We start from the raw sequence: 55634 nt of genomic DNA, 5'->3' as shown, positions 1-55634 counted from the left end.
CTGGGCCTTTAACCTGAGGAGCGGCCAGACCTGGTTGATTGGATTGCTGAGCCAGTTCGACACCAGCGATCTCGTCCTGATTGTACAAACGAACGCCAGCCAGTACAGCAAGTGTGACCGAGGCGGCAACTGCCAGACGACCCAGGCTGCGCCATGGACCACGGGAGGCTTTTGCCGGCACAGCTTCGTCGGCCAGCGCAGCAGACACTGCCGCAGCGATATCCAGGCGTGGAAGCAGCAAGTCCTTGTGCATGACTGCCCGAGCGATTTGGTAACGAGCCCAGGTTTCACGGGTTTCAACATCGTCCAAGGCATTTAATACCCGACGCAATTCCAGTTCATCCGCTTCGTTATCCATCACTGCGGACAGCGATTCCTGCAGGGCTTCACGACTCATGGCGTTCCTCTCTTGGCTATCGCCGCTGTCTCAGTTTTCCTGCAACAACGGCTGCAGGGCTTTATCGATGGCTTCCCGAGCGCGGAAGATCCGGGAGCGCACGGTACCCACCGGACACTGCATGACTGCCGCAATGTCCTCGTAACTCAGACCATCAAATTCACGTAAAGTTAAAGCCGTACGCAAATCTTCTGGCAGTTGCTGAATGGTTCGATGGACGGTGCCTTCGATCTCATCCCGCAGCAACGCACGTTCTGGCGACTCGAGATCCTTGAGGCCATGATCGCCATCGTAGAACTCTGCATCCTCGGAACTGACATCACTATCCGGCGGCCGACGACCGCGTGAAACCAGATAGTTTTTCGCCGTGTTGATGGCGATGCGGTAAAGCCACGTGTAAAACGCGCTGTCTCCGCGAAAATTTCCAAGCGCTCGGTACGCCTTGATAAAGGCTTCCTGCGCCACATCCTGGGCTTCATGGGTGTCGTGCACGAAACGCACGATCAACCCGAGAATTTTGTGCTGGTATTTCAGCACTAGCAGATCGAAAGCTCGCTTGTCGCCACGTTGAACGCGCTCGACCAGCTGCTGATCCTCTTCCTGGGTTAGCATGAACACTCCTCGATAAGCTCGGAGGAGGCTTGCATAACTGAACGACCAGACTTGCAAACATAGACTCGGGCTTTTCGCAAAAGTTCTCCCCCTCCAAGCAAGTTTCCTGCGGGCTCTGATTTGGCACGCACGAAAAGCGCAGCGCGGTTTACCCGGCTGCGCGAATAATCTTGTCATCGGATTCGCCAGCAAGGATCAAACTACAGATCCTGCCCTGAAGCCGACACTGTCCCTTGAATCTGGCAACCGTCTATTGATCTTGGGCCTTTGGCAAAAGTTCCATATTTATAAATGGACGGCACCGAGATTGTGCAACCGTGAATAGAAAAATACTGTTAAATCGACGATACAGTCGTCTTGTCGTCGATTCGACCAAAAAACCATCCGACGAAGCGTCGGGTATTTCCCGTCACAGTAGTTTCACAATGCCATAGGCGCTCGGGTATTGTGCCGCGCCCCCCCTCTATATACTAGTGGGCTGTGTGGCCGACTGACTCGCCGTTCCAGCAGTCATGCGCCAACCCCGACCCGGGTCGCTTTGAGCGGAATCCTGAAATGAGCCAACAGTTTCAACATGATGTTCTGGTGATTGGCAGCGGTGCTGCCGGTTTGAGTCTTGCGCTGACCTTGCCCGATCATTTGCGCATCGCGGTACTGAGCAAAGGCGACCTCGCCAATGGCTCGACTTTCTGGGCCCAGGGCGGCGTCGCAGCCGTTCTGGATGACGCCGACACCGTCGAGTCTCACGTCGATGACACCCTCAATGCCGGCGGCGGCCTGTGCCATGAAGACGCTGTTCGTTTTACCGTCGAACACAGCAAAGAAGCGATCCAATGGCTGATCGACCAAGGTGTGCCGTTTACCCGCGATGAACAATCCGGCACCGAAGACGGCGGGTTCGAGTTTCACCTGACCCGCGAAGGCGGCCACAGCCATCGGCGCATCATTCATGCGGCCGATGCCACGGGCGCCGCGATATTCAGAACATTGCTGGCCCAGGCAAAACAACGGCCTAATATCGAATTGCTGGAACAGCGCGTCGCGGTGGACCTGATCACCGAAAAACGTCTGGGTCTGGAAGGCGACCGCTGCCTTGGCGCTTATGTACTCAATCGCGGGACCGGCGAAGTCGACACCTACGGCGCACGCTTCGTCATCCTCGCATCCGGTGGCGCGGCCAAAGTCTACCTCTATACCAGCAACCCGGACGGCGCCTGCGGTGATGGCATCGCCATGGCCTGGCGTTCGGGCTGCCGGGTAGCGAATCTGGAGTTCAACCAGTTCCACCCCACCTGCCTTTACCACCCACAGGCAAAAAGCTTCCTGGTCACCGAAGCCCTGCGCGGCGAAGGTGCACACTTGAAGCTGCCTAACGGTGAACGGTTCATGCAGCGCTTTGACCCGCGCGCAGAGCTGGCGCCACGGGACATTGTTGCCCGGGCCATCGACCATGAAATGAAGCGCTTGGGTGTCGACTGTGTCTATCTGGACATCAGCCACAAATCCGAAGCGTTCATCAAGTCGCACTTTCCAACGGTGTACGAACGCTGCCTCGAGTTTTCCATCGACATTACCAAGCAGCCGATCCCGGTGGTTCCGGCGGCGCACTACACCTGCGGTGGCGTGATGGTCGATCAGAACGGCCGCACCGACGTGCCAGGGCTGTATGCCATTGGCGAAACCAGTTTCACCGGCCTGCACGGCGCCAACCGCATGGCCAGCAACTCGCTGCTGGAGTGTTTCGTCTACGCCCGTTCAGCGGCGGCGGACATTATTGAACAGCTGCCGCACGTGCCAATGCCAGTCGCGCTGCCCATTTGGGATGCGAGCCAAGTCACCGATTCCGATGAAGACGTGATCATTGCGCACAACTGGGACGAACTGCGGCGATTCATGTGGGACTACGTCGGTATCGTGCGCACCAACAAACGCTTGCAACGGGCCCAGCACCGTGTGCAGCTGTTGCTGGACGAAATCGATGAGTTCTACAGCAACTATAAGGTCAGCCGCGATTTGATCGAGTTGCGCAACCTGGCTCAGGTAGCAGAACTGATGATCCAGTCCGCCATGGAGCGCAAGGAAAGCCGGGGCCTGCATTACACCCTCGACTACCCCAATATGCTCCCGGTTGCCCTGGACACTATTCTGGTGCCGCCCACCTACGTCGACTGAACGCAAGTCGAACCCGCAGGCGTCGGTGCACATCCGCCGCCTGAGAGTCGTGGGGTACGCAGATCGATCTGACCCGCCGTTCGCCGCGCAGGCGAAACCGTAGCACCACGATCAATGGCAGCGCGAGGCTGTCCGGGCGCAGCTGCACCGGCTGCCAACCCTGCGCCTGATTCCATAACTGCCAACCCTCGGCGTCGCGTCGCAAGCCGCGAAATGCCTGTGGGTGTGTCAGCAAAACCTGACGCGGCAATACCCAAACGCCATGCGCCAGACAGCAAAAAGCGCCGAGCAGACTGGCCCAGACCGGTATAGACAGAAGAAACAACGAACCCAACGCGAATAGCTGGGCCAGGAGATACGCCGCCAGCAACTGCCGAGAGGCATGCCAGCGGCATTCGAACGTATTACTTGGGCTGGACACGATCCAGGATCATGCGAACCATGCGCTGAAGCTCCGGATCTTCGGATTCGGCGCGTTCCATGAACCAGCCGAACATGTCCTGATCTTCGCACTCAAGCAGCTTGCGGTAGCAATCGCGGTCGACATCATTGAGGTGCGGGTAGACCTCTTTTACAAACGGCACCAGCAATACGTCCAGCTCAAGCATGCCGCGGCGGCTGTGCCAGTAGAGGCGATTCAGTTCAACATCTTCGACCATGGAGCGCTCCTCAAATAGGCGGCAAGTATACAGCCCCGGGCAGCGTCGAACAGTCAGCTTTGGTCGGGCACTGCCGACCTTTTGTGAACTACCCATTTCATGGTCGCCCCCTTATGATGTCCCCCAGACTCTTTACCCTGCGATGACCCATGGCCGATTCTGCTTTTTTCTGCACCCTGTCTCACGAAGGCGTTCTGGCGGTCCGCGGCGCGGATGCCGGCAAATTCCTGCAAGGCCAATTGACCTGCAACCTCAATTACCTGAGCGATACCCAGGCCAGTCTGGGCGCCCGTTGCACGCAAAAAGGCCGGATGCAGTCGAGTTTCCGCATTCTGCTGGAAGGCGACGGCGTTTTGATGGCGATGGCCACCGAGCTGCTGGAACCGCAGTTGGCGGACCTGAAAAAGTACGCCGTGTTCTCCAAATCCAAACTGACCGACGAAAGCGTCGCCTGGGTCCGCTTCGGCCTTGATCATGGCGATGCCGCGCTGAGCAGCCTCGGTCTTGAGTTGCTGGCAGACACCGACAGTGTCGTGCGTCATGAAGGTCTGATCGCCATCCGCGTTTCACCGGATCGCGCTGAACTGTGGGTCGCCGCTGATCAGGCCGATGCCATCAAAGGCAAGCTGACCGCCATGTTGCCCGAAGGCAATCTGAACCAATGGCTACTGGGCCAGATCCGCGCAGGGATCGGTCAGGTCATGCCAGAGACACGTGAACTGTTCATCCCGCAGATGCTCAATCTGCAAGCCGTCGGTGGCGTGAGCTTCAAGAAAGGCTGCTACACCGGCCAGGAAATCGTCGCGCGCATGCAGTACCTGGGCAAACTCAAGCGCCGCTTGTATCGTCTGACCCTCGATGCCAGCGCACTGCCCGCCCCCGGCACACCGCTGTTTTCCCCGTCCCATGGCAGTTCCATCGGCGAAGTGGTCCTGGCGGCCAACGCGGAACAACACATTGAACTCCTGGCCGTGCTGCAAGCCGAAGCAGCTGAGGGTGGTGACATTCATCTCGGCACTCTCGAAGGACCAGCCCTGAACTTGCTCGACCTGCCTTACTCACTGGATCGCGACCGCGAAATCCAGCGTTAACCGCAGCATTTGTTGCAACACCCTAGAGAAACGAAATGAACGATCTGGCGGAAAAGGTCCAACAGGATTTGGTTGAGGCCATCGATAACGATGACCTGGTTCTGCCAACATTACCGGAAGTGGCCATGCAGATTCGCAAGGCCGCCGAAGACCCGGAAATCAGTGTCAGTACACTGAGCAAAGTGATCGGCCGCGATACGGCGTTATCGGCGCGCCTGATCAAAGTGGTCAACAGCCCGCTGCTGCGTGCGACTCAAGAGGTGAACGACCTGCACACGGCGATCACGCGACTGGGCGTCAACTACAGCAGCAACCTGGCGATCGGCCTGGTGATGGAACAGATTTTCCACGCCCGCTCCGAGGTGGTGCAACAGAAAATGCGCGATGTCTGGCGCAAAAGCCTGGAAATCGCCGGGGTCAGCTATGCCTTGTGCCGCCATTACACACAACTCAAACCCGACCAGGCCGCCCTCGGTGGTCTGGTGCATCAGATCGGCGTGTTGCCGATTCTGACCTACGCCGAAGACCACTATCAGCTGCTTTCTGACCCGGTCAGCCTCAACCATGTGATCGATCAGATTCATCCGTTGATCGGCGACAAACTGCTCAGGGTTTGGGAGTTTCCGGAGAAACTGGTGAAGGTGCCAGGGCAATACCTGGACTTCAAGCGGGAGTCTGACCGGATTGATTATGTCGATCTGGTGCAAGTGGCCAGTCTGTATTGCCACAAGGATACCGATCATCCGCTGGCTCGAATCGATGTGTTCAACGTGCCGTCGTTCAAGAAGCTGGGGATCGATCCGCAGAACGAGGCGATGTGCCGGGATCTGGAAGAATCGCGGTCGATGTTTTACTAGCCGAGACCGTGTCGCTGCCATCGCGAGCAGGCTCGCTCCCACAATGGATCTCCGTAACACGGAAGATCCCTGTGGGAGCGAGCCGGCTCCGGGCGGCGTTCCGACGATGGGGCCAAAACAGGCACCATCATTCACCGGCAATAAAACTCACCCGAACCTTCAACCCCTTCGTCTCACCATCATGCAGGCTGATCTGCGCCAGATGCGCGCGGCAGATTTCGCCAACAATCGCCAACCCCAGTCCCGACCCGGCCACCTGCTGATTACGTCGGTAAAAGCGCTCGAACACCCGCTCCCGCTCTTCAACCGGAATCCCCGGCCCGTCGTCCTCAACCTCCAGGACCGCCGGTGCAGTGACCCGCAGAATCACATTGCCGCCCGACGGTGTATGGGCCAGTGCGTTATCCACCAGATTACTCAGCAGTTCGTTCAGCAGCGTCGGTTCACCGCGCAGCCACACCGGCTCGTCCGCTTCCAGTGCTAGGGCAACACCGCGTGCGTGGGCCAGCGGCGCCATGGCCATGCCCAACTCCCGCGCCAACTGACTCAAATCCAGCAACTGCGCCCCGCCCTCGGCAATGGCTCGGGCACCGTTTTCGACCCGTGCCAGCGACAGCAATTGATTGGCCAAATGCGTCAATCTATCCGTGCCCTGGGCAGCAGTTTCCAGGGTGTTGCGCCAGGTTTCGGGCTCACTCGCCCGCAGGCCAAGCTCAAGCCGCGCCTTGAGCGCCGCCAACGGCGTACGCAGTTCATGGGCGGCATCGGCGATGAACTGAGCCTGACGCTCGAACTGCTCGCGCAGCCGCTCGGTAAAGTGATTGAGCGCGCGGACCAGCGGCCACAACTCGTGTTGCACTTCCACCAACGGCAATGGCCGCAGATCATCCGACTGGCGCTCTTCCACTGCCGTGCGCAAGCGTTCCAGCGGGCGCAACGCCGCACTCACCGCAAACCACACCAACAGCAGCGCGCCAATCGCCAGCATGCCCAGCCGCAGCAACGTATCCGCCGCCAGGCTGCGCGCCATGCTGACCCGTGCCTCATCGGTTTCCGCAACGCGAATTTCCGCCATACCATTCATATTCGGCTCGCTGACCGGTTTGAGCAGGCTGACCACCCGCACGTTCTGCCCGCGATACGTGGCGTTGTAAAACCGTGCCAACGCCGGGTAGTCATCGGTGCGCGGCGTTCCGGGAGGTGGTGCGGGAAGGTTTTCGTAACCGGAAATCAAATTCTGGTGAATGTCATTGACCAGGTAAAAGATTCGCCCCGCACTGTCGTAGGCAAACGTATCCAGCGCCACGTAGGGCACGTCGGCACTGAGCGTGCCGTCACGCTGGGTGACACCCGCCGCAATGGTTCGCGCCGACGCCAGCAAAGTGCGGTCATAGGCGGTGTCGGCCGCTTCGCGACCATTCCAGTACGCGCTCAAACCGCTGGCAAGCATTAACACCACCAGCAACAGCGCGAGGTTCCACAGCAACCGCCAGCGCAGGCTGCTGGGCTTATGCATCGCGGCTTTCCAGCAAGTAGCCAAGACCGCGGAAGGTCACGATCGCGACCGGTTGGCCGTCGAGTTTTTTGCGTAAGCGATGCACGTAGATTTCGATCGCGTCAGGGCTGGCTTCTTCGTCCAGACCGAACACCTGGGAGGCCAGTTGCTCTTTGCTCATCACCCGTCCGGGCCGGGCGATCAGCGCCTCGAGAACGGCCTGTTCACGCGAGGTCAGGGTCAGCAATTCTTCCCCGAGGGTGAAGCGCCGGGTGTCCAGATCATAGGCCAGCACACCGCAGCGCTGCTGACGTTCACCGCCCAGCACACTGCGGCGCAACAAAGCTTTGACCCGCGCTTCGAGTTCGGTCAGTTCAAAGGGTTTGGCCAGGTAATCGTCAGCACCAAGGTTCAGGCCATGGACCCGATCCTTGACGTCGCTACGCGCGGTCAACATCAGCACCGGAAGGTTTTTCCCCCGGGAGCGCAAGCGCGCGAGCACTTCAAAACCGTCCATGCGCGGCAGGCCGACATCGAGAATGGCCATGGCGTATTCCTCGCTGCTCAAGGCCAGGTCTGCAGCCACGCCATCGTGCAGCACGTCCACCGTCAGCCCGGTGCTCTTGAGCGCCTGGGCGACACTTTCGGCAAGCTGCAAGTGGTCTTCGACGAGCAGAACACGCATGGATCTTTACCTCATTCAGGGGATGGTCGACGCCATTCTTTGGCGCGAAGTTTACAGCCGCATCCGCTGCTGTGAAGCCTGTAAACCGTGAAAGCCTGCTGAAAGGTTAGTGAAAGGTTGGCCCGTTAGAGTCGGCCCACGGATGGTTTCGAATGCAGACCCTCCAATAGTGCTTTGAAATGTAGCTCCCGAAAAACGCCATGACGCGTTTTCGTCAATAAGAACAATAAATGAGGTACTGCACCATGCTGTCTACGCAGCTTCAGGCTTGCCCGTCCCACCTTTTCCCCAGAATCCCGTCGTTTACGCTTGCCAGCGCCGTTGCCGGCTGCACGACGCGAAACCGCCGCACCTGAAACATCCCCAAAAACAAAAACTCCCATGGAGACAATAATGAATCGATCCCTGCGCCGTTTCGCCCTCGCCGCCAGCTGCATGCTGTTCGCCAGTCAATTGATGGCCGAACCCAAACGCCCGGAATGCATCGCCCCGGCCTCACCGGGCGGTGGTTTCGACCTCACCTGCAAATTGGCGCAGAGCGCGCTGATCAACGAAAAGCTGCTGACCAAACCGATGCGCGTGACCTACATGCCCGGCGGTGTCGGCGCAGTGGCGTACAACGCGGTGGTCGCTCAGCGCCCCGCCGACGCTGGCACGTTGGTGGCCTGGTCCAGCGGCTCGCTGCTGAACCTGGCGCAAGGCAAGTTTGGTCGATTCGATGAAACCAACGTGCGCTGGCTGGCCGCCGTCGGCACCAGTTATGGCGCCATCGCGGTGAAAAGCGATTCGCCCTACAAGACCCTGGACGATCTGGTCAAAGCGCTGAAAGAAGACCCGAGCAAAGTGGTGATCGGCTCCGGCGGCACCGTCGGCAGCCAGGACTGGATGCAAACCGCACTGATCGCCAAGGCAGCAGGGATCAACCCGCGCGACCTGCGCTACGTCGCCCTCGAAGGCGGCGGTGAAATCGCCACCGCCCTGCTCGGTGGGCACATTCAGGTCGGCAGCACCGACATCTCCGACTCCATGCCGCACATCCAGAGCGGTGACATGCGCTTGCTGGCCGTGTTCGCCGAGAAGCGCCTGGACGAGCCGGAAATGAAAGACATCCCGACCGCCAAAGAGCAAGGCTACGACATCGTCTGGCCGGTGGTTCGCGGCTTCTACCTCGGGCCAAAAGTCAGCGACGAAGACTACGCCTGGTGGAAAGACGCCTTCGACAAGCTGCTGGCGTCCGAAGACTTCGCCAAGCTGCGCGATCAACGTGAACTGTTCCCGTTCGCCATGACCGGCCCGGAGCTGGACACCTACGTGAAGAAGCAGGTTGCGGACTACAAAGTGCTGGCCAAAGAGTTCGGCCTGATCCAGTGATTGCCTCTGTCTAGCGGCTGCGGCCTCGTTCTTCGAGGCCGCGGCACAGGAGTTTTCCATGCTCTTACAACGCATTTTTGCTTCGGTGCTGATGCTCGCCTGTGTTGGCCTGGCGCTGATGGCCTGGCCGTATCAAGCGGCTTTTTCCTACGAACCGGTGGGACCCAGAGCCTTTCCGCTGTTGATGCTCGGGCTGATGGGCCTGGCGCTGTTGTACATGGTGTTCCGTCCCGCACCGATCAAGCACGACGCTGACGAACCACCGATGGACCGCGAAACCCTGACCAAGATCGGCCTGTGCGTGGTGCTGTTGCTGGTGTTTGCCGGCACCTTCGAACCCCTTGGTTTCATCGTCGCCAGCATCCTGATCGGCATTCCAATGGCGCGCCTGTATGGCGGTCGCTGGGTGCCCAGCATTGTGATCATCACACTAATGGCCGTCGGCCTTTATCTGTTGTTCGACAAGTTGATGGACGTGCCGCTGCCCTTGGGCGTGCTCGACGTTCTGGAGAACTGATATGGATACGCTTGGCTATTTGGGTCAGGGTTTCGGCGTCGCGCTGAGCCCGTACAACCTGGTGACCGCCCTGTGCGGCACCCTGATCGGCACCGTAGTCGGCCTGCTGCCAGGCCTTGGCCCGATCAATGGCGTGGCATTGTTGATCCCGATTGCATTCGCCCTCGGCCTGCCACCGGAGTCGGCACTGATCCTGCTGGCGGCGGTGTATCTGGGTTGCGAATACGGCGGACGGATCAGCTCGATTCTGCTGAACATTCCCGGTGAAGCCTCTACCGTCATGACCACGCTGGACGGTTACCCGATGGCCCGCAAAGGCCTGGCCGGTGTCGCGCTGTCGTTGTCGGCGTGGAGTTCGTTTATCGGCGCGTTCATCGCCACCTGCGGCATGGTGCTGTTCGCCCCGCTGCTGGCGAAATGGGCGATTGCCTTCGGTCCGGCGGAATATTTCGTGCTGATGGTGTTCGCCATTGTTTGCCTTGGCGGCATGGCCGGTGACCGACCGCTGAAAACCTTTATTGCGGCGTTGATCGGTTTGTTTCTGTCGAGCGTCGGGATCGATGCCAACAGCGGCGTTTACCGGTTCACCGGGGACAACATCCATCTGACCGACGGCATCCAATTTGTCGTGTTGGTGTTGGGTCTATTCTCCATCAGTGAAATTCTCCTGCTGCTGGAAAAAACCCATCATGGTCAGGAAGCAGTGAAAGCTACCGGCCGCATGATGTTCAACTTCAAGGAAGCCTCGGCGGTGTTCGTGGTGAACCTGCGTTGTGGCGTGCTGGGCTTCATCATGGGCGTGTTGCCGGGAGCCGGAGCGACCCTCGCCAGCGCCGTGGCCTACATGACCGAAAAACGTATCGCCGGTGCCAAAGGCACGTTCGGCCAGGGCGACATGCGTGGCCTCGCGGCACCGGAAACCGCCATCGGTGGCGCAGCGTGCGGCGCACTGGTGCCGATGCTGACCCTCGGTGTTCCCGGCTCTGGCACCACGGCGGTGATGATCGGCGCCCTGTCTCTGTACAACATCACGCCGGGGCCGCTGCTGTTCCAACAACAACCCGACATCGTCTGGGGCCTGATCGCGTCGTTGTTCATCGCCAACATCATGCTGGTGATCCTCAACATTCCGATGATCCGTGTCTTCACTCGCATCCTCGCCGTGCCTAACTGGGCGCTGGTGCCGGTGATCGCGATCATCACCGGGATCGGCGTCTACGCGGTGCACGCAACTACGTTCGACCTGTTCCTGATGATCGGCATCGGCATCTTCGGCTATATCCTGCGCAAGCTGGACTTCCCGTTGTCGCCGATTTTGCTGGGCTTCATCCTCGGCGGCCTGATGGAACAAAACCTGCGTCGCGCGCTGTCGATTTCCAACGGTGCACTGGAAATCCTCTGGTCCAGCCCGATCACCTTCGGCTGCTGGGTACTGACCGCGATCATGCTGCTGATGCCACTCCTGCGGATCTGGCGTAAACGTTCGGCCACTCAACGCGCTATCGCCGATGTCTGATCGAACACCGTTCAAAGCCTGGTGGGGAACACCGCTGGTCGGTCTGCTGGGCGGTTACCTCGCCAGCCAGATCGGCTGGCCGCTGCCGTGGATGGTCGGCTCGTTGCTGGCGATCATCCTCGTGCGTTGCCTGACCCCTTGGCAATTGGCGGAAATCCCTGGCGGCCGCAAGTGCGGCCAGTGGATTGTGGGAGTCGGCATCGGCCTGCACTTCACCCCGGTGGTGATGGAGCAGGTGCTGGGGCATTTCGGTCTGATCTTCTTCGGTGCGTTGGTCACCAGCCTGTCGGCCGTGGTCGGGGTCTGGTTGATGCGCCGTACCGGTGAAGATCGCGCCACCGCGTTCTTTTCCAGCATGCCCGGCGGCTCCGGAGAGATGGTCAACCTCGGTGCTCGCAACGGTGCGGTGCTCAGCCGTGTGGCGGCGGGACAAAGTTTGCGGGTGCTTGTGGTGGTGTTGTGTGTGCCGGCGGCGTTCAAGTATTTGTTGGGTGACGGTGCGCCGGTTTTGCACGCCACGGCCGTGGACTGGCGCTGGCTGGCCTTTTTATTCCCGGCAGGCGCCTTGGCGGCGTGGCTCTGGGAACGTCTTCGTCAACCCAATCCATGGCTGTTCGGCCCGTTGCTGGTGAGTGCAGCGGTGAGCATCGGTTGGGATTTGCACATTGGTTTGCCCAATGGCGGAAGCCAGATCGGCCAATGGCTGATTGGTAGCGGCTTGGGTTGTCACTTCAACCGACAGTTTTTTCGGCGTGCGCCTTCCTTCATGGGCCGGACCTTGATCGGCACGGTGCTGACCATGTTGATCGCCACGGCGGCGGCGCTGGGGTTGAGTGCGCTGACCCATCTGGATTTGCGCTCGCTAACCCTGGGCATGATGCCCGGCGGGATCGCGGAAATGAGCCTGACGGCGGAGACGCTGCAATTGTCGGTGCCGCTGGTGACGGCGATGCAGGTGATGCGGTTGTTGTTTGTGCTGTTTCTGGCGGAGCCGTTGTTCAAATACTGGAACCGCAATCCAGAGTAAAGACCGAGTTGAATTCATCGCCAGCAGGCTGGCTCCCACAAGTTTTTTAAACACCGTAAAACCAATGTGGGAGCCAGCCTGCTGGCGATGCTTTTCAAACCGGCGGCAACCGCCACTCAATCGGCGTCTCGCCATTCTGCTCAAGAAACTTGTTGGTCCGGCTGAAGTGCCCGCATCCCAGAAAACCGCGATACGCGGACAACGGCGACGGATGCACCGACGTCAGCACCAGGTGCTTGGTCGCGTCGATTAGCTTCTGTTTGCTCTGGGCATGTGCGCCCCACAGCATAAACACCAGATGCGGCTGCTGCTGGCTGACGACCTCAATGATCCGGTCCGTGAAAAACTGCCAGCCCTTATCCTTGTGCGCATTGGCATTGGCGCGCTCGACCGTCATGGTGGTGTTGAGCATCAGCACGCCTTGGTCGGCCCAGCTCTGCAAATAGCCATGGTTGGGAATATCGATGTTCAGGTCGCGTTTCAACTCTTTATAAATGTTTACCAGCGACGGCGGCGCCGGCACGCCCGGTTGCACCGAGAAGCACAAACCATGGGCCTGGCCCGGGCCGTGGTAGGGATCCTGACCGAGGATGACGACCTTTACCTTGTCCAACGGCGTGGAGTTGAGCGCGTTGAAAATCATTGGGCCCGGCGGATAGATCTCTTTGCCCGCCGCACGCTCCTGTTGCAGGAAATCACGCAACTCTGCCATGTAGGGCTGGTCGAATTCGGCACGCAGTGCCTCCTTCCAGCTCGGTTCGAGTTTGATACGGTCGTCAGCAGTCATGGTTACATCCGGCAAAAACAATGGGGCGAACCCTAGGAAAGCCCATCACGCTTGTCAATTGATCTGACGCACATCCGGCACTTTCCTGTACAGCGATCATACTAAACGCTCAAATTCCCGATCGAGGTCACGATGAATCTGCACTTCGAAGAACTCACCGGCACCGACGGCGCTCGCATCGGCATCGCCAGCCTCGATGCCGAAAAGTCCCTTAACGCCCTGTCCTTGCCGATGATCAACGCCCTGCGTGATCAAATGGACGCCTGGGCCAAGGACCCGCAAATAGTCTGCGTGTTACTGCGTGGCAACGGCGCCAAGGCCTTCTGTGCCGGTGGTGAAGTGCGCAGCCTGGTGGAAGCCTGTCGCGCTCATCCCGGGGAGGTGCCGCCGTTGGCCGCGCACTTCTTTGCGGCGGAATATCGCCTGGACTTCAAATTGCACACTTACCCGAAACCGTTGATCTGCTGGGGTCATGGTTATGTGCTCGGCGGCGGGATGGGGTTGTTGCAAGGCGCGAGTGTCCGGATTGTCACGCCAAGCACTCGGCTGGCAATGCCTGAGATCAGCATTGGTCTGTACCCGGACGTTGGCGCCAGTTGGTTTCTGTCGCGAATGCCCGGCAAGCTCGGGCTGTTTTTGGGCCTTACCGGTGCCCACATGAACGGCCGCGATGCAATCGACCTGGACCTGGCCGACCGTTTCTTGCTCGATGAACAACAGGAGGAACTGATCGAAGGGTTGCTGCAATTGAACTGGCAGGAACAAACGCCGATGCAGCTCAACAGTTTGCTCAAGGCCTTGCAGCAGGAAGCGGTCGCGCAAATGCCCGAAGCCCAGTGGTTGCCACGGCGCCAGCACATTGATGAACTGCTGGACGTCAGTGATGTGAGTTGCGCCTGGAAGGCCATCAGCCTGCAACGCGACAGCTCCGATCTGCTACTCAGCCGTGCCGCAAAAACCATGAGTGAAGGCTCGCCGCTGACCGCGCATCTGGTCTGGGAGCAAATCGCCCGGGCCCGGCACCTGTCGCTGGCTCAGGTTTTTCAGATGGAATACACGATGAGCCTCAACTGTTGTCGACATCCGGAGTTCAGCGAAGGTGTGCGCGCACGGTTGATCGACAAGGACCAGAAACCGCACTGGCACTGGCCGGACATCAACAACGTACCGGATTCCGTGGTGGACGCGCACTTCCAGAAGGCCTGGGAAGGTCGGCACCCACTGGCGGATTTGTCCGAATACTGAAATTCGGACACAAAAAAAGCGGCGCTTCGTGCGCCGCTTTTGTGTGAACGGTTACCGGTGGCCGCCTCGGCCCATGTGGTCGCCGCGTCCGCCGTGATGGCGTCCACCCCCCCGGAAATCATTATTCCAGCCTCCTCGGTTGTCATTATTCCAGCCACCTCGGTTGTCATTACTCCAGCCACCTTGGTGATGACCGTCCCAGCCCTGATTCTGATGTGACCGGTAATAGCTCCGGGATTGGTAATAACGCGGGGCCGGTTGATAGATCCTTGGCTGATAGTAATAGCGCGGAGTCGGCTGGTAATACCGCGCTGGCGGTGAGTAGTACCGGGGCGGTGGCGAGTAATAACCTCCGCCACCTGAATAGTAGGATCCGCCACCGGCGTAATAGGTTGGCGCTGGCGAGGTATAGACCTCGGAACTGTAGTAGTTGGCTCCTCCATCGGAATAGGGCACGCACGCACCAAGAGACAATCCCGATAGAGCAATCAGAAGAATTCGGCGGAGCTGTTTTCGACAGAGCATGGCGGCCTCCTGGACCGCGAGTGAGCTACACCAGCGACGCTGGCGAGCGACAGTCAATTAATCGGTGACTGTCGAAAGATCAGACATCGTTTTTCGAAATCTGGTGCGTCCATGAAACACATTGAAACATCTGCCCGATGAAAGGTTTTTCATCTATTCACGCACTGATTAATGGTGCCAGCCGTGATATCCACCGCCGTAATAACGCGGTCCGTGGCCCCCGTAATAACGGTAGCGATACCCCCCGTAATACCGTGGGCCGTAATAGCCACCGTGGTAGTAAGGCGAGTAATAACCGGGGTAGTAATAACCGGGGTAGTCATTAGGTGTGGCGTATGCGTCGTAGGGGCCTGCGTAGTAATAGCAACCAGACATCCCCAAACTGAACAACACCGTAAACACAATTCGACGCAGCATGACGGCCTCCGAAAAGACCTTGGGACAGCAGCCGACAACGGCCGGCTGACATTGCTTTTGACTTGAAAAACGGCATCAAGTGCTGGGCCGCAAATACCTTCAGATCAGCGGCCAAACCGTCCCATTGCGGTGCAGTCGCGCACCATCACAAGGCAACCGTGCAGCCCCTTCCCGACGTGGCTCTCGCGTCATCCCCACGCTAGAGCGCTCAAGCCGACTTGGCACGTCTCTCGCTTTAGTAAAAGCGTGCAGGAGTTCTTTACAGGTTCGCGGCACCACAATTTGCAATGGCTGACTAGGGTTCCGGCTCGCTTTGAGCGAGTGGCTGGTCCGAGAGTTGGCGACCTCCAGTTGAGGTTACACGGCGGGACAAAAGCCCGGGAGACAAGCCACCGTTCGCGGTGCCGCGTTGACTCCTGCTCGCCCCTGATCAACTGGAGAACCATCCCATGTCCCAGCTTCGTCTACCTTCCCTGCTCGCCGCTGCATTCGCAGCCTTCGTAAGCTTCTCGACCCAGGCCGCCCAGAAAGACCACTTCAGTGTCTGCTGGACCATTTACGCTGGCTGGATGCCTTGGGAATACGCCGGTAGCCAAGGCATCGTCGACAAATGGGCAAAGAAGTACGGCATCAAGATTGATGTGGTGCAGCTCAACGACTACGTCGAATCCATCAATCAATACACCGCTGGCCAGTTCGACGGTTGCACCATGACCAACATGGACGCGCTGACCATTCCGGCCGCTGGCGGCGTCGACAGCACCGCGCTGATCGTCAGCGATTTCTCTAACGGCAATGACGGCATCGTGCTCAAGGGTGACGGTAAGAAAATCACCGACCTCAAGGGCATGGACGTCAACCTGGTGGAGCTGTCGGTTTCCCACTACCTGCTGGCCCGGGCGCTGGATTCGGTGGACCTCACCGAGAAAGACCTCAAAGTGGTCAACACCTCCGACGCCGACATCTCGGCCGCTTTCAACACCGAACAGGTCAACGCCGTCACCACCTGGAACCCGATGCTCTCGGACATCAAGGCCAAGCCCGCCGTCACCGAAGTCTTCAACTCCAGCCAGATCCCCGGCGAGATCATGGACATGATGGTGGTCAACAGCGCCACCCTCAAAGACAACCCGGCGCTGGGCAAAGCGCTGACCGGTGCCTGGTTCGAAGTCGTCGAATTGATGAACGCGAAAAACGCCGCCAGCAAAGCCGCGCTCGAACACATGGCCAAGGCCTCAGGCACTGACCTGGCGGGTTTCCAGGCACAACTCGACACCACCAAATTGTTCGCCACGCCCAAAGAAGCCCTGGACTTCTCCACCAGCAAGCAACTGCCGGCAACCATGCGCAAAGTGGCCGAGTTTTCGTTCCAGCACGGCTTGCTCGGCGAAGGCGCCAAGGACACCAGCGCCGTCGGCATGGCCTTCGCCAATGGCGTGACCAGCGGCGACACGGCCAACCTCAAGCTGCGCTTCGACCCGACCTTCGTGCAGATGGCTGCCGACGCCAAGCTGTAAGCAGGAGGAGCTGGCCATGCGCCTGATCAATCGCCACCCGGATCGCCCGAGTCGCCTGTTGCTGGTGATCCTGCCGTTCGCCCTGGTGCTGTTCGCCTACTTCATGGGCTCGGCCGAGCGGCTGACGGACAACCCCAACGACAAGCTGCTGCCGAGCGCTGTGCAAATGACCGACGCGGTGAAACGCCTGGCCTTCGTGGCCGACACCCGCACCGGTGAATACCTGCTCTGGCAGGACAGCGCTTCGAGCCTGCGCCGCTTGGCTATCGGCCTCGGTATCAGCGCGCTGGCCGGGCTATGCCTGGGCATGGCTGCCGGTACTTTGCCGTTGTTCGGCGCACCGTTGTCACCATTGCTGACGGTGCTGTCGATGGTGCCGCCGCTGGCGATCCTGCCGATTCTGTTCATCGTGTTCGGCCTTGGGGAATTGTCGAAAGTGATGCTGATCGTGATCGGCATCACCCCGGCCCTGGCCCGTGATCTGGAACAACGCGCCCGGGAAATTCCGGTCGAGTTGCTGATCAAGGCCCAGACCCTCGGCGCCTCGACCTGGACCCTGATGCTGCGCGTGGTGCTGCCGCAACTGCTGCCGCGTTTGCTGATTTCGCTGCGGCTGATGCTCGGTTCGGCGTGGTTGTTCCTGATCGCCGCTGAAGCCATCGCCTCGACCGACGGCCTCGGCTACCGGATCTTCCTGGTGCGCCGTTACCTGGCGATGGACGTGATCCTGCCGTACGTGGTGTGGATCACCCTCCTCGCCTGGCTGATGGACTGGGGCCTGAAGCGCCTGACACAACGTGCTTTCCCTTGGTATGAAGGAGCACGCGCATGAGCTTCATCACCGTAAAGAACGTATGGCAGCAATACGGCGATCAGGTGGTGCTCGAAGGCCTGAACCTGAACGTCAACGAGGGTGAATTCTGCACACTCGTCGGCGCCTCAGGCTGCGGAAAATCAACCTTCCTGCGCTTGTTGCTCGGTCAGGAACGTGCGAGTCGAGGCGAGATTCTACTCGACGGTCAGGCCCTGGCCGGTGAACCGGATTCGAGCCGTGGCGTGGTGTTCCAGCGCTACTCGGTGTTCCCGCATTTAACGGTGCTGGACAACGTCGCCCTCGGTCTCGAACTGCCGCGTTCGCCACTGCTCGGACGCCTGTTCGGCAGCGCCAAACGTGATGCGCGGGAACAGGCCTCGGTGTTGCTGCACAAAGTCGGCCTCGGCCACTCGCTGGACAAGTACCCGGCGCAGCTTTCCGGTGGCATGCAGCAACGGCTGGCCATTGCCCAGGCACTGATCATGAAACCCCGAGTGTTGCTGCTCGACGAACCGTTCGGCGCGCTCGATCCGGGTATCCGCAAAGACATGCACGCCTTGCTCCTGGAGCTGTGGCGCGAGACACAACTGACGGTGTTCATGGTCACCCACGACCTGTCCGAAGGCTTCAGCCTCGGCACGCGTCTGCTGGTGTTCGACAAGGTCCGTATCGACCCGCACGCCCCCGGCGCCTATGGCGCACGCATCACCTACGACATCCCTTTGAACAGCGACCGCCGCACCACCCGTGCCGCCGTCGACGCCCTGCCGATGCCCCTGGCAGGCAAGCTTCGTATCGCTTAGAGGAATCTGCAAATGACTGATTCGACCCTGCTGTTCACACCCTTTGCCGAAGAATTGCTGCCCGGTGGCGGTCATCGTTCGTTCGTGTTGAAACGCGGCCAATTGCTGCGCCTGGCTGACCTTCGTGGCGGTGCCAACGTCAGCCTGACGCTGCTCAACGCCAATGAAAAAACCGAACGCCTGAACCTGCCCGACAGCCTCAAATGCCAACACACCGCCAAGCTCACCAGCGGCCATTGCTTGTATTCGGACATGGGCCGAGTGCTGGCTGCAATCACTGCCGACACCTGCGGCTGGAGCGACAGCCTCGGCGGTGTGCTCTGTGCTGAAGAAGTCGCGGAAAAATACGGCGCGGGCCGCTATCAGGAACTGCGCAACGGTTTCTTCCGCAACGGCACCGACAACCTGTTGGTGGAGCTGGGCAAGTGGGGTTTGGGCCTGTCGGACTTGCTGATGACCCTCAACCTGTTCAGCCGGGTCAATGTCGATGAAGCCGGGCGTTTCCACTTCGTCGAAGGCAATTCCAGGGCCGGTGATTACATCGAGTTGTACGCACCGATGGACACACTGGTGGTACTCACCGCCCTGCAACACCCGATGGACCCATCGCCCGAATACGCACCGAAACCTCTGAAGCTCAGCTGGATGAACGCCGACGCCAGCGTCGCCGAACACTGCCGCACCTTGCGCCCGGAAAACGAGCGCGGCTTCATCAACACCGACCGTTTGTTCGCCTGAGGTTCGTTGCCATGTCACTTGCAATCGCTACCGTTCACAAGCAACCCGACACTGCGATCTACCGCGCCACCATCCCGGCCGGCGAACCCTGGCTGATGGAAGTCAAAGCCGGCCAGACCCTGCGCATTCTCGACCTGGAAGGCAATCAAGCGGTCGACACCTTGTTCTACAGCGTGGCCAATCCGAAAGAACGCTATGACGTGCAACGCACTTTGCGCCGGCAAAACAGCGTGTACCTGAACACCGGCAGCGTGCTGTATTCCAACCTCGGCAAACCGATGCTGACCATCGTCGCCGACACCTGCGGGCGCCACGACACCCTCGGCGGTGCCTGCGCGCAAGAGAGCAACACCGTGCGCTACGCCCTGGAAAAACGCTACATGCACAGTTGCCGCGACAACTACCTGCGTGCCTGCGTCCACGACGGGCGACTGGGCAAGGGCGACATCGGGCCGAACATCAATTTCTTCATGAACGTGCCGGTCACGGCAGACGGCGGGTTGACCTTTGAAGACGGCATTTCGGCGCCGGGCAAATACGTCGACCTGCGGGCCGAAATGGACGTGATCGTGCTGATCTCCAACTGCCCGCAACTGAACAACCCGTGCAACGCCTACAACCCGACACCTGCGGAGTTATTGGTATGGAACTGAAACTGGCGCGGTTGCGTAAATGGTTGTTCGCCCTGTGCCAGGCCCGTTCAAGCCAGTGCATCAAATAACCGTTCCCCTGTGGTGTGAATTTCTGTCATCGGGGACGGCCCTGGTGCATTTCGAAAAACTGCGGGACGGCCCGCATCCCAGGTCGAGGCTGATGCGCTATCGCCTCCGGGGGTTATGCCATGTTCGAAAAAATCCTGATTGCCAACCGAGGCGCCATTGCCTGCCGCATCCTGCGCACCCTGCGTGAATTGCAGGTCAAGGGTGTCGCCGTGTACTCCGAAGCCGATGCTGCCAGCCTGCACATCCTGCAAGCCGATGAAGCCCATAGCCTCGGTCAAGGCCCGGCCGCCAGCACCTATCTGGCGGTCGACAAGATTCTCGCCATCGCCAAAGCCACTGGCGCCACGGCGATTCATCCCGGCTACGGTTTTCTCTCGGAAAACGCCGCGTTCGCCGAAGCCTGCGAAGCCGCCGACATCGCCTTCATCGGCCCCACACCCGAACAGCTGCGCGTATTCGGCCTGAAACACACCGCCCGCGCCTTGGCCAAACAACATGGCGTACCGATGCTTGAAGGCACCGAACTGCTCGACAGCCTCGACGCAGCGCTAATCGCAGGCGAACAGGTCGGCTACCCGGTGATGCTCAAAAGCACCGCCGGTGGTGGTGGCATCGGCATGCGTGTGTGCCGCAGCGCGGCGGAGTTGAGCGAGTCCTTTGAAGCAGTCAAACGCCTTGGCCAGAACAATTTCAGCGATGCGGGCGTGTTCATCGAGAAGTACATCCCGCGCGCGCGCCATCTGGAAGTGCAGGTGTTCGGCGACGGCCGTGGCGAGGTGATTGCCCTCGGCGTACGAGACTGCTCGGTACAACGGCGCAACCAGAAAGTCCTCGAAGAAACCCCGGCGCCGAACCTACCCGAGGGCATGGCCGAAGACCTTTGCGCAGCCGCCATCAAACTGGCGAAAGCGGTGAATTACCGCAGTGCCGGCACCGTGGAATTTGTCTTCGACAGCGAGGATCAGCGTTTCTACTTTCTTGAAGTGAACACCCGCTTGCAGGTGGAACACGGCGTGACCGAACAAGTGTGGGGCGTCGACCTGGTGCGCTGGATGGTGGAACTCGCGGCCGGTGATTTGCCGCCACTGCGTGAGTTGAGCCAAGGGTTGAGAGCCGAGGGGCACGCGATTCAGGCACGCTTGTATGCCGAAGATCCGGGGCGCGATTTCCAGCCGAGCCCCGGCTTGCTCACCGCCGTGAGTTTCCCTGCCGCCAACGGCATCCAACTGCGTATCGACACCTGGGTCGAGGCCGGTTGCGAGATCCCGCCGTACTTCGATCCGATGATCGCCAAGGTCATCAGTTGGGCACCGACCCGCGAAGAAGCACGCGCCGATTTGCATCAGGCATTGGCTGACAGTCAGCTCTATGGCGTGGAAACCAACCGCGATTACCTGCGGCAAATTCTGCTCGATGCGCCATTCGCCAGTGGCCAGCCGTGGACGCGTTGCCTGGAAGGTTTGGTCTATCAGGCCAACACCTTCGAAGTGCTCAGCGCCGGGACGCAAACCAGCGTTCAGGACTATCCGGGGCGTCTCGGTTATTGGGCGGTGGGCGTGCCGCCGTCGGGGCCGATGGACAGCCGCGCGCTGCGTCTGGGTAACCTTTTACTGGGCAACGAAGAAGGTGCCGCAGCGCTGGAAATCACCATGAGCGGGCCGTTGCTGCGCTTTAATTGTGATGCCGTGGTGGCGGTGACCGGGGCGGTGATCCCGCTGACGCTGAACGGTGAAACCGTCGCGATGAATACGGCGCTTTTGGTGCCGGCCGGTGCCACGTTGAGCCTAGGCACGATTGCCGGTGCAGGCGCTCGCAGCTATCTGTGCGTGCGCGGTGGTTTGCAGGTTCCGGATTATCTGGGGAGCAAAAGCACCTTCACCCTCGGCCAGTTTGGCGGGCATGGTGGTCGGGCCTTGCGGGCGGGTGATGTGTTGCATGTTCCAGCTTTGATCGAGCGCAGCGTCGGGGCCGAACTGTCTGAGGTTCAAGTCACCGAGTTGCCCGCCGTGCGGCAGATTCGGGTGATCTACGGCCCTCATGGCGCACCGGAATACTTCACTGAAAAATACATCGGCACCTTCTTCGCGACCCAGTGGGAAGTGCATTTCAATTCCAGTCGAACCGGCGTGCGGCTGATCGGGCCGAAACCCGAATGGGTGCGTGCCGACGGGGGCGAAGCGGGACTGCATCCGTCGAACATTCATGACAATCCGTATGCCATCGGGGCGGTAGATTTTACCGGGGACATGCCGGTGATCCTCGGCCCGGATGGCCCGAGCCTCGGTGGCTTTGTGTGCCCGGTGACGGTGATCGAAGCGGACCTTTGGCAGCTCGGGCAACTCAAGGCTGGGGACAAAATCCAGTTCCTCCCCGTCGATTTCCAGACCGCCCGCAACCTCGCCTTGAAATGGAACTCCCCATGTAGGAGCTGGCTTGCCAGCGAAGAAGTTGATGCGGTGTCTGGACAGGCCCCTTCGCTGGCAAGCCAGCTCCTACAGGTTGTGTCGCCTGTTGTGTTGGATTTGGGTCAGGGGGATACGCGGCTGGTCGCGAGATTGTCTGGCGATACACATCTGCTGCTGGAAATCGGCGCCCCGGAACTCGATCTGGTCCTGCGCTTCCGCGCCCACGCCCTCATGCAAGCCCTGGAAAGCAAACACCTGCTAGGCGTGATCGACCTCACCCCCGGCATCCGCTCGCTGCAAGTGCACTACCAACCCGAGCAACTGCCGCTGTCCGACCTGCTCGGCATCGTCGCCGGTGAATGGGACGCGGTGTGCGCCGCCAAAGACCTGCAAGTGCCCTCGCGCATCGTGCATTTGCCGCTGTCCTGGGACGATCCGGCCTGCCAGTTGGCCATCGAGAAATACATGACCACCGTGCGCAAAGAAGCGCCGTGGTGCCCCAGCAATCTGGAGTTCATCCGCCGCATCAACGACCTGCCCAACCTCGACGAAGTGCAGCGCACGGTGTTCGACGCCAGTTACCTGGTGATGGGTCTGGGCGACGTTTACCTCGGCGCACCGGTCGCCACCCCGCTCGACCCGCGTCATCGTCTGGTGACCACCAAGTACAACCCGGCCCGCACCTGGACCGCCGAAAACTCGGTGGGCATCGGCGGCGCCTACATGTGCGTCTACGGCATGGAAGGCCCCGGCGGTTATCAGTTTGTCGGGCGCACCTTGCAGATGTGGAATCGCTACCGCGAAGTCGCCGCGTTCGACGGCAAACCGTGGCTGTTGCGCTTCTTTGACCAGATCCGTTTCTACCCGGTGAGCGCCGATGAACTGCTGCGCATCCGCAAGGACTTCCCGCTCGGGCGCTTTGAGCTGAACATCGAACACAGCCAATTGAACCTCGCGGATTACCAGGCATTCCTGACGCAAGAAGCCGAGACCATCGCTGCGTTTCGCGATCAACAACAAGGCGCGTTCAACGCCGAGCGAGAGCGCTGGATCGTCAGCGGCCAGGCGCACTTCGACAGCGAAGAGTTGGTCCTGGAAGCGACCGAAGAGGCAGCGCTGACCAGCGGTGAAATGAGCGTCGACAGCCACATCGCCGGCAACCTCTGGCAAGTTCAGGTGGAAACCGGCAGCCGCGTAGCCACCGGTGATGTGCTGGTGATTCTGGAGTCGATGAAGATGGAAATTCCGCTGCTGGCGCCGATGGCCGGCGTGGTGCGTGAGATTCGTGTGCAGCCCGGTTCCGCAGTGCGCGCCGGACAGCGCGTCGTGGTGCTGGAAGTCGACTGAACCCATTTCGAAAAGGATTAATCCCATGAACATCAATCTGCAACTCGACGCCCTGCGCAGCGCTTATCGCGACGGCAGCACCACACCTCGAAAACTGCTGTCGAGCCTGCGCGACAAAGCCGCCGCGCTGAACCCGGACTATCACCTGTTCATCCACTTGCTCAGTGTCGAAGAACTGGAACCGTATCTCGCCGCCCTCGACGGTCGCGACATCGACAGCCTGCCACTGTACGGCGTGCCGTTCGCGATCAAGGACAACATCGACCTGGCGGGCATTCCCACGACGGCGGCGTGTCCCGACTTTGCCTATGTGCCGGAGCAATCGGCGACCATCGTCCAGCAGTTGCTGGCGCTAGGCGCGATCCCGCTGGGCAAGACCAACCTTGACCAGTTCGCCACTGGCCTCAACGGCAGTCGCTCGCCGTATGGCGCGTGCCCGAACAGCGTGTTGCCGGAGTATCCGTCGGGCGGTTCCAGCGCCGGGTCTTCGTTGGCGGTCGCGTTGGGGGTGGCGAGTTTTTCGTTGGGCACGGACACGGCGGGATCGGGACGTGTGCCAGCGGGTTTGAACAATCTGGTGGGACTGAAAGCCACCAAAGGATTGATCTCCACGGCGGGTGTGGTGCCGGCCTGTCGCACGCTTGATTGCGTGACGACCTTTACCGCGACGGCTCGCGAGGCCAGTCAATTGCTCGCGCTCACCGCACACCTCGACCCGCGCGATGAATACAGCCGCAGCAACCCGCAGTGGAATGACGGCTCGGCGTTCGGCTCACCGCGCCCTTTGCGCTTCGGTGTGCCGCGCGCGCAGGACCTGGAATTTTTCGGTTGCCCCGAAGGCCCGCTGTTGTTCGGGGATGCCATCGACCAACTCAAGGTGTTGGGGGGTGAAGCCGTCGAACTGGATATGTCGCCGTTTCTCGAGGCGGCACGCTTACTCTACGAAGGGCCATGGGTGGCCGAGCGCTACAGCGTGGCCGGGGAATTGATGGAGCAAAATCCGCAAGCGGTGCTGCCGGTGATTCGTGCAGTGCTGGCCAAGGCGCCGGCGGTGACGGGCGTGCAAACTTTCCGCGCGCAGTACCGGCTGCAGGCCTTGAAGGCGCTGTGCGACAAGGCACTGGAAGGGCTCGATTGCGTGGTCACGCCGACCATCGGCCGCCCGGTGACACTGGCGCAGCTGGACGCCGAACCGGTGCTGCGCAATTCGGAACTGGGTTACTACACCAACTTCATGAACCTGCTCGATTACGCCGCCGTCGCGGTGCCCAGCGCTTTCATGGGCAATGGCCTGCCGTGGGGCGTGACGCTGTTTGGTCGGGCGTTTACCGATCAGTATTTGTTGAGCGTGGCGGATGCCTTCCAGCGCCAGCAAGGCCTGACCACGCCGGCACCAACGGCGGTTGCGCGCAACGACCGGGCGCGGTTGGTGGTGTGTGGCGCGCATCTGGATGGGTTGGCGCTGAACTGGCAGTTGAAGCGGCGCGGGGCTCGGTTGGTCGAGACGACGTTCAGTTCGCCGGATTATCAGCTGTATGCGTTGGCCGGTGGCCCGCCGTTTCGTCCGGGGATGGTTCGGGTGAAGGATGGCGGTGTGGCGATTGCGGTGGAGGTTTGGGAACTGCCGAGCAGTGAATTGGGCTCGTTCTTGACCGGGATTCCGGCGCCGTTGGGGTTGGGTAAGGTGCAACTGGCGGACGGACGTTGGGAGAGCGGGTTTATCTGTGAGGCGTATGGGTTGGAGGGAGCGGTAGATATCAGTCATCTCGGCGGATGGCGTGCATATCTGCACTCCCTGACCTGAACACCCCCCCTGTGGGAGTGAGCCTGCTCGCGATAGCGTCAGCACTTCACAATTGATGTCGACTGATACACCGCCATCGCGAGCAGGCTCGCTCCCACAAGGTCCGTGCCCAGCACAAATGAAAGAGTTATTCCCCGGCTTTCCATTAGAATGCTTGCCATCGGCTCACTGCCAAGCAACCTGTCTCACTCGCGCTATGAGTAACCCCTTATGAACCGGCCTGAACTGTGCCCGGCCTGCGGCGCGTCCAACGACTGCACCCTGGCTGTACCGCAAACCGCTGATCGCGCGTGTTGGTGCTACGGCGTCAGCATCGACCCGGCCGTGCTCGAAGCGCTGCCCCCTGAACTGCGCGACAAATCCTGCCTGTGCCCACGCTGTGCACAGGTCGAAGCGTTGCTGTAAGCAAGCGCCCGGCCGTTCACGTAAGATACGCGGCCCTTTTCCCACCGATCTCTTGCCATGCGCGTTGACCGTTTCCTCAGCAACCTGCCGCGCTTCAACCGTAAGCAGGTACGCCTGTTGCTGGTGGAAAAGCGCGTGCGGATCGACGGAAAAATCGTCAGCGACCCGCACGCCGAAGTGCTTGAATTCAACCGCGTCGAAGTCAACGACGAGGTCCTGCAAGTCGGCAAGCCCGCACGCTACTTCATGCTGCACAAGCCACCCGGCTGCGTCAGCGCCACCCGCGACCCGGAGCACCCGACGGTCCTCGACCTGATCGATGAGCCGGACAAGGACGAGTTGCACATCGCCGGTCGCCTCGACTTCAACACCACCGGCCTGATGCTGATCACCAATGACGGCAGCTGGTCGCGACGCCTGACCCAACCACAAACCAAACTGCCCAAGGTCTACTACGTCGAGACCGAGCAAGATATCGGGCCGGAATACGCGCTGAAATTCACCGAAGGGCTGTATTTCGCCTTCGAAGACCTCACCACTCAGCCTGCCGAGCTAGAGCTTCTGGGACCGAAGTCGGCGCGTCTGAGTATCGTCGAAGGCCGGTATCACCAGGTGAAGCGCATGTTCGGCCACTTCGACAACAAGGTCCTGCGCCTGCACCGCGAGCGCATGGGCCCGCTGGAGCTCGATAACGCGCTAAAACCGGGCGAGTACCGCGCCTTGCGCACCGAAGAGATTCATTTGATCTAAGCAGGCGACCGCTCAGCAGAAGTTGTCGAACAATTTACGAATGGCTCTTGCGCGAAGGCGTCGCCCCTGCTTGAATCAGGTCGTCAGCCGAAATGTGACTGACGAGTCACCACATACTTCTAAGAAACTTTTTGCCGGTTAGAGAACCCTCAGGTTCCGCCTCAGACCGACAGACTGCCCGCCAATAATAATACCCGTCGACCTGCTGTACCGGATCGACATGGGCCATTCAAATTCCAGGCGTATGCCTACCTGTCACAAAGCTCGTGCAATCTCATTTGCGCGCATACCCGCTTGCCAGGAGTCATATGACATGAGGCCAGAAATCGCTGTGCTGGATATACAGGGTCAGTATCGGGTCTACACGGAGTTCTATCGCGCAGACGCCGCAGAGAAGACCATTATCTTGGTCAACGGCTCGATGGCCACGACTGCGTCGTTTGCACAAACCGTGAAAAACCTCCATCCGCAGTTCAACGTGGTCTGCTACGACCAGCCCTACGCGGGCAGGTCCAAAGCCCACAACCTGCATGAGAAATTGCTGACCAAGGAAGTCGAAGGGCAGATCCTTCTGGAACTGATCGACCACTTCGGCGCCGAACACGTACTGTCGTTTTCCTGGGGCGGCGCCGCGACCCTGGCCGCCCTCGCCCATCGGCCACGACGGATCGAAAAAGCCGTGATCAGCTCGTTCTCCCCGGAGATCAATGCGCACATGCTCGATTACCTCGAGCGCGGCGTCGATTACCTCGGCAGCCGGGACGGCGACCGGGTCGGCAACCTGGTGAACAGCACCATCGGCAAACACTTGCCTAGCCTGTTCAAGCGCTTCAACTACCGGCACGTCAGCAGCCTGGCCGATCATGAATACGGGCAGATGCACTTCCACATCAGCGACCTGCTGCACAGCGATCGCCAATGCTTCCTCAAAGCCTCGGAAAAAATCAACGTGCCGGTGCTGTTCATGAACGGCGAATGGGACGAATACACCGCCGCCGATGGCGCGCGACTGTTCGCCAACCACGTTCAAAACGCCACCTTCACGACACTGGAAGCGACCGGCCACTTTCTCGACATGGAACACAAAGCCGCCTGCCGAGACAGCCGCAATGCACTGCTGGGTTTCCTGAAACCATCGCTGCATGAAAGCCGAACGCGTTACCACTACGTCAAGGACAACCATGCACTGGCAATCTGAAACAGCGTCCTCGCGAGCAAGCCCCGCCCTACAGTGTTGAACGCATTCCTGTAGGCACGTGGCTTGCCCGCGAAAGACCGCCTCGCGGTCTTCGGCCTGTTTCACCTGCGCTAAAGTCATCCCGCGCAAAGAAAAACTTCATTTCCACGCGCACATCTGGTACAAAGTCAGCCGCTCTGAGCGGGTGTCGTATAATGGCATTACTCCAGCTTCCCAAGCTGATAACGAGGGTTCGATTCCCTTCACCCGCTCCACTTTTCTCTTAACTCATTGATTTCGCTGAAATTTACCGAGAAAAAAGAGAGATTGTCACGTAGTCCTCCTACTAAGGACTTCCACAACGTGACGCAACGCAACAACCTCTACCGCCGTTCGAGCGGAATCTATGTTCTTCGCATCACCGTCCCGGCTCGCTATCGCGTTCAATTGGGTCAAAGAGAAATTCACGCGTCTACCCGAACCACTGATCACAGCGCAGCGAAGGCTGTAGCATTGCACCTATTGGCGCGATGGCATTCATGCATGGGTGAGCTAAATCTAGTGAACGAGACAAAGGTAATCGAAGGCAGTCCGTTACTGACCGGAGCCGGATTCATCAGCATTCAAGATTTCTGTGAGACCTTCGAGGTTGCAGCAGAACTGGTGCTTCAAGAAATTCTAAACAATAATATTTTTGTCGCATGCAGGCTGAACGCCCAACCAGTCTACTGGGTCGACGACTACACCAAGGTAGACCGGGAGGGCGAGAAGAGCACTGACGGTTTCGTTTTGAACAGTGCCTTTACGGAGGGTAGACCGCGAACGTTCACGGGCTATCTCAAACCGTTCCATCGCACCCACACAATTTCAAATTTGATTGCGTTCGGCTTCTCCGATGAAACCGCGTTCCGCTTCAAAACAAACACCTTAGCAGCGGCATTCTGCGACCTACCCGGCATTCGGCTCACGACAACCTCTGTGTTCATTACGAAGGTTCAAGCCGAAAGAATCAGGGCTCCTTGGGTAAAAGCCCTGGAAGGCAAAGCGGCGTTGTTAGCCGCCACCGTAGCCCCAGCCCCGACCATTACGCCACCCTCTAGCACTAATGCATTAACGCTGACCGGGCACCTACCCACAACAGTATTTGAAGCGCGATTTTGTAATCCGAAATTCTCCGGAATGCATTCCTCGGTTCTATTGGAAAAATTCTTTGAGCATAAAATATCCGAATGGGGGCGCAGCCAACAAAATAAAATGACGACACTTTGTATTTGCTTCGTTGAACTGATGGACGATCCAGAGCTTGGAACTATTGATCGAGAACTTATCAGGCAATATGAGGCAAAGCTTAAGCGAATGCCTGCTGATCGCCATCTTGTAGCCCGGCGCCTTGGGACAAACAACGCAACCAAGCTTTTAGATTTTGCGGATGAAAATGATGAACGGCGTGTATCTGCACAAACTGTCGAAAGCTACCTAAGCAAACTCTCGGAACTTCTTCGCTGGGCAGTGACTGAAGATTACTTTAGCAAGAATCCAGCAGAAAACATCTCTCAGAAGACACGCGGTGCGAAAAAACGCGCGCAAGATGGTAGAGATCAATTCGATCAAAAAGACTTACACAAAATCTTCTCAGCAGAATGGTTTCAGATTGGCGGTGCAAAACGAAACAAAACTGGAGGACTAAGCAGCTTCAGACCCTATTACTACTGGCTGCCATTGCTCGGACTGCACTGTGGCGCACGTCTCAATGAAATATCCCAGCTGTATCTGGACGACATAATCGAATACGAAACAGGGAAATTTTACATTTTCGTAAATGATGCAACACCTGATAGTGTCGACGCTAAAAATCCGATAAAAGCCCATGACAAACAAATAAAAAACCCCAATTCAAAACGAGTGATCCCGATACATTCAATGCTTATCGAGCTAGGGCTAGCTGAATATATCCAGGCACTGAAAATCAACGGTGAAGAGAGGCTTTTCCCCGAGCTAATACATGACGAAATCAAAGGTTACGGCAAGGCAGCTGGACGGTGGTTCAATGAACATTTCCTAGGAAAGCAACTTAACTTTGAGCGCGACGGAATGAAGGCCTTCCATTCTTTTCGCCATACATTTATCACATCCCTAATCAACAAAGCGACACCAGAATATATTATTAGTGGAATTGTAGGCCATGAGAGAGGCGAGACAACAAGTTTAAAGCGCTACGGAAAGGATGACGCTGAACGACTCCACCCATATATAGAGGGTCTAGACTTCGAATTACCGACCATCCACCCCTTTAAAATCGCTGAAGGTGTCGTGGCGATAAAACAAGCACTGCGCAGAAGGAGGCCGCGTTCCTAACAGTCAAGAAGCTTTCTGCAATCGGTGACCTACGCTCGCTGAGGCTCCCTAAAATTAAAAAGAGACTCGGCGAGCTCCACCAACCACTGTCTATGTAGCTACCTGACGCATACACCTTTCCTGTATCATCATTAAGATTTACTTAAACATTAAAAAGTGCAGACGCATCCAACCCCGGAACGCCGGACTCTGTTAGTGACAAATCAAGCATTTGGACTACTAGTTCTGCCATTTCGTCCTTGAAATTTCTTTCACCATCATGATTTAGGTATCGTCCTACGGCCCCAGCCACCAAATCAGAAAGCTGCACGAGAGGACTAACTCTAGAAGATGTAGTCTGTAAACTCACAAGCTTCAGTTTGCCGTCATAACCGGCTTCATAAGAACTTTCAACTCTTCCCTTGAGCTCAGAAAGAACAAATGAGTCTAGAGACTGCTCCTCATCGATGGTGACCTCGATATCTCTTGGCAAATCAATCCTGCCATTTTCGATTTCATGAGCAGCACCTCTTATCAACATATGCTCATGCAGCTTTTGAACCACTTCTTCAATTGGGCGATTTGTTCTAGAGCGCTCGACAGCGATTACCTTAAACCCCAAAAACTCTCGATTCGCAAGAATGACATTCAAATACTCTTTTAGCGTATCTAAATCCTTTCTTCCGAATTTTGTAAAATGCACCTCTCTATCCTTCCAAAGAGAACCCCCTTGCCAGTCCTTTATTGCTTTTGACACAGAAAACACGGCACGCCCCGTGAGAACCCAAACAGATGCCACAATCACAAACTTATGAGTTTTACCGGTTTCATCTGAGTATATTTGAACAACCTTTCTTGGCTCGGCATCTTGCAAAACCGCATACTCCATTTTCTCCTCATTCTTACGTCGACTTCTTTTAATATCAGACTCCGCTTGAAACAGCCCGTATTCATTCTGGATTTTCGCTCTTGCCCGAACCAGATAATGAAGCCTTTCAAGGCGAAATAGATCCTTTGGCAGTATTCCGGCTTCGTTATAAATATCAGGCTGGAAGGAAGCCCAATATTTTAAAGACAACGTAATATCGCTATTTCTTGCCTGTGGGTAGAGATTGAGAATCGAAGCAACACGGGCTTTCATGGAGGAGAAATCGGAGGCAGCAAGAGACGCCAACAGTTCCGCCTTTTCTTTTTCTATTTTCTCGTCCTTTGTCAATTTCGGCTTTACCTGCTTGGACTGCTTACCAGTCTCCTCAGGTAGTGGTATACCATCCTCAATAATCGTCATGCTTGCATCTCCGTTTGCGACTGCAATAACACCTAAATTCTGAATAATTAAAATYGCGAGCCTCCCTGCCAATAATCGACCGTTTTCTGGCAGCCCTCTCACCCCCCCGGCTAACCTGCCAGGAAATTAGCCTTGGCTTTTCTGGCATGGCATCCTATTTTCGACACCGTTTTCCAACAGGATAAAAGCAAAATGGCTACCTTCGGTTACGGGCGAGTGTCAACCTCATCGCAAGACTCAGAAAACCAGCGTCTGGAACTCACCAATGCCGGTTGGACTATCGACTATTGGTTTGCAGACACCATAAGTGGTAAGTCGGCGTCTAGCCAGCGGCCAGCGTTTAAAGAGTTGCTGACTAAGATTCGTGATGGTGAAACCTTGCTGGTCGCCAAGCTGGACCGACTCGGTCGGGATGCGATTGACGTGCTTCAGACCGTCCGAGACCTGGGATCAAGAAACATCAAAGTTGTCGTTCACCAGCTCGGCTCGACTGACCTGACCTCTCCGGCAGGCAAGCTCCTGCTGTCAATGCTGGCAGCCGTTGCCGAAATGGAGCGCGATTTACTCATTGAGCGAACTCAGGCAGGGTTGGCGCGGGCGAAGGCAGAAGGGAAAGTGCTTGGCAGGCCGTCCAAAATCGCGCCTGAGCAACGATCAGTAATTGTCGGTGAACTTGGGCGGGGTGCGAGCATAAGCGCACTGGCACGCACCTATGGAGTTTCAAGGGCAACGATCTCTAGCTTGACGAACCGCACCCCTGAAGTGGAGAGAAATGGGTAGTGGTCAAAGCCGTCCCGGCTTGGCCCAGATACCGAGAACTACCTTATGGACCGGGTCGTAGTCGCAGGTGTAGTTCATAGCTTGATAAGCGCCAAAAGCGTTCTGAAACTCCACTTTATCGCCCACGTAAGACAGGGCAGATTTTTCCTTGCCCTGCCATCTGAAGCTTGGGAACTTCATGTGCAGAGCTCCAGTAGTCCATCTGACGCTGTATTTGGCCAGTCGCTCCACGGCTGGTCCGCAAGCGAGTTCAGCATCTACGGCGTTTTTGTCACCCCAGCATTGCAAGTCAGTTTTACACGCGGCCTCTTTCGCCATGTCAAGGGTTTGATCCTTGTTCCACCACTTAACGACTACGTCTTGTAGGGTCAATACTCCCCAAAACATCACGAGTAAAAGCAATAGGCCAATTGCTTTCTCAAATAATGAAGTTTTCCCCTTTCCCGGGTCCTCCGCGCCACAGTGGACACAGGTCTTGGCAATCGAATCAACCTTCGCTTGGCAATGGTTGCAGTTTACTTTCATCAACATCCTGACGTTCCTTGTTCAGTTGAACTGAGCTTCCAACAGCCCATCGCCGCTTATCGCATGTTCTGCATACGCTGAATTATTTGGCTGAAATCTCTTGGAACCGGGGGCAATCCCATACTCCAACCTGACACCGCGATCTCTGAAACTCCCATCGTCGTTTTTGCTCGCAAGCTTTATTGAAACTCTGCAGCCAGGTTTGTATCCGGTGTCCGTCACTAAAATATCGTCTCCACAATCCGTGAAACTATATTCAGGGTTTGGGGACAAGTGAAACTGGCGCATAAAACCCGCCATTCCGTCCTTGTAGCCTTTAACGGGAAGTGCAGCCAAGGATGAGAAATCGCCGTGCTTTATTCCTGCGCTCATCACACTGATTCTCATGCGAGTGCTCAGGGCGTCCAAGGACTCTCCCGCAATGGCTGCGGTGGACCAAACGGCTAGCGCTACCACCACTGCTCCGGTGCGCTTGAGCACGGGAGCCCAAAAATTTGCAGCAGCCCCATCTCCTTTATTGTCGGTTGTTCGCGGTAGTTCGAAGGAACGCGATGACAGCAGATCGTTCATGATTGGGCGTTTCTCGCAGGTTGGAATTGGCACGAATAGAGCGTGGCCTCTGAGTGTCGCATACCAGCCAAATGCCATGCATGAGAATTTCCTTACGACAGCGCTTCGGTCAACAATTCAGGCAACTCCGGCTTGCGAGCGGGTTCAGCCAGGAAGCGTTCGCGGACCATGCGGCCGTCGCTCGCAGCTACGTCAGCCGCATAGAGCGCGGGATGGCCAATCCGAGCTTGGACGCTATTGAAGGGCTTGCGGACGCTCTGGGCATAGATCCGGTTGCGTTTTTCGAGATCGTCGCGCCAGCAGCACCATACGAAGCCGTAGAGGAGGTGCCCTTTGCTTCTGATGGCACCTGCTTTCATCGAGGACTTGCTAGCCCAAGGGACGGTTCATTCCGGGTGGGCGACAGATACGCTGAACAGCGCTTCAGCTCATTCGAAGAAGCACTGAGATATCTCCGGGCAATGCCCGTGGCGAAGTGGCGTCGTCCGAACGACGCCGGTAACTGGGGGTTAGTGTCAGCTGTGCGCTGGGGCACGCTGAGCAGCACGTCGAAGTAGTCCCTGATCCGGGGCTGATTTCCACCTACAGCGCCACATCGGACTCAAAGACAACGAGCTTCAGGCGCATTTTGCGGTTGCGTTATGTATGCGTTGTGTTGCACGAAAATCGCTACACCCCATATCCCGCACGGGTTACAGCTAGATTCATCTAAGTTGCAAAATTGCACTCCTCTTGACTACCCATAGGCAGTAATCGGCCAGTAGTGGACATTTGGTATGTCACAATGGACGGCTCAACCCTCAGTGTATGGCACGTGAGGTTGACGCTTTTAATCATTGGTTTTCAGCAGGACTGTTCCACATCAGCACGGCCAGAATAGCTGCAGCGATGATGCCGGGCGCAAATAAAGGGATACTGACACTAAGCGGTTGAACACCGTAAATCATGACCGCAGCTGCAAGCATTCCGCACAACAAGCCGACCATCAACCTGGCCTTGCTTCTGAATCTGGGTCGCGACCACAGGAGTCCAAAGTAGATGCGCCACCCCGAATAAACCCCTAGCCAACCGAACACTACCGTTGGGAGTGTCAGCCAACCCGAGAAGTCGCCTTCTGACATAATCGCGATTGAAGCCATCAGCCCCATAACACCGAATAATGCAGCAAATGCTGTCGGCGGAACCATTACAAACAACGCCATTGTTGTGAGTAAAACTCTACGTTTTGTGAGCGGGGTCATTGACCAATTCCTGTTGGCTGTATGACCGAAAGAATAGTCACGGTATTCGATTGCTGCCTGTCGCCACCGGCAGCAATGGGTCGTTCTCAGCTGGTCATGACCACAAAGCGTGGCAGTCAAAGCCGATTTCAATGGCTGGTCAGGCCGAAGCCATACAGATGGGCAAGTCTGTGCGACTTTCCATCAGGCGCCCGGCAGTAAACCGACCGTCCAACGACCGACTGAGCGACAGGATCATGACTTGTTGCTCATGGCTCGCCAGCGTTCACCTAAGACGCAATCTCGCCTGAGCGAGGTTGCGTCACCTACGAGCGTTTAGGCGAGCTCAGGCAAGCCCTCAGCCAGGCATAGGCATTCGCCCTATACCCACGCAATCCTCGCCGGGCGATTTTTATCTGAACCGGACTACCCTAAGAGCTCAAGAAAAGGCAGCTTTGGCCAGAAGGGAATCACTGCGCCGGTGAGACTAGATTTTGGGGTTGTTGGTGTGATTGCACAGAGCATAAACAACGACAGTTAAAGCAACAGTTATACGGCACATGCCTTTGCACGTTTAAACGCCCTGCGCGTCGGGCTTTTGACCAACTGGGAGAAACAGCGATTGTCCCGGTTTCGACGCAGGCTCGACCTCAGCGCCAAGTGCGGGTCAAACTTTTCAAGGCTTGCTGGAGTCGGTCATTTGCTTTTGCGGACCGGTCACTAGTGATAAACGCGGATCGGTTGAAACCAGCGGCATAGGCCCCCACCGACTCCAATCTCTCATTGAAATGTCTGGTCTGCGCCTTTTCGAGCACCTCTGCCATTTTGGGCTCTGACTGTCGCAACCTCCTCAACAGGACGGGCCTAGCCTGCGGGCGAATCAACCGAAAATAGCTTCCGAGTTTACGGTAGTTAAAATTCAGCAAGTCTGCGGGACGTTGAAGCTGAAAGTGGGCACAGCCTTCCTGATTAAGATTGACTTCGACCCGGCAGCACCGCTTGTTCGGTGCAAGGGCTTGCCTGTTGTCGGTGACCTTTCGATAGACCCGCATGAACGCGAAATTCGGTTGATCAATAGCGGCGTATTTTGCGTCCTTGTGCCCAAGGTAAAGAGTTTCTCGCGGGTAGGGCCGGCGCTCAACGTCACCACTAAATAGAGCCTCCACCTTCTTGGCAGCTTGGGATGCGCGACTGGCAGCCTGAATTCCCGGTGCCTCCCACGGGTAAAGCTGACCAATCAGCCATTGGCGCACTTGCTCCAAGCGCTCATCCCGGTCGGCTAATAACAATGACCGACCCTTTTTTGGAAAGAAGTCCAAGCTCACTTCCAGAGCTTCAAGCACCGCGTTCGGAGCCTTTTCTGCAATAGTGCTGACCTCCTCCGGACGCGGATCGTGCAGCGTAAAGATCGCGTTGCCCGTAAATGGATCGACGTGCCTTTTGAGTCGAGAAGAGGGCAAGCCGAAATCCACGAACGGGCAGGAAAACTTCATGAAGTCGATGCACGGCGAAATTTGATAACAGCTCAGGTCGAAATCAGACGCGCCCGGTGGTAGGAATGAGTTGGTCATAAAGGCAAGCTCAGATGAATTCCGACCGAGCATAAAAGATCGTGCGAGGACTTCAAGGGGCTCGACAGTGGCAGTTTTCCTCACCGCTGGTTGCCTTGGGACATTTGCCCGGACGGGCCACAAGGACGGTTCGTGCGGTGCCAGAATCTCCCTATAAGCTTCCATCAAGTTGAGCGCCAGACAATGACTTCAATGCCTCCGCATACGTGATCCATTCCTAGGAGGTGCCCTTGGGACACTTCACGTTGCAGGAGCTTTGAACTCCTACAAACTGCTCCTACAATCCATGACGTTTCTTCCTATAAATCATTGGCTTACGTGACACTTGGGTTTAGGTTCGATTCCCTTCACCCGCTCCAATCGAATTTTGATCTCACGTTAAGGTGGTTTTGACGGGGGATGTAGAGATAGAAAAAAACCGGTCCTGAGTGGCCGGTTTTTTGTGGGCGGGATTTAGTGAACAGTTTCTTCGGGCTGAATGGCCAGTCAGTGCCTGCAAAATCAGGTGTAGATCAACCATTCACTGGTGGCACGAAAGTGGCCCTGCTAGCGTTTTTCTTGCGCCAATAAAGGATTTCGTCAATGCAATAGGGTTTCAGGGCCTCGCGACCGTTATGGCATTGCACTGGTACGGTTGCATCTCGTCAATGCGAAGACTACTATCTCCCAAAACGGGAGGACTTGCGGTGCGAGTGATTGCAAAAGGGACATTGCGGGAATTTTGGGAAAGCAGTCCAGCCTACACTGACGCAGAAACACCGCTTGTTGAATGGTATCGACATATGGAAAAAGCCATCTATCGCACGCCTCAAGAGGTCAAGGCGGAGCTGAGAACGGCCAGCATCCTCAAGGGCGGCAGGGTTGTATTCAACATCGGCGGCAACAAATATCGAGTGATTCTGACAATCGACTATCAACGACAGCTCGGCTTCATCAGATTCGTTGGCACCCACGCCCAATATGATCAGATCAACGCGGAGACCGTGTAATGGACATTAAACCTATTCGCAGCCAGGAAGACCTGACCGCTGCATTTGCTCGAGTGGAGCAACTGTGGGGTGCCGAAATCGGTTCGCCTGAAGGCGATGAGCTGGAAATTCTGGCGCTGCTCATCGAAAAATACGAAGACGAGCATTACCCAATGCCGCCCTCCGATCCGATTGAGGCCATCAAATTCCGCATGGATCAGCAAGGCCTGACCCCTCGTGATCTGGAACCTTTCATCGGTACGAGCGGGCGCGTATCCGAAGTGCTGAACCGTAAGCGCAAACTGAGTCTGTCGATGATCAAGCGTTTGCACGATGGTTTGCGAATTCCGTACGAGAGTTTGCTCGCCGGTGCTGCCTGACGGGTGGCCAAGACGAAAACCGGTCCTTGGTGACCGGTTTTTTTGTGGGCGGAATTTGTGTGGACTGCTAGTCAACGACTGCCGAATCAGGTGTCGATCAACCATTCACTGGCGGCACAAAAGTGGCCAATTTACGAAAAGGCAACGTCCTACACGACGCGGGGAATTGTCCGTACACTTGCGCATTGCTGTGTCTTTGTCACGAGGCCTATAGTCCGATCCGCGCCCAAATGGCGTATCGGGTTTGGCGACTCGATGACAACGATTCAGAAATCTCCGAGTTTTTTCGGAGCATTTTCTGACTGCACTTTGCTGCGCTTTTTTTGGTGGCTGTGCGTGGGAGACCTTCGGGTCTGCCGGTTTTACCGTTGTCCGGTTCGCCAACCTGCGTACAGCTACCGCCCTATTGTTTGGCGACGATTGAGTGGTAGGTCTTTCACCTACTAACGGTAATCACGCATGAAAGAATATATGGCTTTAACCAGCAACGCCGACGATCTCCCCTCGTTATTCGTCAATACCACCCAACCGCTGCACTCACTGCTCAGCACGGCCAGTTACAGAATTCGAGCCGTGACGCAGATCCTCGAAAACCTCGCGATGCGAGGTGATATCACGACTGACTCGGTCATCCTCAGCGATTTTGCATTGCTGTGCTGTGTGCCTTTGCGCGATGGTTGCGATGTGCTGGATGTCATCGCTCGACGCATGGATGCGGAACCATCCTGACGTGATAGCGGGCGCCTTTCGGGGCGTCCTTTGCGTTTCATGGCCGACTATTGTGACGTATCACTGTGGCGAGGGAGCTTGCTCCCTCGCCACAGGTTCAGTGTGTTCTTACCGAGTCGCGACAATAAACAACCGCGGAAACGGCAACAGCACCGAACCATCGCTCAACGCCGGATAAGCCTGCTCTATCGCAGCATGGTATTGCTTGAGGTATTGCGCCTTTTCCGCATCATCCAGCGGCTCAAGAAACGGCCGCAAACCGCTGCCCTTGAACCACTCGACCACGCCCGACGCACCGTCCGCCAGCGGATGATGGTAAGTGGTGCGCCACACATCGACTCGCGCACAGTGCGGTTGCAGCATCGAGTAGTAATCGCTGGCACTCGCCATCTCTGTGCGTTGCCCGGCCGCGTCCGCCAGTTTGCTGGCCCATGGGCCTTCGGCGGCCACTTCGCGCATCAGGCGATGGGACGGCTCGTTGAGGTTGTCGGGCATCTGAATGGCCAGGCTGCCGCCCTGGGTCAGTCTGGAGGCCAGCGAAGGCAGTAACGTCCCGTGATCGGGCAACCACTGCAACACTGCGTTGGCGAATATCACATCGAACGGGCCGCTATCGTTCCAGGTGCCGATATCAACGGTGTCGAACTGCACGTTTGGCAAGCGCTTGCGAGCGGCTTCTATCATGTCGGTCGAACTGTCGACACCACGCACCGTGGCGCCGGTGAAGCGCTCGACCAGCAACTCGGTCGAATTGCCGGGACCGCACCCGATGTCGATGGCCGAGCGCGCGTCCACGGGCGGGATGGCGGCGAGCAGATCTCGTGCCGGGCGGGTGCGTTCATCTTCAAAAGCGACGTATTGTTTGGCGGACCAACTCATTGCGTTCTCCTGTCGGTGCGTTGTTGTGGGCAGAGGCGGACAACCGGTTCGATACGATACCTCGGCAGAGGCTGTCTGCCCTATCCCACCTTTGGCCAACGCAATCGTTGGTCGGTTGAAATAAGACTCAATGACCAGGTCCTTTGTGTAGCTGTTGGCGAAGCCTGCGTCCGGCTGCGCAGCAGTCGTAAACCCTGAGTTCTCGGTCTCCCTGAAACACCGAGCCGCATGATTTCACGACTGCTACGCAGCCGGACGCAGGCTTCGCCAGCTGCTACAAAACTCGCCTCACCGCCGAATCCGGGAATGTCAGCAGAATTTTCAACACGCCGTCGCTGTCTGAAATTCAGGCGCATCCCTATAAGGAACACGGCAATGAAATTCGCAAAAATCTCGCAGAAACTCGCCCTGTGGGCCGGAAGCCCCAAGACGTTTATGGGGGCGCTGATTCTTATTGCTCTGTGGGGCTTGAGTGGGCCGATTTTTGGTTTCAACGATACTTGGCAACTGGTGATCAACACGTCCACCACGATCATCACGTTCCTGATGGTGTTCCTGATCCAGAACACGCAGAACCGCGATACCGACATCCTGCATTTGAAAATCGATGAGTTGCTGCGGGTGAACAAGGAGGCAAAGAACGCGATGCTGGGGCTGGAGGTACTGGACCTCAAGCAACTGGAAGCGCTGCGCAAACACTATCGCGCCATGGGCGAAAAAGAGGTGCATGACCTGGCGGGGCTGGCGACGTCGAGCCAGCGCAAACAGAATTTGAATGAGTGCTGAGCAAAATAAAACGGCGCGTGATGTGAGTCACGCGCCGTTTTCTTTAAATGTCACTAACGACCGGCCTGCAACGCCCTGGCCATTTGCAGATGGTTTTGCAGTTTGGGCAGGGTTTCTTCAGCGAAGGCTTTGATTTCCGGCAAGTCGGTGGTCTGCGCTTCCTGTTGGAGTTGTTCAATGGCTGCCTGGGTGGTTTTCTCCTGACTCGCGGCGTAGGCCTGATCAAAGGTTGCACCGTCCATCACTTGCGGCATCAAGGCTTTGGCCTTCTCGACCACTTCTTCCCGCGGGGCTACTGGCAAATCCAGTTGTTTGGCGATTTTCGCCAAACGCTGGTTGGCGGTAGTACGGTCATTGATGACGACGATGGTGTAGTCCTTGACCTCTTTGGATTCGGTTTTCTGGTGTGCCAGTCGACTGGCTTCAATGTCGGCCATGCTTTGGGCCGAAGCATCGTTGATGAATTCTGCGGGGGACTGGGCAAAAGCGCTGCTGGCACACAGGCTCAGTAACGTGACAAAACCTGCGTGACGTATTCGGGTGGCCATCCTGTTCATGGTCGCGCCCTCCTTGTAAAAAAATTCAAACGGGAGCTTTCGCCCCCGCCTCTCAATCAACACCACTACTTGGATTTCTGACCACCTTTGCGGCCCATTTCGGGTTTCGAAGAGTCTTTATCAACAGTCGTAGTGGTAGTTTTCCCACCTTTGCGACCGGCTTCAGACGCCTTAGTTCGATCGTTGGCGAAGTTTCCCGAGTTCGAGTTTCTTGAGTTAGGCATGATTCTCTACCTCTTGGTTATGACCCAGGCGAGCAACAGCCCGCATAAAATCAGAATCGACGAGCCCCAAAAGGTTTAGAAAAGCTGAAAACGCAGCGACAAACGGCGGCGCAGTTTCAGACTTCGAGCCGCAGATGATGCTGGCGTTTGGCGGTGTACATGGCCTCGTCGGCATGCCTGAGCAACTGCTGTTCTTCGGTGCCGTGTTCGGGGAAATGAGCGACGCCGATGCTGATCTGGATGTTCAGGCTGTGCCCGTCCAGACGCAGCGGCTGCGCCAGGACCTGAAGTATTTTTTCCGACACACGGTCAGCGTCCTCCGAAGCGTGGATGCTGTGCAGCAGCACCACAAACTCGTCGCCGCCGATGCGTGCCACGGTGTCGGTTTCGCGTACGCAACCCTTCAGTCGATTGGCCACCGCTTGCAACAGCATGTCGCCCACCGTATGGCCGTGGGTGTCGTTGACGTCCTTGAAGCGATCAAGGTCGACGTACAGCAACGCCATGCGCCCGCCATCTGCCCGAGCCAGCGCCAATGAAGCCTTGAGACGATCACGCAGCAGCCCGCGATTGGGCAGTTGAGTCAGCTGGTCGTACTGCGCCATTTGTTGCAGTCTGGCAAGCAATTGCTTGCGCTCGATGGCGGTCGCGACCTGAGCGCAGACGTATTGCAACAGTTCCTTGTCCTGCTCCGTGTAGCGCTCGCCCCCCGGCACGCTTTTGACGATGAGCGCGCCGATGGTGCCGTTTTTCGAGTTCAGTGGCACGCCCAGCCAGCACGGCGAATTCGGGCCTTCGACCGACATCTCGAAGCCTGCATGCGAATGGTCCTGTTCCGGGGACAGTAAAATCGGCTGACCGCTGCGGATCACTTCCGCACACAGGCGCCCGGTCATGGTGTCAGGCTGCTCGGGTTGCAGTTCATCGTCGTCGACGTGATAAGGGAAATTCAGCTGCGCGCAGTGTTCGTCATAAAGCGCCACGGAGAAATTCAGTGCGGGCAGCCATTCGCCGATGATCAAGTGAACGCGTTTGAACAGCGTCAGTAAATCTTCCGCTGTGTGGGCCGCCTCGGAGATCGCATACAACGCCGCTTGCCGGGATTCGGCCTGCTTGCGTTCGGTGATGTCCCGGGCCACGGCGATGCGCAACTGATCGACTTCCGACCAGCGTGCCGACCAGAGGATATGCACCACTTGGCCGTCCTTGCGCAGGTAGCGGTTTTCGAAGTTGAGTTTGGGCTCGCCGCCCATGATTTCTCGAGCGGCGTCGAGGGTGCGCTGGCGATCGGCAGGATGCACCAGATCAATCATCGACTGGCCGATCATTTCGTCGGGGGTGTAACCGAAAATGCGCTCGAAAGCCGCACTGACAAATACGAAGCGACCTTGCTTGTCGACCGCGCAAACGGCGTCCAGCAACAGATCGATGTAGCTCGCCAGCGGCGCGGAGTTTCTGTTTGCCATGGTGCCCTGCTCTAGATTCAAGCCTTGTTCGCGACCAACCCGGGCAACGCGTGCGCCAGGGCGTTAATGGCAAAACCGATAAACATTACCCCGCACAACCGGGTGATCGCCAGTTCATGGCGTTGATACAAGGTACGAACCTGCCGCGCACCGACGATGCCGATGAGAATAGCGTAGGCGATCAGGCCACCGACGAAGCTCAGGACAATCAACCAAGGCAACATCGACCAGTGCAGCAGTTCCGCGCGACTCGACAATAGCGCCGTGAACGTGGCCACCGCCACCGGGTAAGCCTTGGGATTGGTCAGACCGAACAGAATGCCGTGCCAGAACGGCTGGCGAGCCGGGCCTTGAGGCGCCTCTGCACTGCTGCGTTTCGCCCGCACGGCGCGCAAACCGAGCCAGAACAAATAGAGACCGCTGAGCACGCCCAAGACATCGAACGCCGTGCTGCCGATTTCCCGCGCACCGACAATCGCGATCAACGCGGTGCTGCACCAGACCACATCCCCGAGCAGATGCCCGCACAAGAACCCCGCCCCTGCCCGCCGACCGCGCGCAGCACCAATGCCGAACACCGCCAACACACCCGGCCCCGGCGTGATGCCGTAGATGAAGCCCGAGGCGAGAACAGCCATTAGCAGCGATGGAGTCATCGGGAAATCCTTTTGAACTGTTTGGTGAATGGGCGCCAGTCTATCCCAGCCCCCGCGCCACAATCATCAACTGCGCGCTATCCCGTCCTCAATCCGCCCATTCAACCAATTCAACGCCTGATCCCCGCCCCGCCGCTTGTGCCACACAAGCACAAACGTAAACGACGGAATATGAAACGGTGGCGGCACCACCACCAACGACCGCTCATCAACGTCGCGCAGTCCACGCGACGCCACAGTCAGAATCAAATCCGTGCCGCTGATGAATTCCGGCGCCACGCTCCAGTGCGGCAGGCTGATTGCCACGCGACGGCGTTCGCGCAATGCCGTCAGGGCCCGTTTGATTTCCGGGGTGCCGCTGCCGCGCATTTCCAGCAGGACATGCGGGCGGGCGAGGTAGGTTGGCAGGTCGAGGACTCCGTCAGCGGGCAGGCTGTTGCGGTCGACGAGGCAGGCGTAGTGCTCTTCGAATAGCGGGGTGCTGCGTAACTCGTTCGGCAACTCTGGAAAGACGCCCGCCGCGACGTCGATGTCGCCGTTGAGCACGCCATCAAGCATGCCTTCGCGGCTGGCGTGGCTGATTTGCAGGTCGATACCGGGCGCTTCCCGGCGCAAGGTTCGAATCAGCCCTGGCAAGACAATCGCGGCGCCGTAGTCCGACATGGCCAGGCGAAAGGTGCGCTTGGTGGTGGCCGGATCGAAGGTGTTCGGCGCCAACAGCGATTGCACCTGGGCCAGCGCTTCGGCCAGCGGGGCGACGAGCTCCAATGCTCGCGGCGTGGCAACGAGACCTGCACCCGCGCGCACCAGCAATGGATCGCCGAGAAGGTCACGCAATCGCGCCAGGGCATGGCTGACCGCCGGCTGACTCAAGTGCAGGCGCTCGGCGGCGCGGGTCACGTGCTGCTCGCTGAGCAAGGCGTCGAGGATTACCAACAGGTTAAGGTCGATGCGCCGTAGATCATTCATCTGATGCATGTTCTGGATAGCAATTTGGAATTTAAATCTGCGCGACGAATACTCTAGAGTCCAGCAAAACCTGTTGGAGAATGACCATGAGTACGTTGCATTGGGCCGGGTTGTTGCTGCTGGCCGTGATTGCCGGGGCGGTGGTGCCCTTTCAGAGCGCGATCAACGCCAACCTCACGCGCGGTTTGGGCCATCCGTTGTGGGCGACGCTCGCGTCATTGCTGGTGAGTATTGTGGTGTTGTTGCCGATTATTGTGGCGCTGCGTTTACCGTTGCCGTCGATGGGGTTTATCAGCAAGGCGCCGCTGTGGATGTGGGCCGGAGGGGCGTTTGGGGTGTGTTTCATTTCGTTGGCGCTGATGCTGCTGCCCAAGCTCGGGGCTTCGGGGTTTATTGCTTTGGCGCTGGCGGGACAGGTGGTGGCGTCGTTGGTACTGGATCACTTTGGGTTGTTTGGGTTGGTGGAACGGCAGATGACCTTGCCGCGGGTGTTGGGGGCGGTTTTTTTGATAGTCGGTGTGGCGCTTATTCAGTTCAGTGGGACGCCGGCCAAGGGATTGGTGACGGTGGGTTGAGGGGACAACTGACAGTGAGATATTGACTGTCAGGCCGCCATCGCGAGCAGGCTCGCTCCCACCTTTGATCGGCGGCGGGGCACAGATCGAGTGTGGGAGCGAGCCTGCTCGCGATGGCGGCCCATGCAGCACCGCAGATTTTAGAACTTGTCGAGCGTACGCAGCTTCTGCGGCAACCCCCACATCAACAACGCAACGGCGATCAGCGCGGCGACGCCGATTACGTAAAGCGCGGGAGTGGTGCTGCCGGTCAGGTCCTTTATCCGTCCGACCATTACCGGGCTGACGATGCCGCCGAACTGACCGAGGGTGTTGATCACCGCAATCCCGCCCGCCGCCCCTGCGCCGGCACCGGCCAGCAGTTTTGGCGGCAGGGTCCAGAAGCTTGGGATCGACGCGATGATCCCGGCGCCGAGCAAGCCCAGCGCAACAATCAGGAAGGTCGTGTGGTTGGCGAAGATCCCGGCGCAGAAGAACCCCACCGCGCCCACCGCCACCAGGCCTGCGACAAACTTGCGCCGCTCACCGGTCGAGTCTGACAACCGCCCGATCACCACCATGCTGATTGCGCCGCAGATGTAAGGGATGGCAGTCAGCAAACCGATCATCACCGGGCTTTCAGTGCCCGCACTGCGGATCAGTTGCGGGGCCCAGAAATTCAAGCCGTAGGACGCCACTTGAATCAGGAAGTAGATCAGCCCCAGCGTCAGGAAACCCGGAATACGTAGCGCGGCGAGCAGCGAGCCGCCACTCTTGTGCGGTTCATGGTGCGCGATGCGGCTGGCCAGCAGCGTCTTCTCTGACGGCGTCAGCCAATGGGCGTCTTCGATGCGGTCCTTGAGCAACGTCAGCACCAGCAAGCCGAGGCCAATGCACGGCACGCCACCGAGCAGGAACAGCCAGTGCCAGCCGCGCATGTCGAGGAAGCCATCGAGGTGTTGCAGCACCAATCCGGAGAACGGTGCGCCGACCAGACCGGCAAACGCCGAGGACAGAAACAGCATCGACGTGATACGTCCGCGATAGTGCTGCGGGAACCACAGCGTCAGGTAATACAGCACGCCCGGCGCAAAACCGGCCTCCATCGCGCCAATCACAAAGCGCAGCGCGTAGAACTGCCATTCGCTGTTGACGAAGACCATGGCAGCAGTGGCGAGGCCCCAGGACATCATGATCCGGGCGATCCAGCGCCGCGCGCCGACCTTGTACAACATCATGTTGCTTGGCACTTCGAATATCACGTAACCGACCACAAACAGCCCGGCGCCGAGGCCGTAAGCGGTGTCGCTCAGGCTCAGGTCGGTTTGCAGCTGGAACTTGGCGAAGCTGATGTTGATGCGATCGAAAAACGCGAACAGGTAGCAGACCATGATCAGCGGCATCAGGCGCCAGGCGACCTTGCTGACCAGGGCTTTTTCTTCGTCGTGGCTAACGGACGGGCTCGCACCCGCCTCCAGTACATTGAGGCTCATGATGATTCTCCAGGCGGACTTCCCGTGGGTGTCCGATTGTTTTTGTTGTCTGGTTGAGATGTGTAGGAGCCGAGCTTGCTCGCGATAGCGGTGGTTCAGTCGACATCAATCCTGGATGTGACTCTGTCATCGCGAGCAAGCTCGGCTCCTACAGGGGTTCGGTGTGGTCAGGAAGGGCTTGGGTGCAGGTCGCAATTGCGGCCGGCCTTGGCCAGTTGACCGGGCACTTCATGGCCCAGCAGCGCGGGCAATCCTCGGGACAAGCGCAGCAGCAGCGGCAGATCGATGCCGGTGTGGATGCCGATTTCATCGCACAGGTTGACCAAGTCTTCGGTACAAATATTGCCCGAAGCACCCGGTGCGAACGGGCAACCACCGAGCCCGCCAAGCGCCGCGTCGAACCTTCGGGCTCCGGCCTCGTAGGCCGCCAGCACGTTGCACAAGCCAAGGCCGCGGGTGTTGTGGAAATGCAGGGTCAAATCCACGGGCGAAACCCGTTGCAGGACTCGACGGACCAGGCGGTCAACCTGTCGTGGATTGGCCATGCCGGTGGTGTCGGCCAGGGTAATGCCTTGAATCCCGAGTTCCTGATAGGCATCGACGATTTGCAGCACGCGATCCTCATCAATCTTGCCTTCGAACGGGCAGCCAAACGTGGTGGCGATGCTGCCGTTGAGTCGCACCTGCGTGCCCTTTACGTAGCGCACAATCTCGCCGAACGCGGCCAACGAGTCTTCGCAACGCATGCGCATGTTTGCCAGGTTGTGAGTCTGGCTGGCGGACATCACCAGGTTCAGCTCATCGGCTTGCGTCGCCAATGCCCGTTGCGCGCCCTTGAGATTGGGGATCAACGCGACGTAGATCACCCCCGGTTGCCGGGTGATGCCCTTGAACACCGACTCGCCATCGCGTAACGCTGGAATGGCTTTGGGCGACACGAACGAGCCGGCTTCGATGCGGCTGAAACCGGCCAGCGACAGCTGATCGATCAGGGCAATCTTGTCGGCGGTTTCGACCCACGTCGGCTCAATCTGCAAACCGTCGCGCGGTGAGACTTCCTGAACGATCAGGGTTTGGGAAAAGTCAGTGATCATTGCACCACCCCTTCAGTTTTCAGGCGTTCAATGTCGGAGTCCGTCAGGCCCAACCCAGCGAGAATCCCGTCGGTGTGCTGGCCCAGGCTTGGTCCCGACCAGTTCACCTCTCCGGGGGTTTCCGAAAGCTTTGGCACGATACCCGGCATCTTCACTTTGGCGCCGCCCGGCAGGTCGGCACTGAGCAACATGTCTCGCGCCTGATAATGCGGATCGGCGACGATGTCGGCCACCGAATAGATGCGCCCGGCGGGGACTTCGGCAGCTTCCAGCGCCGACAACACAGCGTCGATTGGCAGGCTGCTGGTCCAGTGGGTGATCGCGGCGTCGAGCACATTACTTTTCAATGCACGGCCATCGTTATGGGCGAATTCCGCTGCATCAGCCAGATCCCGCCGACCGATGACCTCCATCAAGCGCTTGAAGATCGGGTCGCTGTTGCCGGCAATCACCACATAAGCGCCATCGGCCGTCAGGTAGGTATTGGACGGAGCGATGCCCGGCAAGGCGCCACCGCTGCGCTCACGGACATGGCCGAGCATGTCGTATTCCGGCACCAGGCTTTCCATGACATTGAACACGCTTTCGGCCAGCGACACATCGACCACTTGCCCTCCGCCCTGCCCGGTCTTGACCCGCAGCAACGACATCAAGGCGCCGATCACCGCATGCAGCGACGCGAGGGAATCGCCGAGGCTGACGCCCACCCGCGCTGGCGGTGAACCGGGGGTGCCAGTGGTGTAGCGGATCCCGCCCATGGCCTCGCCGATCGCACCGAAACCCGGCCGATCACGGTAGGGGCCGGTCTGGCCATAACCGGAAATCCGCACCAGCGTCAGATTGGGATTGAGGGCGTGCAAAACGTCCCAGCCCAAGCCGAGTTTTTCCAGGGCGCCGGGGCGCAGGTTTTCGATCAGCACGTCGGCACTGGTCGCCAGTTGCTTGACCAGTTCGATGCCTTCAGGGGATTTGAGGTTGAGCGCCAGCGACTTCTTATTGCGCGATTGCAGGTACCACCACAGCGACGTGCCTTCGTGCAGTTTTCGCCACTTGCGCAGGGGATCGCCCTGGCCCATGGCTTCGATTTTGATCACCTCGGCGCCGAACTCGGCAAGCATGCGCGCGGCAAAGGGTGCGGCGATCAGCGTGCCGATCTCGATCACTTTGATGGCGCTCAGTGGGGCAGTCATCGCGGGGTACCTCTTGTTCTTGGAATATGAGCCAAGGCTAGAGGAGCGAGGGGTGAGGAATCCAACCTTCAGTTGGCAACGGGCGTTCGTGAAATGCGAACGCAATGGAAGATTGCCGCGACCTCAGGTCAGTCATCGCGAGCAGGCTCGCTCCCACACTGGATCTGCGGCGTCCACAAATCCCCTGTAGGAGTGAGCCTGCTCGCGATGAGGCCAGCACAATCAACAAAAAAATATCAGCCCGCCCCACGCAACTGCTCAAACAACATCCGACTCACCGGCGACAATCCCGCTTCATCCCGCACCACAATGATCAACGCCCGATCCGACCACTCATCCGTCAACGGCACCGCGTGCAGCCCCAACGCCCGGCCAAACAACTCATAAGCCTTTTGCGGCAAAATCCCGATGCCCATATTGGCCTGGACCATCCGGCACATTGCATCGAAACCCGGCACATGAATGCGCAATCGCAGCACTTTGCCCGCCTGGCGCGCCGCGGCATGGGTGCGCATGTTGATCGAACTGGCAGCATGCAAACCGACGTAATCGCTGTCCAGCGTGTCCGCAAACGCCAGGTTCGAATGGCTCGCCAACGGATGATCAGGCAGCATCAACACCACCAGCTTGTCCTGCCGGTACAGCACGCTGTGCAGCCCCTTGATGTCGCTGTCGATGGAGCAAATGCCGAGGTCCGCCACGCCGTCCAGCACCCCCTGAATCACCCCGCCGCTGGGCCGTTCTTCAAGGTCGGTCTTGACCTGCGGATGGCGCTCGGAAAAGTCCCGCAGGTCCTCGGGCAAAAACTGAATGATCGCCGACAGGTTGGCGAGCATGCGCACATAGCCGCGAATGCCGTGACTGTGTTCGCCCAGTTCAAGGCCCATTTTCTCAACGTTGAACAGCATCTGCCGGGCGTGGTGCAGCAAGGTTTCGCCGGCCGGCGTCAGGGTCATGCCTTTGGCCTGGCGCACGAACAGACTGATCCCCAGCGCCTCTTCCAACTCCATCAAGCGCTTGCTGGCCGCCGACACCGCGATGGCTTCACGCGCGGCGGCACGGGTCAGCGTGCCCTCTTCGTGGACGGCGACGAACAGCTGGAGGGTGATCAGGTCGAGACGGCGGATCAGGCTTTTTTGCAGCATGGAGGGCTCGATGACTTCTGCGCGGCTGAATGGGCAGGATAACCGGGTTTTGCCCCACATCCACACAGCCATCGCCCTACACATAAATCTCTTGTAACACTCAACCGAAGCGGAAACGGCCGATTCAGCGTCAATGTCGCACTCTGTAAAGTCTGGCAACACACACGGACGGCTTCACCACTCAAGGACAGACACTTCAAATGGACCAGACAACGCACGCGGCAAATACCTTCACCAACTATCGAAAACTGATCGCGCTGGCCGATCACGACTGGGAAACCGCAGAAGCCGGGAAAGTCGCTGGACTGAATGTCGACATCAGAAGCAGCAACCGCATGGTTGACCAGCACGGACGCGCGTTTCATCACTTCTGCACCAGCTCATACCTGGGCCTGGATCACCATCCCGACTTGCTCGACGGCGCCATGACCACCTTGTGGGAAACCGGCACCCTGCGCGTCGCCAACTCAAAAAACCGCTGCAAACTGGCGATCCTCGAACAGTACGAAACCGAGCTGTCAGCGTTGTTCGGCGCCACTTGCCTGAGCACCTTGTCGTGCAGCGCGGCGAGTGCCGGCATCCTGCCGCTGCTGGCCAGCGGCGTGTTCACCGAAAACCGGCCGCCGGTGATGGTGTTTGACCGCTTGGCGCACTACTCGATGAATCACCTCAAAGCCGCCTGCGCCGATGAAACCAGGGTCGTGACCAGTCCGCACAACGACATGGATTTTCTGGAAACCCAGTGCCAGCAAAACACCAGGGTCGCGTATGTTGCCGACGGTGCGTACAGCATGGGCGGGGTCGCCGACATGGACAGTCTTTTGTACCTGAAGGACCGTTATGGGTTGTTTCTCTACCTCGACGACTCCCATGCGCTATCCACCGTTGGCACATTCGGTGCCGGCCTGGTGCGCCCCAGGTTTCAGGCCCTGGAAGATGACGGCCTGATCGTTGCCTCATTGGCCAAATCGTTTGGCGCCAGCGGCGGGCTGGTGATGCTGGGCAATGAACGGCAGAAAAAGCTGATTCAACGCTACGGCGGCCCCAGCAATTGGTCGCAAAGCCTGAACAGCGCGGCCATCGGTGCGGGCAGAGCCTCCATCGAGTTGCATCAAACGCCGGCATTTGCCGCGTTGCAGGAAAAACTTCAGGTTAATATCCGGCTCTTTGACAGCCTGATCCGAACCGCACAGCACGGCAGCAACATGGCAATTCGATTGATCCACTGCGGTGAAGCGGTGCTGGCCAACCGCATCGCCATCGCATTGGCCAATCTCGGTTTCTTCACCTCGGCGGTGTTTTTTCCGGTGGTCGCACAAGGCAAGGCTGCTCTGAGAATCACTTTACGGGCGGACATGGAACCGATGCTGATCCGCCACTTTTGTGAGCTCGTCACTGAGCTTTTATGCACACCCGCCGGGGTCGTCGGCGACTGAACACCAGGGAAGATGTCATGAAGAGCAGCACCACCCTCCTCGTCACTTGCAGCACGGTTTTTCTCGCTCAACTGGGCATGAGCATTTACCTGCCGGCGCTGCCGGAAATGGCTCGGCATTTGTCAGCCGACGCCTCGCAGGTGTCCTGGGGGTTGGCGGTGTACTTGATCGGGATGGCGCTGCCGATGTTGTTCTGGGGCAGCCTTGGTCAGCGCATCGGTCGCAAGCCGGTATTGCTCGCGGCGCTGGGCATTTATGGGCTGGGCAACCTTGCACTGCCGCTGGGCCAGACACTTGAATCGTTCCTGATGATTCGACTGATTCAGGGCATCGGTGCCAGCGGAATTTCGGTGATGGCCCGGGTGCTGATCCGCGACAGCTTCCGCGGCGATCTGCTGGCTAAGGCGTTGTCGTGGATTTCGATTTCATTTGTGGTGGCGCTGGGAATCGGCCAGTACTTGGGGTCGATTATTCAGGTGGCGCTGGGCTGGTCAGCGATCTTCTATCTGTTAGGGGGCGCGAGCCTGTTGATGGCGACGGTTGTGGCGCGGGTCCCGTTTGCGCTGCTGACCGAGGACAATGTGCAGTCGTCCGCATGGCCGAGTTACGGGCGCATTCTGCGCGATCGTGCCTTCCTGCTGCCGGCCCTCACCGGCGGCCTCGGTTATGGGGTGATCGTCGCCTTCAACACCGCCGCGCCGTTGATTCTGCAAGGTCCGTTCAATTGGTCGGCTGTGGAATACGGGCTGCTGGGCTGGCCGATCAGCGCGGCATATTTTTTGGGGGCGTTGGGGGTCAATGGCTTGGTACTGCGCACCGGTCAGCGCCGATTGATGTCGGCCGGCGTCGGACTGGTACTGGCCGGCAGCGCGGTGATGTTATTGGGCAGCGTCACCGGCACAGCCATTGCGCTGCTGTTCTGGTTGCCCTATTGCGTGGCGGTGTTCGGGCAATCGCTGACCTACCCGATCAGCCTGTCGCTGGCTAACGACGGCTCACCGGTAGGCGGCGCTTATGCGATGGCCCTGAGCGGCTTTATTCATCAACTGATGGCTGCCGTGATTGGCGCGATTGCCAGCCTGATTGCCAGTCCGCAGGCGTGGCCACTGTCGCTGTTGTGCACGTTGCTGGCGGTGGGCGCGATGCTCTGCGTGATGCTCGCGCCGGGTCGCCAACCTACATGTTGATCTGACTCGACGCCCGGCCGTGATAAAGTCGCCGCCCATTAGCCCCTTTGCTTCGAGACGACCACCGCAATGACCGATTTCCAGGATGTTGATGCCCAACTTGAAGACTGGAACGCCTTGCGCGCCACCGCCTCGTTCAGCGGCTTGCTGGTAGGCAACGGCGCCAGCCGCGCCGTGTGGGACGATTTTGGTTACGACTCGCTGTTCGAGAATGCACGCACTGTCGAAGAAAAACCCCTGAGCCAATCCGAGCTGAGCGTGTTCGAGGCGATGCAGACGCGCAGTTTCGAACAAGTCCTGAGCGCGCTGAAAACCACCAGCCGGGTCAACAAGGCGTTGGCTGTCAGCTCCGCCGCACCGCGCAATCGCTATTACGCGATCAAGGAAGCGCTGATCAACACCGTGCACGCCGTGCATATTCCATGGCGGCTGGTGGTGCCTTCGACCCTGGCGATTATTAGCCAGGAACTGGGCAACTATCGGACGGTGTTCACCACTAACTATGACTTGCTTAATTACTGGTCCATCCAGCATCAGCCAGACGCGATCACCGACCTGTTCCAGGGCACCGAGCCGGGCTTTGACCTGAGCGTCACGGCGACCGAGAAAACCCGTTTGTTGTACCTGCACGGTGGTTTGCATCTGGTGCGAAACCAGGACGGCACAGCGCGTAAATTGATGTCGACCGAGGGCACGTTGCTCGGCAGTTTCGCGATCAACAATACGATCAAGACGCTGGATGACGTGCCGCTGTTTGTGAACGAAGGGCCGGCGCAGGACAAGCTCAAGACGATTCGCAGCTCGGATTATCTGTCGTTTTGTTATGACCAGTTATTGGGGCATGGCGACGGGTTGTGCGTTTTTGGTCATGCGTTGGGCGAGCAGGACAGTCATATCGTTCATGCGCTACGCCAGGCAAAACCAACCGTGGTGGCGATCTCGATTTATCCGCGCAGCAAAGCGTTTATTCAGCATCAGAAGCGGCATTACGCGAAGGTGTTTGAGGGGACGGGATCGCAATTGCGGTTTTTTGATTCGAAGACGCATGTGCTGGGTAGTCCGAAGCTGACTGTTCCAGTCGAGGTTTAGTGCCGGAGCGGCTGCCGCCATCGTCGGATCGCCGCCCGGAGCCGGCTCGCTCCCACAATAGGTTATCGGTGTGTTTAGAGCACCGGCAAGGTCTTGTCCTTGATTACCGTGGTCGGCCCGTTGGCCTTGACACTGGCGATGCCTTTTTCCCGTGCGGCATCGGAGGAATAGGCTTCGCTGCTGCCGATGATTTCGTGGTTGGCGGCTTTGAGGTTGAAGTAAGGATGGCCATCCTTGGTGGTCTTTTTCTCGTAGCGTTCATCCAGCGGACTGTTCTTTTGCACCGAGGCAATGCCGTTGTCGGCCGCGCTGCGGGTGGTGTAATGCTCGCTGGACAGAATGGTTTCGGCATTGGCCGCCTTCAAGACAAACCGAAACTGGCCGCTGCTGGTTTTGCTCACTTCATACCATCCGGACATGCTCTTTCTCCTTGGCAATTGAGAGGCTTCGCGCTTCAGAGTAAAGACCAGCCAGGGAAATCTGTCGCCTGTTCCGGCCCCTTCGCGGGCAAGCCACGCTCCTACAGTGTATTTGCGTGTATCAGTCCATTGTGGGAGCGGGCTTGCCCGCGAAGGGGTCAACATGGTCTGCGCTACTTCACCACCGACCGAACCACTGACAACTCCGGCGCAACCACCCGTCGCTGACTCAGATAGCGCATACAACTCACCCGCAAAAACGACGCAAAATTCACCACTTCCCCGCGATAATCCATCACCTCCTCATAGAGCTTGGCGATCAACTGATTAGTGGTCATACCGTCGACTTCGGCGATTTCGCTGAGGATGTCCCAGAACTGATTCTCCAGCCGCAGGGTGGTGACCACCCCGCAGATGCGCAGCGAGCGGGAGCGCGATTCGTAGAGGATCGGATCGGCCTTGACGTAGAGCTCGCACATGGACAAGTCCCTCGTTACAGCGTGATTTTGGTACCCAGCAACCCGAGAAAACCGGCGAGCCAGCTCGGGTGCGCCGGCCAGGCCGGGGCGGTGGCCAGATTGCCTTGAACATGGCCCTGCGTCACCGGGATGTCGATGAACGTACCGCCGGCCAGTCGCACTTCCGGGGCACAGGCCGGGTAAGCGCTGCACTCGCGTCCTTCGAGAACGCCGGCCGCCGCCAGCAATTGCGCGCCATGGCACACGGCAGCAATCGGCTTGCCGGCCTTGTCGAACGCTCGCACCAAACCCAAAACTTTTTCATTCAGGCGCAGGTATTCCGGCGCACGGCCGCCGGGGATCAGCAGCGCGTCGTAGTCGGCTTCAGCGACTTTTGCGAAGTCGAAGTTCAGGGCGAACAAGTGGCCGGGCTTTTCGCTGTAGGTCTGGTCGCCTTCAAAATCGTGGATCGCCGTGCGCACGGTCTGGCCCGCGGTTTTGTCCGGGCAAACGGCGTGGACGGTATGACCGACCATCAGCAGTGCCTGGAACGGCACCATCACTTCGTAGTCTTCGACGTAATCGCCGACCAGCATCAGGATTTTTTTAGCAGCCATGGGGAGGACTCCTCTGGGGGACATTCGCAGGAGTATTCAAGGTAGTCCTTATCCGCGGGGTCGGGTAATAACCTGCTACTACCGCGTTATCGTTCATCGCTAGCAGGCTCGCTCCCACCGTTGATCGCATTCCAATGTGGGAGCGAGCCTGCTCGCGAAGGGGCCCTAAAACTGTACGGATAACTCTGCGCCTAGCTGTAACAGCGCAGTCGGCGCAGTTTGTGGCTAGATGAAAACTCTTCCCCCACTCTGAATTCTGGTTGCCATCATGTCCTCGCGCGAAAACACCGGCATGGCCCTCGGCCTGCTCGGTGTTGTGATCTTCAGCCTCACCCTGCCCTTCACACGGATCGTCGTGCAGGAATTGCATCCGCTGCTCAATGGCCTCGGCCGGGCGTTGTTTGCGGCGGTGCCGGCGGCGTTGCTGTTGCTGTGGCGTCGGGAGAAATGGCCGACCTGGAAACAGGTCAAAGGCCTGACCCTGGTGATCGCCGGAGTCATTCTGGGTTTTCCGGTGTTGTCGGCGTGGGCCATGCAAACCTTGCCGGCGTCCCATGGTGCCTTGGTCAATGGTCTGCAACCGCTGTGCGTGGCGCTGTACGCCGCGTGGTTGTCCCATGAACGACCGTCAAAAGCCTTCTGGGCCTGCGCCGCGCTGGGCAGTGCGTTGGTGCTCGGTTATGCGCTGATCAGCGGTGCGGGCAGCATTCAGGCCGGTGATTTGCTGATGCTCGGGGCGATTGCGGTGGGTGGTTTGGGTTACGCCGAGGGCGGACGCCTGGCCAAGGAGATGGGCGGCTGGCAGGTGATCTGCTGGGCGCTGGTGCTGTCGACGCCGCTGTTGATCGGGCCGGTGGTGTACCTGGCGCTACAACATCAGGGCGAGATTTCGGCCAAGACCTGGTGGGCGTTTGGTTACGTTTCGCTGTTTTCGCAATTCATCGGCTTCTTCGCCTGGTACGCAGGGCTGGCCATGGGTGGGATTGCTCGGGTCAGCCAGATTCAGCTGCTGCAGATCTTCTTCACCATCGCCTTCTCGGCACTATTCTTCGGCGAACACATCGAGCCGATCACCTGGCTGTTTGCTGCCGGGGTGATTGTTACCGTCATGTTGKGCCGCAAGACCGCGGTTAAACCCGCACGCATTGCCACCGCCTAAACTGTAGGAGCCCGGCTTGCCGGCGATGGCGTCCTT

Annotated in this window: 57 protein-coding genes, 1 tRNA gene, 1 pseudogene and 1 riboswitch (1 of these 60 running past the window's edge); of the genes and pseudogenes, 32 read left to right on the top strand and 27 right to left on the bottom strand. The window is 58.3% G+C overall.

The genetic code is table 11. The features are described 5' to 3' along the window. Together AC1DWM_RS06305 and rpoE are read right to left on the bottom strand one after the other, a co-directional pair. Positions 1 to 397, bottom strand: the 5' portion of a protein-coding gene (locus AC1DWM_RS06305; RefSeq protein WP_223511329.1) for a sigma-E factor negative regulatory protein. Its footprint begins 191 nt before the window's first position; 397 of the gene's 588 nt are visible here — the first part of the coding sequence; its start codon is at positions 395 to 397; the stop codon falls past the left edge of the window. 30 nt (positions 398 to 427) lie between these two features. Beyond that, a complete protein-coding gene (gene rpoE / locus AC1DWM_RS06300; RefSeq protein WP_007944079.1) occupies positions 428 to 1009 on the bottom strand; it encodes an RNA polymerase sigma factor RpoE/AlgU in 582 nt (193 codons plus the stop codon). A 555-nt stretch (positions 1010 to 1564) separates the two neighbouring features. Here rpoE and nadB point away from each other — a divergent pair. Further along, a complete protein-coding gene (nadB, locus tag AC1DWM_RS06295; protein WP_223511327.1) occupies positions 1565 to 3181 on the top strand; it encodes an L-aspartate oxidase in 1617 nt (538 codons plus the stop codon). On the opposite strand, the gene AC1DWM_RS06290 is transcribed toward nadB, so the two are convergent. After that, positions 3150 to 3602 carry a protein YgfX gene (locus AC1DWM_RS06290; RefSeq protein ID WP_223511325.1) on the bottom strand — a complete coding sequence of 151 codons (453 nt, stop codon included), beginning with the start codon at positions 3600 to 3602 and terminating at the stop codon, positions 3150 to 3152. The genes nadB and AC1DWM_RS06290 overlap by 32 nt on opposite strands. Further along, positions 3586 to 3840: an FAD assembly factor SdhE gene (locus tag AC1DWM_RS06285; protein ID WP_007944081.1), complete on the bottom strand. Its 255-nt coding sequence runs from the start codon at positions 3838 to 3840 to the stop codon at positions 3586 to 3588. Before AC1DWM_RS06285 ends, AC1DWM_RS06290 begins: the two co-directional genes overlap by 17 nt. 149 nt (positions 3841 to 3989) lie before the next feature. Here AC1DWM_RS06285 and ygfZ point away from each other — a divergent pair, with 149 nt between their 5' ends. Together ygfZ and AC1DWM_RS06275 are read left to right on the top strand one after the other, a co-directional pair. Next, positions 3990 to 4931: a CAF17-like 4Fe-4S cluster assembly/insertion protein YgfZ gene (ygfZ, locus tag AC1DWM_RS06280; protein ID WP_223511323.1), complete on the top strand. Its 942-nt coding sequence runs from the start codon at positions 3990 to 3992 to the stop codon at positions 4929 to 4931. Between the two features lie 35 nt (positions 4932 to 4966). Continuing rightward, positions 4967 to 5788 (top strand): HDOD domain-containing protein, encoded by an 822-nt coding sequence (locus AC1DWM_RS06275; RefSeq protein ID WP_452625284.1) that lies wholly within the window; start codon positions 4967 to 4969, stop codon positions 5786 to 5788. 127 nt (positions 5789 to 5915) lie between these two features. On the opposite strand, the gene AC1DWM_RS06270 is transcribed toward AC1DWM_RS06275, so the two are convergent. Then, positions 5916 to 7304: a sensor histidine kinase gene (locus AC1DWM_RS06270; RefSeq protein ID WP_223511319.1), complete on the bottom strand. Its 1389-nt coding sequence runs from the start codon at positions 7302 to 7304 to the stop codon at positions 5916 to 5918. Then, entirely contained in the window at positions 7297 to 7968 is a 672-nt protein-coding gene (locus AC1DWM_RS06265; protein ID WP_007944085.1) for a response regulator, read from the bottom strand. Before AC1DWM_RS06265 ends, AC1DWM_RS06270 begins: the two co-directional genes overlap by 8 nt. Positions 7969 to 8361: 393 nt before the next feature. Between AC1DWM_RS06265 and AC1DWM_RS06260 the strand changes: the two genes are divergently transcribed. From AC1DWM_RS06260 to AC1DWM_RS06245, 4 genes are read left to right on the top strand one after another with little or no spacing between them, the layout of a single operon-like run. Continuing rightward, positions 8362 to 9339, top strand: coding sequence for a Bug family tripartite tricarboxylate transporter substrate binding protein (locus AC1DWM_RS06260; RefSeq protein WP_411741827.1), 978 nt, complete (start codon positions 8362 to 8364; stop codon positions 9337 to 9339). A gap of 58 nt (positions 9340 to 9397) precedes the next feature. Next, positions 9398 to 9856: a tripartite tricarboxylate transporter TctB family protein gene (locus AC1DWM_RS06255; protein WP_223511317.1), complete on the top strand. Its 459-nt coding sequence runs from the start codon at positions 9398 to 9400 to the stop codon at positions 9854 to 9856. A gap of 1 nt (position 9857) precedes the next feature. Continuing rightward, positions 9858 to 11372: a tripartite tricarboxylate transporter permease gene (locus AC1DWM_RS06250; protein WP_477794833.1), complete on the top strand. Its 1515-nt coding sequence runs from the start codon at positions 9858 to 9860 to the stop codon at positions 11370 to 11372. Next, positions 11365 to 12399 carry an AbrB family transcriptional regulator gene (locus tag AC1DWM_RS06245; protein WP_477794832.1) on the top strand — a complete coding sequence of 345 codons (1035 nt, stop codon included), beginning with the start codon at positions 11365 to 11367 and terminating at the stop codon, positions 12397 to 12399. The genes AC1DWM_RS06250 and AC1DWM_RS06245 overlap by 8 nt, the downstream gene beginning before the upstream one ends. Positions 12400 to 12493: 94 nt before the next feature. Here the strand turns inward: AC1DWM_RS06245 and ung are convergent, their stop codons facing one another. Further along, on the bottom strand, positions 12494 to 13186 hold the full coding sequence (gene ung, locus AC1DWM_RS06240) for a uracil-DNA glycosylase (RefSeq protein WP_192228690.1): 693 nt from the start codon (positions 13184 to 13186) through the stop codon (positions 12494 to 12496). A gap of 132 nt (positions 13187 to 13318) precedes the next feature. Here ung and AC1DWM_RS06235 point away from each other — a divergent pair, with 132 nt between their 5' ends. Next, complete coding sequence (locus AC1DWM_RS06235) at positions 13319 to 14431, top strand: enoyl-CoA hydratase/isomerase family protein (RefSeq protein WP_477794831.1); 1113 nt, start codon at positions 13319 to 13321, stop codon at positions 14429 to 14431. A 51-nt stretch (positions 14432 to 14482) separates the two neighbouring features. On the opposite strand, the gene AC1DWM_RS06230 is transcribed toward AC1DWM_RS06235, so the two are convergent. Further along, positions 14483 to 14956, bottom strand: coding sequence for a hypothetical protein (locus AC1DWM_RS06230; protein ID WP_223511312.1), 474 nt, complete (start codon positions 14954 to 14956; stop codon positions 14483 to 14485). Positions 14957 to 15124: 168 nt separating this feature from the next. After that, positions 15125 to 15373: a hypothetical protein gene (locus AC1DWM_RS06225; RefSeq protein ID WP_223511311.1), complete on the bottom strand. Its 249-nt coding sequence runs from the start codon at positions 15371 to 15373 to the stop codon at positions 15125 to 15127. Between the two features lie 284 nt (positions 15374 to 15657). Continuing rightward, a riboswitch (guanidine-I (ykkC/yxkD leader) is annotated at positions 15658 to 15759 on the top strand. 63 nt (positions 15760 to 15822) lie between these two features. On the opposite strand from AC1DWM_RS06225, the gene AC1DWM_RS06220 reads away from it, so the two are divergent. From AC1DWM_RS06220 to AC1DWM_RS06160, 13 genes and pseudogenes are all read left to right on the top strand, one after another. Then, on the top strand, positions 15823 to 16890 hold the full coding sequence (locus AC1DWM_RS06220; protein WP_477794830.1) for a putative urea ABC transporter substrate-binding protein: 1068 nt from the start codon (positions 15823 to 15825) through the stop codon (positions 16888 to 16890). Positions 16891 to 16906: 16 nt separating this feature from the next. Then, positions 16907 to 17722, top strand: a complete 816-nt coding sequence (locus tag AC1DWM_RS06215; RefSeq protein ID WP_223511309.1) for an ABC transporter permease — start codon at positions 16907 to 16909, stop codon at positions 17720 to 17722. Further along, positions 17719 to 18507, top strand: coding sequence for an ABC transporter ATP-binding protein (locus AC1DWM_RS06210; RefSeq protein ID WP_223511308.1), 789 nt, complete (start codon positions 17719 to 17721; stop codon positions 18505 to 18507). Before AC1DWM_RS06215 ends, AC1DWM_RS06210 begins: the two co-directional genes overlap by 4 nt. A gap of 12 nt (positions 18508 to 18519) precedes the next feature. Then, positions 18520 to 19245, top strand: coding sequence for an urea amidolyase associated protein UAAP1 (locus tag AC1DWM_RS06205; protein WP_477794829.1), 726 nt, complete (start codon positions 18520 to 18522; stop codon positions 19243 to 19245). Between the two features lie 11 nt (positions 19246 to 19256). Further along, positions 19257 to 19898, top strand: coding sequence for an urea amidolyase associated protein UAAP2 (locus tag AC1DWM_RS06200; protein ID WP_477794828.1), 642 nt, complete (start codon positions 19257 to 19259; stop codon positions 19896 to 19898). A gap of 188 nt (positions 19899 to 20086) precedes the next feature. Further along, positions 20087 to 23719 carry an urea carboxylase gene (uca, locus tag AC1DWM_RS06195; protein ID WP_477794827.1) on the top strand — a complete coding sequence of 1211 codons (3633 nt, stop codon included), beginning with the start codon at positions 20087 to 20089 and terminating at the stop codon, positions 23717 to 23719. A 25-nt stretch (positions 23720 to 23744) separates the two neighbouring features. Next, positions 23745 to 25523: an allophanate hydrolase gene (gene atzF, locus AC1DWM_RS06190; protein ID WP_477794826.1), complete on the top strand. Its 1779-nt coding sequence runs from the start codon at positions 23745 to 23747 to the stop codon at positions 25521 to 25523. 210 nt (positions 25524 to 25733) lie between these two features. After that, positions 25734 to 25928, top strand: coding sequence for a cysteine-rich CWC family protein (locus tag AC1DWM_RS06185; protein ID WP_223511303.1), 195 nt, complete (start codon positions 25734 to 25736; stop codon positions 25926 to 25928). Positions 25929 to 25985: 57 nt separating this feature from the next. Then, positions 25986 to 26678 (top strand): pseudouridine synthase, encoded by a 693-nt coding sequence (locus AC1DWM_RS06180; protein ID WP_223511302.1) that lies wholly within the window; start codon positions 25986 to 25988, stop codon positions 26676 to 26678. A gap of 313 nt (positions 26679 to 26991) precedes the next feature. Next, entirely contained in the window at positions 26992 to 27876 is an 885-nt protein-coding gene (locus AC1DWM_RS06175) for an alpha/beta fold hydrolase (RefSeq protein ID WP_223511301.1), read from the top strand. 180 nt (positions 27877 to 28056) lie between these two features. Then, positions 28057 to 28130 (top strand) — tRNA-Gly (locus AC1DWM_RS06170). Positions 28131 to 28218: 88 nt separating this feature from the next. Next, a pseudogene (locus AC1DWM_RS06165) lies at positions 28219 to 28332 on the top strand (hypothetical protein); the annotation flags it as partial. A 66-nt stretch (positions 28333 to 28398) separates the two neighbouring features. Next, positions 28399 to 30210, top strand: a complete 1812-nt coding sequence (locus AC1DWM_RS06160; RefSeq protein WP_477794869.1) for a site-specific integrase — start codon at positions 28399 to 28401, stop codon at positions 30208 to 30210. A gap of 142 nt (positions 30211 to 30352) precedes the next feature. Here the strand turns inward: AC1DWM_RS06160 and AC1DWM_RS06155 are convergent, their stop codons facing one another. After that, a complete protein-coding gene (locus AC1DWM_RS06155; protein WP_477794825.1) occupies positions 30353 to 31477 on the bottom strand; it encodes a DUF3800 domain-containing protein in 1125 nt (374 codons plus the stop codon). Between the two features lie 132 nt (positions 31478 to 31609). Here AC1DWM_RS06155 and AC1DWM_RS06150 point away from each other — a divergent pair, with 132 nt between their 5' ends. Next, positions 31610 to 32257, top strand: coding sequence for a recombinase family protein (locus tag AC1DWM_RS06150; RefSeq protein WP_477794824.1), 648 nt, complete (start codon positions 31610 to 31612; stop codon positions 32255 to 32257). Between the two features lie 3 nt (positions 32258 to 32260). Here the strand turns inward: AC1DWM_RS06150 and AC1DWM_RS06145 are convergent, their stop codons facing one another. Together AC1DWM_RS06145 and AC1DWM_RS06140 are read right to left on the bottom strand one after the other, a co-directional pair. After that, on the bottom strand, positions 32261 to 32788 hold the full coding sequence (locus AC1DWM_RS06145) for a hypothetical protein (RefSeq protein WP_477794823.1): 528 nt from the start codon (positions 32786 to 32788) through the stop codon (positions 32261 to 32263). 15 nt (positions 32789 to 32803) lie between these two features. Then, the gene (locus AC1DWM_RS06140) at positions 32804 to 33352 is read right to left on the bottom strand and encodes a hypothetical protein (protein ID WP_477794822.1); all 549 of its coding nucleotides are present in this window, start codon (positions 33350 to 33352) and stop codon (positions 32804 to 32806) included. A gap of 71 nt (positions 33353 to 33423) precedes the next feature. Between AC1DWM_RS06140 and AC1DWM_RS06135 the strand changes: the two genes are divergently transcribed. Next, complete coding sequence (locus AC1DWM_RS06135; RefSeq protein ID WP_477794868.1) at positions 33424 to 33909, top strand: helix-turn-helix domain-containing protein; 486 nt, start codon at positions 33424 to 33426, stop codon at positions 33907 to 33909. A 276-nt stretch (positions 33910 to 34185) separates the two neighbouring features. Here AC1DWM_RS06135 and AC1DWM_RS06130 read toward each other — a convergent pair whose 3' ends face one another. Both AC1DWM_RS06130 and AC1DWM_RS06125 read right to left on the bottom strand, forming a co-directional pair. Beyond that, positions 34186 to 34593, bottom strand: coding sequence for a hypothetical protein (locus AC1DWM_RS06130; RefSeq protein WP_477794821.1), 408 nt, complete (start codon positions 34591 to 34593; stop codon positions 34186 to 34188). Between the two features lie 629 nt (positions 34594 to 35222). Then, positions 35223 to 36143 (bottom strand): hypothetical protein, encoded by a 921-nt coding sequence (locus AC1DWM_RS06125; RefSeq protein WP_477794820.1) that lies wholly within the window; start codon positions 36141 to 36143, stop codon positions 35223 to 35225. A 686-nt stretch (positions 36144 to 36829) separates the two neighbouring features. Here AC1DWM_RS06125 and AC1DWM_RS06120 point away from each other — a divergent pair. The 3 genes from AC1DWM_RS06120 (at position 36830) to AC1DWM_RS06110 (ending at position 38220) form a co-directional block, all read left to right on the top strand. Next, complete coding sequence (locus AC1DWM_RS06120) at positions 36830 to 37132, top strand: type II toxin-antitoxin system HigB family toxin (protein WP_477794819.1); 303 nt, start codon at positions 36830 to 36832, stop codon at positions 37130 to 37132. Next, positions 37132 to 37491 (top strand): helix-turn-helix domain-containing protein, encoded by a 360-nt coding sequence (locus AC1DWM_RS06115; RefSeq protein ID WP_477794818.1) that lies wholly within the window; start codon positions 37132 to 37134, stop codon positions 37489 to 37491. The genes AC1DWM_RS06120 and AC1DWM_RS06115 overlap by 1 nt, the downstream gene beginning before the upstream one ends. 459 nt (positions 37492 to 37950) lie before the next feature. Further along, a complete protein-coding gene (locus tag AC1DWM_RS06110) occupies positions 37951 to 38220 on the top strand; it encodes a short-chain dehydrogenase (RefSeq protein ID WP_223511298.1) in 270 nt (89 codons plus the stop codon). Positions 38221 to 38328: 108 nt separating this feature from the next. On the opposite strand, the gene tam is transcribed toward AC1DWM_RS06110, so the two are convergent. Continuing rightward, positions 38329 to 39099 carry a trans-aconitate 2-methyltransferase gene (gene tam, locus AC1DWM_RS06105; protein WP_223511297.1) on the bottom strand — a complete coding sequence of 257 codons (771 nt, stop codon included), beginning with the start codon at positions 39097 to 39099 and terminating at the stop codon, positions 38329 to 38331. A gap of 375 nt (positions 39100 to 39474) precedes the next feature. Here tam and AC1DWM_RS06100 point away from each other — a divergent pair, with 375 nt between their 5' ends. Continuing rightward, the gene (locus AC1DWM_RS06100; protein ID WP_223511296.1) at positions 39475 to 39885 is read left to right on the top strand and encodes a low affinity iron permease family protein; all 411 of its coding nucleotides are present in this window, start codon (positions 39475 to 39477) and stop codon (positions 39883 to 39885) included. Between the two features lie 53 nt (positions 39886 to 39938). On the opposite strand, the gene AC1DWM_RS06095 is transcribed toward AC1DWM_RS06100, so the two are convergent. The 5 genes from AC1DWM_RS06095 to AC1DWM_RS06075 form a co-directional block, all read right to left on the bottom strand. Then, positions 39939 to 40442: a DUF4142 domain-containing protein gene (locus tag AC1DWM_RS06095; protein ID WP_223511295.1), complete on the bottom strand. Its 504-nt coding sequence runs from the start codon at positions 40440 to 40442 to the stop codon at positions 39939 to 39941. 65 nt (positions 40443 to 40507) lie between these two features. Next, positions 40508 to 40666: a KGG domain-containing protein gene (locus tag AC1DWM_RS06090; RefSeq protein ID WP_007947610.1), complete on the bottom strand. Its 159-nt coding sequence runs from the start codon at positions 40664 to 40666 to the stop codon at positions 40508 to 40510. A 116-nt stretch (positions 40667 to 40782) separates the two neighbouring features. After that, the gene (locus AC1DWM_RS06085; protein WP_477794817.1) at positions 40783 to 42132 is read right to left on the bottom strand and encodes a sensor domain-containing protein; all 1350 of its coding nucleotides are present in this window, start codon (positions 42130 to 42132) and stop codon (positions 40783 to 40785) included. A 17-nt stretch (positions 42133 to 42149) separates the two neighbouring features. Further along, positions 42150 to 42788, bottom strand: coding sequence for a LysE family translocator (locus AC1DWM_RS06080; protein ID WP_452625252.1), 639 nt, complete (start codon positions 42786 to 42788; stop codon positions 42150 to 42152). Between the two features lie 66 nt (positions 42789 to 42854). Then, the gene (locus AC1DWM_RS06075) at positions 42855 to 43766 is read right to left on the bottom strand and encodes a LysR substrate-binding domain-containing protein (RefSeq protein ID WP_477794816.1); all 912 of its coding nucleotides are present in this window, start codon (positions 43764 to 43766) and stop codon (positions 42855 to 42857) included. A 77-nt stretch (positions 43767 to 43843) separates the two neighbouring features. On the opposite strand from AC1DWM_RS06075, the gene AC1DWM_RS06070 reads away from it, so the two are divergent. Then, positions 43844 to 44332 (top strand): DMT family transporter, encoded by a 489-nt coding sequence (locus AC1DWM_RS06070; RefSeq protein WP_477794815.1) that lies wholly within the window; start codon positions 43844 to 43846, stop codon positions 44330 to 44332. A 140-nt stretch (positions 44333 to 44472) separates the two neighbouring features. On the opposite strand, the gene AC1DWM_RS06065 is transcribed toward AC1DWM_RS06070, so the two are convergent. The 4 genes from AC1DWM_RS06065 to AC1DWM_RS06050 form a co-directional block, all read right to left on the bottom strand. Beyond that, positions 44473 to 45804: an MFS transporter gene (locus tag AC1DWM_RS06065; protein WP_059406759.1), complete on the bottom strand. Its 1332-nt coding sequence runs from the start codon at positions 45802 to 45804 to the stop codon at positions 44473 to 44475. 167 nt (positions 45805 to 45971) lie between these two features. After that, the gene (locus tag AC1DWM_RS06060; RefSeq protein ID WP_223511287.1) at positions 45972 to 46898 is read right to left on the bottom strand and encodes a hydroxymethylglutaryl-CoA lyase; all 927 of its coding nucleotides are present in this window, start codon (positions 46896 to 46898) and stop codon (positions 45972 to 45974) included. Continuing rightward, positions 46895 to 48088, bottom strand: a complete 1194-nt coding sequence (locus tag AC1DWM_RS06055) for a CaiB/BaiF CoA transferase family protein (RefSeq protein WP_223511285.1) — start codon at positions 48086 to 48088, stop codon at positions 46895 to 46897. Before AC1DWM_RS06055 ends, AC1DWM_RS06060 begins: the two co-directional genes overlap by 4 nt. 236 nt (positions 48089 to 48324) lie before the next feature. After that, on the bottom strand, positions 48325 to 49233 hold the full coding sequence (locus AC1DWM_RS06050) for a LysR family transcriptional regulator (RefSeq protein ID WP_223511284.1): 909 nt from the start codon (positions 49231 to 49233) through the stop codon (positions 48325 to 48327). A 200-nt stretch (positions 49234 to 49433) separates the two neighbouring features. On the opposite strand from AC1DWM_RS06050, the gene AC1DWM_RS06045 reads away from it, so the two are divergent. From AC1DWM_RS06045 to AC1DWM_RS06035, 3 genes are all read left to right on the top strand, one after another. After that, positions 49434 to 50669 (top strand): aminotransferase class I/II-fold pyridoxal phosphate-dependent enzyme, encoded by a 1236-nt coding sequence (locus AC1DWM_RS06045; RefSeq protein WP_477794814.1) that lies wholly within the window; start codon positions 49434 to 49436, stop codon positions 50667 to 50669. A gap of 17 nt (positions 50670 to 50686) precedes the next feature. Next, entirely contained in the window at positions 50687 to 51856 is a 1170-nt protein-coding gene (locus AC1DWM_RS06040) for a multidrug effflux MFS transporter (RefSeq protein WP_477794813.1), read from the top strand. A gap of 69 nt (positions 51857 to 51925) precedes the next feature. Beyond that, positions 51926 to 52945, top strand: coding sequence for a DUF4917 family protein (locus AC1DWM_RS06035; protein WP_223511281.1), 1020 nt, complete (start codon positions 51926 to 51928; stop codon positions 52943 to 52945). Between the two features lie 74 nt (positions 52946 to 53019). On the opposite strand, the gene AC1DWM_RS06030 is transcribed toward AC1DWM_RS06035, so the two are convergent. The 3 genes from AC1DWM_RS06030 to AC1DWM_RS06020 form a co-directional block, all read right to left on the bottom strand. Continuing rightward, positions 53020 to 53364, bottom strand: coding sequence for a YegP family protein (locus AC1DWM_RS06030; protein WP_452625240.1), 345 nt, complete (start codon positions 53362 to 53364; stop codon positions 53020 to 53022). A 173-nt stretch (positions 53365 to 53537) separates the two neighbouring features. Beyond that, the gene (locus AC1DWM_RS06025) at positions 53538 to 53843 is read right to left on the bottom strand and encodes a ribbon-helix-helix domain-containing protein (RefSeq protein WP_223511279.1); all 306 of its coding nucleotides are present in this window, start codon (positions 53841 to 53843) and stop codon (positions 53538 to 53540) included. 14 nt (positions 53844 to 53857) lie between these two features. Beyond that, positions 53858 to 54439, bottom strand: a complete 582-nt coding sequence (locus tag AC1DWM_RS06020; RefSeq protein WP_223511278.1) for a DJ-1/PfpI family protein — start codon at positions 54437 to 54439, stop codon at positions 53858 to 53860. Positions 54440 to 54707: 268 nt separating this feature from the next. Here AC1DWM_RS06020 and AC1DWM_RS06015 point away from each other — a divergent pair, with 268 nt between their 5' ends. Then, the gene (locus AC1DWM_RS06015; RefSeq protein ID WP_477794812.1) at positions 54708 to 55598 is read left to right on the top strand and encodes a DMT family transporter; all 891 of its coding nucleotides are present in this window, start codon (positions 54708 to 54710) and stop codon (positions 55596 to 55598) included. Positions 55599 to 55634: the final 36 nt, after the last annotated feature.

Source organism: Pseudomonas sp. P4_C8, assembly GCF_056401975.1.
Note: the sequence above shows the minus strand (reverse complement) of the source record. Positions and strands in the feature narration are given on the sequence as shown.

Coding starts and splice junctions, on each gene's coding strand:
- AC1DWM_RS06180 (WP_223511302.1), top strand. CDS start 25,986: ATGCGCGTTGACCGTTTCCTCAGCAACCTGCCGCGCTTCAACCGTAAG.
- ygfZ (WP_223511323.1), top strand. CDS start 3,990: ATGGCCGATTCTGCTTTTTTCTGCACCCTGTCTCACGAAGGCGTTCTG.
- AC1DWM_RS06040 (WP_477794813.1), top strand. CDS start 50,687: ATGAAGAGCAGCACCACCCTCCTCGTCACTTGCAGCACGGTTTTTCTC.
- AC1DWM_RS06125 (WP_477794820.1), bottom strand. CDS start 36,143: ATGACCAACTCATTCCTACCACCGGGCGCGTCTGATTTCGACCTGAGC.
- AC1DWM_RS06175 (WP_223511301.1), top strand. CDS start 26,992: ATGAGGCCAGAAATCGCTGTGCTGGATATACAGGGTCAGTATCGGGTC.
- AC1DWM_RS06080 (WP_452625252.1), bottom strand. CDS start 42,788: ATGACTCCATCGCTGCTAATGGCTGTTCTCGCCTCGGGCTTCATCTAC.
- AC1DWM_RS06100 (WP_223511296.1), top strand. CDS start 39,475: ATGAAATTCGCAAAAATCTCGCAGAAACTCGCCCTGTGGGCCGGAAGC.
- AC1DWM_RS06035 (WP_223511281.1), top strand. CDS start 51,926: ATGACCGATTTCCAGGATGTTGATGCCCAACTTGAAGACTGGAACGCC.
- AC1DWM_RS06185 (WP_223511303.1), top strand. CDS start 25,734: ATGAACCGGCCTGAACTGTGCCCGGCCTGCGGCGCGTCCAACGACTGC.
- AC1DWM_RS06070 (WP_477794815.1), top strand. CDS start 43,844: ATGAGTACGTTGCATTGGGCCGGGTTGTTGCTGCTGGCCGTGATTGCC.
- uca (WP_477794827.1), top strand. CDS start 20,087: ATGTTCGAAAAAATCCTGATTGCCAACCGAGGCGCCATTGCCTGCCGC.
- AC1DWM_RS06115 (WP_477794818.1), top strand. CDS start 37,132: ATGGACATTAAACCTATTCGCAGCCAGGAAGACCTGACCGCTGCATTT.
- AC1DWM_RS06205 (WP_477794829.1), top strand. CDS start 18,520: ATGACTGATTCGACCCTGCTGTTCACACCCTTTGCCGAAGAATTGCTG.
- AC1DWM_RS06200 (WP_477794828.1), top strand. CDS start 19,257: ATGTCACTTGCAATCGCTACCGTTCACAAGCAACCCGACACTGCGATC.
- rpoE (WP_007944079.1), bottom strand. CDS start 1,009: ATGCTAACCCAGGAAGAGGATCAGCAGCTGGTCGAGCGCGTTCAACGT.
- AC1DWM_RS06260 (WP_411741827.1), top strand. CDS start 8,362: ATGAATCGATCCCTGCGCCGTTTCGCCCTCGCCGCCAGCTGCATGCTG.
- tam (WP_223511297.1), bottom strand. CDS start 39,099: ATGAGTTGGTCCGCCAAACAATACGTCGCTTTTGAAGATGAACGCACC.
- AC1DWM_RS06055 (WP_223511285.1), bottom strand. CDS start 48,088: ATGACTGCCCCACTGAGCGCCATCAAAGTGATCGAGATCGGCACGCTG.
- ung (WP_192228690.1), bottom strand. CDS start 13,186: ATGACTGCTGACGACCGTATCAAACTCGAACCGAGCTGGAAGGAGGCA.
- AC1DWM_RS06155 (WP_477794825.1), bottom strand. CDS start 31,477: ATGACGATTATTGAGGATGGTATACCACTACCTGAGGAGACTGGTAAG.
- AC1DWM_RS06285 (WP_007944081.1), bottom strand. CDS start 3,840: ATGGTCGAAGATGTTGAACTGAATCGCCTCTACTGGCACAGCCGCCGC.
- AC1DWM_RS06135 (WP_477794868.1), top strand. CDS start 33,424: ATGCCATGCATGAGAATTTCCTTACGACAGCGCTTCGGTCAACAATTC.
- AC1DWM_RS06245 (WP_477794832.1), top strand. CDS start 11,365: ATGTCTGATCGAACACCGTTCAAAGCCTGGTGGGGAACACCGCTGGTC.
- AC1DWM_RS06145 (WP_477794823.1), bottom strand. CDS start 32,788: ATGTTGATGAAAGTAAACTGCAACCATTGCCAAGCGAAGGTTGATTCG.
- AC1DWM_RS06275 (WP_452625284.1), top strand. CDS start 4,967: ATGAACGATCTGGCGGAAAAGGTCCAACAGGATTTGGTTGAGGCCATC.
- AC1DWM_RS06065 (WP_059406759.1), bottom strand. CDS start 45,804: ATGAGCCTCAATGTACTGGAGGCGGGTGCGAGCCCGTCCGTTAGCCAC.
- AC1DWM_RS06140 (WP_477794822.1), bottom strand. CDS start 33,352: ATGAACGATCTGCTGTCATCGCGTTCCTTCGAACTACCGCGAACAACC.
- AC1DWM_RS06160 (WP_477794869.1), top strand. CDS start 28,399: ATGGGTGAGCTAAATCTAGTGAACGAGACAAAGGTAATCGAAGGCAGT.
- AC1DWM_RS06030 (WP_452625240.1), bottom strand. CDS start 53,364: ATGTCCGGATGGTATGAAGTGAGCAAAACCAGCAGCGGCCAGTTTCGG.
- AC1DWM_RS06110 (WP_223511298.1), top strand. CDS start 37,951: ATGAAAGAATATATGGCTTTAACCAGCAACGCCGACGATCTCCCCTCG.
- AC1DWM_RS06255 (WP_223511317.1), top strand. CDS start 9,398: ATGCTCTTACAACGCATTTTTGCTTCGGTGCTGATGCTCGCCTGTGTT.
- nadB (WP_223511327.1), top strand. CDS start 1,565: ATGAGCCAACAGTTTCAACATGATGTTCTGGTGATTGGCAGCGGTGCT.
- AC1DWM_RS06025 (WP_223511279.1), bottom strand. CDS start 53,843: ATGTGCGAGCTCTACGTCAAGGCCGATCCGATCCTCTACGAATCGCGC.
- AC1DWM_RS06045 (WP_477794814.1), top strand. CDS start 49,434: ATGGACCAGACAACGCACGCGGCAAATACCTTCACCAACTATCGAAAA.
- AC1DWM_RS06130 (WP_477794821.1), bottom strand. CDS start 34,593: ATGACCCCGCTCACAAAACGTAGAGTTTTACTCACAACAATGGCGTTG.
- AC1DWM_RS06060 (WP_223511287.1), bottom strand. CDS start 46,898: ATGATCACTGACTTTTCCCAAACCCTGATCGTTCAGGAAGTCTCACCG.
- AC1DWM_RS06235 (WP_477794831.1), top strand. CDS start 13,319: ATGAATCTGCACTTCGAAGAACTCACCGGCACCGACGGCGCTCGCATC.
- AC1DWM_RS06020 (WP_223511278.1), bottom strand. CDS start 54,439: ATGGCTGCTAAAAAAATCCTGATGCTGGTCGGCGATTACGTCGAAGAC.
- AC1DWM_RS06225 (WP_223511311.1), bottom strand. CDS start 15,373: ATGCTGCGTCGAATTGTGTTTACGGTGTTGTTCAGTTTGGGGATGTCT.
- AC1DWM_RS06230 (WP_223511312.1), bottom strand. CDS start 14,956: ATGCTCTGTCGAAAACAGCTCCGCCGAATTCTTCTGATTGCTCTATCG.
- AC1DWM_RS06095 (WP_223511295.1), bottom strand. CDS start 40,442: ATGAACAGGATGGCCACCCGAATACGTCACGCAGGTTTTGTCACGTTA.
- AC1DWM_RS06210 (WP_223511308.1), top strand. CDS start 17,719: ATGAGCTTCATCACCGTAAAGAACGTATGGCAGCAATACGGCGATCAG.
- AC1DWM_RS06085 (WP_477794817.1), bottom strand. CDS start 42,132: ATGGCAAACAGAAACTCCGCGCCGCTGGCGAGCTACATCGATCTGTTG.
- AC1DWM_RS06265 (WP_007944085.1), bottom strand. CDS start 7,968: ATGCGTGTTCTGCTCGTCGAAGACCACTTGCAGCTTGCCGAAAGTGTC.
- AC1DWM_RS06250 (WP_477794833.1), top strand. CDS start 9,858: ATGGATACGCTTGGCTATTTGGGTCAGGGTTTCGGCGTCGCGCTGAGC.
- AC1DWM_RS06270 (WP_223511319.1), bottom strand. CDS start 7,304: ATGCATAAGCCCAGCAGCCTGCGCTGGCGGTTGCTGTGGAACCTCGCG.
- AC1DWM_RS06215 (WP_223511309.1), top strand. CDS start 16,907: ATGCGCCTGATCAATCGCCACCCGGATCGCCCGAGTCGCCTGTTGCTG.
- atzF (WP_477794826.1), top strand. CDS start 23,745: ATGAACATCAATCTGCAACTCGACGCCCTGCGCAGCGCTTATCGCGAC.
- AC1DWM_RS06050 (WP_223511284.1), bottom strand. CDS start 49,233: ATGCTGCAAAAAAGCCTGATCCGCCGTCTCGACCTGATCACCCTCCAG.
- AC1DWM_RS06220 (WP_477794830.1), top strand. CDS start 15,823: ATGTCCCAGCTTCGTCTACCTTCCCTGCTCGCCGCTGCATTCGCAGCC.
- AC1DWM_RS06090 (WP_007947610.1), bottom strand. CDS start 40,666: ATGCCTAACTCAAGAAACTCGAACTCGGGAAACTTCGCCAACGATCGA.
- AC1DWM_RS06075 (WP_477794816.1), bottom strand. CDS start 43,766: ATGCATCAGATGAATGATCTACGGCGCATCGACCTTAACCTGTTGGTA.